The 57,671-nt window shown below is 28.4% G+C and carries 60 protein-coding genes (1 of these 60 running past the window's edge); all 60 read left to right on the forward strand.

Annotation, left to right across the window (positions count from 1 at the left end):
* The first annotated feature begins 224 nt into the window (after nt 1–224).
* Nucleotides 225–1,235: a phosphate acyltransferase PlsX gene (gene plsX, locus AYC61_RS19620; protein ID WP_066507210.1), complete on the forward strand. Its 1,011-nt coding sequence runs from the start codon at nt 225–227 to the stop codon at nt 1,233–1,235.
* Nucleotides 1,236–1,272: 37 nt separating this feature from the next.
* Nucleotides 1,273–1,500: an acyl carrier protein gene (gene acpP, locus AYC61_RS19625; protein ID WP_066507212.1), complete on the forward strand. Its 228-nt coding sequence runs from the start codon at nt 1,273–1,275 to the stop codon at nt 1,498–1,500.
* Between the two features lie 171 nt (nt 1,501–1,671).
* Complete coding sequence (gene rnc, locus AYC61_RS19630) at nt 1,672–2,394, forward strand: ribonuclease III (protein WP_066507216.1); 723 nt, start codon at nt 1,672–1,674, stop codon at nt 2,392–2,394.
* Nucleotides 2,387–3,475 carry an elongator complex protein 3 gene (locus AYC61_RS19635; protein ID WP_082760085.1) on the forward strand — a complete coding sequence of 363 codons (1,089 nt, stop codon included), beginning with the start codon at nt 2,387–2,389 and terminating at the stop codon, nt 3,473–3,475. The genes rnc and AYC61_RS19635 overlap by 8 nt, the downstream gene beginning before the upstream one ends.
* Nucleotides 3,476–3,607: 132 nt before the next feature.
* Entirely contained in the window at nt 3,608–7,177 is a 3,570-nt protein-coding gene (gene smc, locus AYC61_RS19640) for a chromosome segregation protein SMC (protein ID WP_066507223.1), read from the forward strand.
* 255 nt (nt 7,178–7,432) lie between these two features.
* Complete coding sequence (gene ftsY / locus AYC61_RS19645; protein WP_338026079.1) at nt 7,433–8,350, forward strand: signal recognition particle-docking protein FtsY; 918 nt, start codon at nt 7,433–7,435, stop codon at nt 8,348–8,350.
* An 82-nt stretch (nt 8,351–8,432) separates the two neighbouring features.
* Nucleotides 8,433–8,804 carry a YlxM family DNA-binding protein gene (ylxM, locus tag AYC61_RS19650; protein ID WP_066507239.1) on the forward strand — a complete coding sequence of 124 codons (372 nt, stop codon included), beginning with the start codon at nt 8,433–8,435 and terminating at the stop codon, nt 8,802–8,804.
* 4 nt (nt 8,805–8,808) lie between these two features.
* A complete protein-coding gene (gene ffh / locus AYC61_RS19655; protein WP_066507241.1) occupies nt 8,809–10,149 on the forward strand; it encodes a signal recognition particle protein in 1,341 nt (446 codons plus the stop codon).
* A 31-nt stretch (nt 10,150–10,180) separates the two neighbouring features.
* Entirely contained in the window at nt 10,181–10,450 is a 270-nt protein-coding gene (rpsP, locus tag AYC61_RS19660) for a 30S ribosomal protein S16 (RefSeq protein ID WP_066507243.1), read from the forward strand.
* A gap of 19 nt (nt 10,451–10,469) precedes the next feature.
* The gene (locus AYC61_RS19665; RefSeq protein ID WP_066507245.1) at nt 10,470–10,697 is read left to right on the forward strand and encodes a KH domain-containing protein; all 228 of its coding nucleotides are present in this window, start codon (nt 10,470–10,472) and stop codon (nt 10,695–10,697) included.
* A 213-nt stretch (nt 10,698–10,910) separates the two neighbouring features.
* Nucleotides 10,911–11,405, forward strand: coding sequence for a ribosome maturation factor RimM (gene rimM, locus AYC61_RS19670; protein WP_066507246.1), 495 nt, complete (start codon nt 10,911–10,913; stop codon nt 11,403–11,405).
* A complete protein-coding gene (trmD, locus tag AYC61_RS19675) occupies nt 11,402–12,088 on the forward strand; it encodes a tRNA (guanosine(37)-N1)-methyltransferase TrmD (RefSeq protein ID WP_066507248.1) in 687 nt (228 codons plus the stop codon). Before rimM ends, trmD begins: the two co-directional genes overlap by 4 nt.
* A gap of 146 nt (nt 12,089–12,234) precedes the next feature.
* Nucleotides 12,235–12,582 (forward strand): 50S ribosomal protein L19, encoded by a 348-nt coding sequence (gene rplS, locus AYC61_RS19680; protein WP_066507250.1) that lies wholly within the window; start codon nt 12,235–12,237, stop codon nt 12,580–12,582.
* A gap of 383 nt (nt 12,583–12,965) precedes the next feature.
* A complete protein-coding gene (gene ylqF, locus AYC61_RS19685) occupies nt 12,966–13,820 on the forward strand; it encodes a ribosome biogenesis GTPase YlqF (protein WP_066507253.1) in 855 nt (284 codons plus the stop codon).
* Between the two features lie 366 nt (nt 13,821–14,186).
* Nucleotides 14,187–14,822, forward strand: coding sequence for a ribonuclease HII (locus AYC61_RS19690; RefSeq protein WP_066507254.1), 636 nt, complete (start codon nt 14,187–14,189; stop codon nt 14,820–14,822).
* Between the two features lie 3 nt (nt 14,823–14,825).
* Nucleotides 14,826–16,382 carry a flagellar hook-length control protein FliK gene (gene fliK, locus AYC61_RS19695; protein WP_066507256.1) on the forward strand — a complete coding sequence of 519 codons (1,557 nt, stop codon included), beginning with the start codon at nt 14,826–14,828 and terminating at the stop codon, nt 16,380–16,382.
* Nucleotides 16,383–16,386: 4 nt separating this feature from the next.
* Nucleotides 16,387–16,656 carry an EscU/YscU/HrcU family type III secretion system export apparatus switch protein gene (locus AYC61_RS19700; RefSeq protein ID WP_242866850.1) on the forward strand — a complete coding sequence of 90 codons (270 nt, stop codon included), beginning with the start codon at nt 16,387–16,389 and terminating at the stop codon, nt 16,654–16,656.
* Between the two features lie 316 nt (nt 16,657–16,972).
* Nucleotides 16,973–17,335, forward strand: coding sequence for a YraN family protein (locus tag AYC61_RS19705; protein ID WP_066507262.1), 363 nt, complete (start codon nt 16,973–16,975; stop codon nt 17,333–17,335).
* A 408-nt stretch (nt 17,336–17,743) separates the two neighbouring features.
* A complete protein-coding gene (locus AYC61_RS19710; protein WP_066507264.1) occupies nt 17,744–19,402 on the forward strand; it encodes an ABC transporter ATP-binding protein in 1,659 nt (552 codons plus the stop codon).
* Nucleotides 19,403–19,772: 370 nt separating this feature from the next.
* Entirely contained in the window at nt 19,773–21,302 is a 1,530-nt protein-coding gene (locus AYC61_RS19715) for a YifB family Mg chelatase-like AAA ATPase (protein WP_066507266.1), read from the forward strand.
* A gap of 14 nt (nt 21,303–21,316) precedes the next feature.
* Nucleotides 21,317–22,420 (forward strand): DNA-processing protein DprA, encoded by a 1,104-nt coding sequence (gene dprA / locus AYC61_RS19720; protein ID WP_066507268.1) that lies wholly within the window; start codon nt 21,317–21,319, stop codon nt 22,418–22,420.
* A gap of 64 nt (nt 22,421–22,484) precedes the next feature.
* Nucleotides 22,485–24,563, forward strand: a complete 2,079-nt coding sequence (gene topA / locus AYC61_RS19725) for a type I DNA topoisomerase (protein WP_066507278.1) — start codon at nt 22,485–22,487, stop codon at nt 24,561–24,563.
* 167 nt (nt 24,564–24,730) lie between these two features.
* Nucleotides 24,731–25,513, forward strand: coding sequence for a GTP-sensing pleiotropic transcriptional regulator CodY (gene codY / locus AYC61_RS19730; protein WP_066507280.1), 783 nt, complete (start codon nt 24,731–24,733; stop codon nt 25,511–25,513).
* Between the two features lie 570 nt (nt 25,514–26,083).
* Nucleotides 26,084–26,488: a flagellar basal body rod protein FlgB gene (flgB, locus tag AYC61_RS19735; RefSeq protein ID WP_066507282.1), complete on the forward strand. Its 405-nt coding sequence runs from the start codon at nt 26,084–26,086 to the stop codon at nt 26,486–26,488.
* A 4-nt stretch (nt 26,489–26,492) separates the two neighbouring features.
* Nucleotides 26,493–26,927: a flagellar basal body rod protein FlgC gene (gene flgC, locus AYC61_RS19740; protein ID WP_066507290.1), complete on the forward strand. Its 435-nt coding sequence runs from the start codon at nt 26,493–26,495 to the stop codon at nt 26,925–26,927.
* Between the two features lie 19 nt (nt 26,928–26,946).
* Nucleotides 26,947–27,243, forward strand: a complete 297-nt coding sequence (gene fliE / locus AYC61_RS19745) for a flagellar hook-basal body complex protein FliE (protein WP_066507292.1) — start codon at nt 26,947–26,949, stop codon at nt 27,241–27,243.
* A gap of 23 nt (nt 27,244–27,266) precedes the next feature.
* On the forward strand, nt 27,267–28,808 hold the full coding sequence (gene fliF, locus AYC61_RS19750) for a flagellar basal-body MS-ring/collar protein FliF (RefSeq protein WP_066507294.1): 1,542 nt from the start codon (nt 27,267–27,269) through the stop codon (nt 28,806–28,808).
* 11 nt (nt 28,809–28,819) lie between these two features.
* A complete protein-coding gene (fliG, locus tag AYC61_RS19755) occupies nt 28,820–29,827 on the forward strand; it encodes a flagellar motor switch protein FliG (protein ID WP_066507301.1) in 1,008 nt (335 codons plus the stop codon).
* Entirely contained in the window at nt 29,820–30,566 is a 747-nt protein-coding gene (locus tag AYC61_RS19760) for a FliH/SctL family protein (protein WP_066507304.1), read from the forward strand. Before fliG ends, AYC61_RS19760 begins: the two co-directional genes overlap by 8 nt.
* 4 nt (nt 30,567–30,570) lie before the next feature.
* Nucleotides 30,571–31,884 carry a flagellar protein export ATPase FliI gene (fliI, locus tag AYC61_RS19765; protein WP_066507310.1) on the forward strand — a complete coding sequence of 438 codons (1,314 nt, stop codon included), beginning with the start codon at nt 30,571–30,573 and terminating at the stop codon, nt 31,882–31,884.
* A gap of 57 nt (nt 31,885–31,941) precedes the next feature.
* Nucleotides 31,942–32,379 (forward strand): flagellar export protein FliJ, encoded by a 438-nt coding sequence (gene fliJ, locus AYC61_RS19770; RefSeq protein ID WP_066507313.1) that lies wholly within the window; start codon nt 31,942–31,944, stop codon nt 32,377–32,379.
* Nucleotides 32,380–32,391: 12 nt separating this feature from the next.
* Nucleotides 32,392–33,603, forward strand: coding sequence for a hypothetical protein (locus AYC61_RS19775; RefSeq protein ID WP_066507316.1), 1,212 nt, complete (start codon nt 32,392–32,394; stop codon nt 33,601–33,603).
* Between the two features lie 115 nt (nt 33,604–33,718).
* Nucleotides 33,719–35,071, forward strand: coding sequence for a flagellar hook-length control protein FliK (locus AYC61_RS19780; protein ID WP_066507319.1), 1,353 nt, complete (start codon nt 33,719–33,721; stop codon nt 35,069–35,071).
* Nucleotides 35,072–35,082: 11 nt separating this feature from the next.
* The gene (locus tag AYC61_RS22320; protein ID WP_082760087.1) at nt 35,083–35,466 is read left to right on the forward strand and encodes a flagellar hook assembly protein FlgD; all 384 of its coding nucleotides are present in this window, start codon (nt 35,083–35,085) and stop codon (nt 35,464–35,466) included.
* Between the two features lie 20 nt (nt 35,467–35,486).
* Nucleotides 35,487–35,894, forward strand: a complete 408-nt coding sequence (locus AYC61_RS19790; protein ID WP_202906882.1) for a TIGR02530 family flagellar biosynthesis protein — start codon at nt 35,487–35,489, stop codon at nt 35,892–35,894.
* Between the two features lie 73 nt (nt 35,895–35,967).
* The gene (locus tag AYC61_RS19795; RefSeq protein ID WP_066507325.1) at nt 35,968–37,335 is read left to right on the forward strand and encodes a flagellar hook protein FlgE; all 1,368 of its coding nucleotides are present in this window, start codon (nt 35,968–35,970) and stop codon (nt 37,333–37,335) included.
* A 103-nt stretch (nt 37,336–37,438) separates the two neighbouring features.
* Nucleotides 37,439–37,651 carry a flagellar FlbD family protein gene (locus tag AYC61_RS19800; RefSeq protein WP_066507328.1) on the forward strand — a complete coding sequence of 71 codons (213 nt, stop codon included), beginning with the start codon at nt 37,439–37,441 and terminating at the stop codon, nt 37,649–37,651.
* 3 nt (nt 37,652–37,654) lie between these two features.
* Nucleotides 37,655–38,434 (forward strand): motility protein A, encoded by a 780-nt coding sequence (locus AYC61_RS19805; protein WP_066507330.1) that lies wholly within the window; start codon nt 37,655–37,657, stop codon nt 38,432–38,434.
* Nucleotides 38,434–39,174 (forward strand): OmpA/MotB family protein, encoded by a 741-nt coding sequence (locus tag AYC61_RS19810; protein ID WP_066507332.1) that lies wholly within the window; start codon nt 38,434–38,436, stop codon nt 39,172–39,174. Before AYC61_RS19805 ends, AYC61_RS19810 begins: the two co-directional genes overlap by 1 nt.
* A gap of 20 nt (nt 39,175–39,194) precedes the next feature.
* A complete protein-coding gene (locus AYC61_RS19815; protein ID WP_066507334.1) occupies nt 39,195–39,608 on the forward strand; it encodes a flagellar basal body-associated FliL family protein in 414 nt (137 codons plus the stop codon).
* A 23-nt stretch (nt 39,609–39,631) separates the two neighbouring features.
* Nucleotides 39,632–40,630, forward strand: coding sequence for a flagellar motor switch protein FliM (gene fliM, locus AYC61_RS19820; protein WP_066507338.1), 999 nt, complete (start codon nt 39,632–39,634; stop codon nt 40,628–40,630).
* Entirely contained in the window at nt 40,611–41,816 is a 1,206-nt protein-coding gene (fliY, locus tag AYC61_RS19825; RefSeq protein WP_275935272.1) for a flagellar motor switch phosphatase FliY, read from the forward strand. Before fliM ends, fliY begins: the two co-directional genes overlap by 20 nt.
* 14 nt (nt 41,817–41,830) lie before the next feature.
* Nucleotides 41,831–42,193, forward strand: coding sequence for a response regulator (locus AYC61_RS19830; RefSeq protein WP_066507345.1), 363 nt, complete (start codon nt 41,831–41,833; stop codon nt 42,191–42,193).
* A 4-nt stretch (nt 42,194–42,197) separates the two neighbouring features.
* On the forward strand, nt 42,198–42,659 hold the full coding sequence (locus AYC61_RS19835) for a flagellar biosynthetic protein FliO (RefSeq protein WP_066507347.1): 462 nt from the start codon (nt 42,198–42,200) through the stop codon (nt 42,657–42,659).
* Nucleotides 42,656–43,414 (forward strand): flagellar type III secretion system pore protein FliP, encoded by a 759-nt coding sequence (gene fliP / locus AYC61_RS19840; RefSeq protein WP_066507350.1) that lies wholly within the window; start codon nt 42,656–42,658, stop codon nt 43,412–43,414. Before AYC61_RS19835 ends, fliP begins: the two co-directional genes overlap by 4 nt.
* A gap of 15 nt (nt 43,415–43,429) precedes the next feature.
* Nucleotides 43,430–43,699, forward strand: a complete 270-nt coding sequence (gene fliQ, locus AYC61_RS19845; RefSeq protein ID WP_082760088.1) for a flagellar biosynthesis protein FliQ — start codon at nt 43,430–43,432, stop codon at nt 43,697–43,699.
* An 11-nt stretch (nt 43,700–43,710) separates the two neighbouring features.
* On the forward strand, nt 43,711–44,496 hold the full coding sequence (gene fliR / locus AYC61_RS19850) for a flagellar biosynthetic protein FliR (RefSeq protein ID WP_066507352.1): 786 nt from the start codon (nt 43,711–43,713) through the stop codon (nt 44,494–44,496).
* 6 nt (nt 44,497–44,502) lie between these two features.
* Nucleotides 44,503–45,594: a flagellar biosynthesis protein FlhB gene (gene flhB / locus AYC61_RS19855; RefSeq protein ID WP_066507355.1), complete on the forward strand. Its 1,092-nt coding sequence runs from the start codon at nt 44,503–44,505 to the stop codon at nt 45,592–45,594.
* 10 nt (nt 45,595–45,604) lie between these two features.
* Nucleotides 45,605–47,635 carry a flagellar biosynthesis protein FlhA gene (gene flhA, locus AYC61_RS19860; RefSeq protein WP_066507357.1) on the forward strand — a complete coding sequence of 677 codons (2,031 nt, stop codon included), beginning with the start codon at nt 45,605–45,607 and terminating at the stop codon, nt 47,633–47,635.
* Nucleotides 47,636–48,772, forward strand: coding sequence for a flagellar biosynthesis GTPase FlhF (gene flhF, locus AYC61_RS19865; protein ID WP_066507359.1), 1,137 nt, complete (start codon nt 47,636–47,638; stop codon nt 48,770–48,772). It begins immediately after the preceding gene.
* Nucleotides 48,769–49,674: a MinD/ParA family protein gene (locus AYC61_RS19870; RefSeq protein WP_066507361.1), complete on the forward strand. Its 906-nt coding sequence runs from the start codon at nt 48,769–48,771 to the stop codon at nt 49,672–49,674. The genes flhF and AYC61_RS19870 overlap by 4 nt, the downstream gene beginning before the upstream one ends.
* A gap of 3 nt (nt 49,675–49,677) precedes the next feature.
* The gene (locus tag AYC61_RS19875) at nt 49,678–50,322 is read left to right on the forward strand and encodes a flagellar brake protein (protein ID WP_066507365.1); all 645 of its coding nucleotides are present in this window, start codon (nt 49,678–49,680) and stop codon (nt 50,320–50,322) included.
* 4 nt (nt 50,323–50,326) lie between these two features.
* Nucleotides 50,327–51,391: a protein-glutamate methylesterase/protein-glutamine glutaminase gene (locus AYC61_RS19880; RefSeq protein WP_066507367.1), complete on the forward strand. Its 1,065-nt coding sequence runs from the start codon at nt 50,327–50,329 to the stop codon at nt 51,389–51,391.
* 2 nt (nt 51,392–51,393) lie between these two features.
* Nucleotides 51,394–53,469: a chemotaxis protein CheA gene (locus AYC61_RS19885; RefSeq protein WP_066507369.1), complete on the forward strand. Its 2,076-nt coding sequence runs from the start codon at nt 51,394–51,396 to the stop codon at nt 53,467–53,469.
* Nucleotides 53,470–53,481: 12 nt separating this feature from the next.
* Entirely contained in the window at nt 53,482–53,904 is a 423-nt protein-coding gene (locus AYC61_RS19890; RefSeq protein ID WP_338026076.1) for a chemotaxis protein CheW, read from the forward strand.
* A gap of 13 nt (nt 53,905–53,917) precedes the next feature.
* Nucleotides 53,918–54,532 carry a chemotaxis protein CheC gene (locus AYC61_RS19895; protein ID WP_066507374.1) on the forward strand — a complete coding sequence of 205 codons (615 nt, stop codon included), beginning with the start codon at nt 53,918–53,920 and terminating at the stop codon, nt 54,530–54,532.
* A 1-nt stretch (nt 54,533) separates the two neighbouring features.
* The gene (locus AYC61_RS19900) at nt 54,534–55,016 is read left to right on the forward strand and encodes a chemotaxis protein CheD (protein ID WP_066507375.1); all 483 of its coding nucleotides are present in this window, start codon (nt 54,534–54,536) and stop codon (nt 55,014–55,016) included.
* A 22-nt stretch (nt 55,017–55,038) separates the two neighbouring features.
* The gene (locus tag AYC61_RS19905) at nt 55,039–55,779 is read left to right on the forward strand and encodes a sigma-70 family RNA polymerase sigma factor (protein WP_066507378.1); all 741 of its coding nucleotides are present in this window, start codon (nt 55,039–55,041) and stop codon (nt 55,777–55,779) included.
* Between the two features lie 29 nt (nt 55,780–55,808).
* Nucleotides 55,809–57,503, forward strand: a complete 1,695-nt coding sequence (locus AYC61_RS19910) for a DUF342 domain-containing protein (RefSeq protein ID WP_066507381.1) — start codon at nt 55,809–55,811, stop codon at nt 57,501–57,503.
* 15 nt (nt 57,504–57,518) lie between these two features.
* Nucleotides 57,519–57,671, forward strand: partial view of a hypothetical protein gene (locus tag AYC61_RS19915; protein WP_066507384.1) — the start only. The gene runs 165 nt beyond the window's last position; the window shows 153 of its 318 coding nt (coding positions 1–153); it begins with the start codon at nt 57,519–57,521; its stop codon lies off the right edge, out of view.

Below are 57,671 nucleotides of genomic sequence, written 5' to 3' on the forward strand. Positions count from 1 at the left end.
AGAAGATTTCAGTGAATTCGAAGGCATACCGGGTTGGTATGCCTGCCATTTAATGGACATCTTCTAATCATGAGCAGAGAACTAAAATCTGTGATTTTATGTGAATCGCTTATTCATTCGAAGAATGAGGTTCATTTATAAAAGGTATTTAATTTTCTATGAATAATCTGGGTTTAATTAAGAGTATTAATTTCTATGTATTATCTGGGTTTAAGGAGGATGAAATGAAAATAGTTGTTGATGCCATGGGAGGAGATCATGGTGTAGTATCTACTGTAAAAGGTGCTATTGATGCAGTTAATGAGTATGGTGTTGATGTTATTTTAGTAGGGAAAGAAGGATTAATTTTAGAACAAATAAATAAATATAATTATAAAGGTCAAAAAATTAAAATAGTCAATGCTGATGAAATTATAACTAATGAAGATAAACCAGTTAAAGCGATAAGAAATAAAAAGAATTCTTCTATTGTAATCGGTATGCAATTAGTAAAAGATGGTGAAGGAGATGCGTTTATTTCTGCAGGGAATACTGGAGCGGTTTTAACAGGCGGATTATTTGTTGTTGGTAGAATTAAAGGAATTGATAGACCGGCAATAGCACCTGTTTATCCATGTGAAAAAGGACCAAGTATATTATTAGATGCGGGTGCAAATGCAGATTGTAAAGCAAAATATTTACAACAATTTGCTATTATGGGTTCTGTATATGCAAATAAAATACTTGATATAGACAATCCAAAAGTAGGTTTAGTAAATATTGGTACTGAAAAAGGGAAAGGTAATGAACTGGTAAAAGAAGCTTATGATTTAATAGAAAATTCTGACGTTAATTTTAGCGGTAATATTGAAGCAAGAGATGTACCTAAGGGCATAGTTGATGTTATGGTTTGTGATGGTTTTGTTGGTAACACAATATTAAAGTTATCAGAAGGACTTGCTAAGACATTATTTTCACAATTAAAAGATGTGTTTTTAAGTTCTATTAAAACGAAATTAGCTGCACTGATGCTTAAATCGGGATTAAAAAAATTAAAAAATAGTTTTGACTATAGCGAGTATGGTGGAGCATTATTAATAGGACTAAAATCTCCAGTTATTAAGGCTCATGGTAGTTCAAATCCTAAGGCTATAAAAAATGCAATCAGACAAGCAAAGCAAATAATTGATAAAAAAGTAGTAGATATTATAAAAGATGAAATTGAGTATTTGAATAATTCAAAAGATAATGTATAATATATTTTAGTATATAACTGAATAGGGAGGTGTAATTATGGTATATGAAAAATTAGTACAGATTATAGAAGAACAATTATCAGTTTCTTCAGATCAAATTAGTAAAAAATCTTCTTTTCAAAAAGATTTAGACGCTGATTCGTTAGATGTTGTTGAATTGATAATGGCTATAGAAGATGAATTTGATTTGGAAATTCCGGATGACGAAGCTGAACATATTAAAACGGTACAAGATGCAGTAACGTATATTGAACAACGCATTTAAGAATGAACAGCCCTGAAAATTCGGGGCTTTATGTTTATTAAATACGTAAAATATGGAAAATTATTTTTGGTTTTTGGTATATAAACTTAAAAAAAAATAGGGATAATATTATCAATGTTTTAACGTGTATTAAAATATTTATAATATTATCTGACAATTATGGAGGAAAAGATGAATAAAATTAATGCAAAACGACTGGTGCAACTTGATTCATTGCAAAGTAAAATAAAATATAGTTTTAAAAATGTTGAATTATTAAATAGGGCGTTGACTCACAGTTCATACGCCAATGAACACAGAAGGATGAATATTAAATATAATGAGAGATTGGAATTTTTAGGAGACGCTGTGTTAGGTGTAGTAATAAGTGATTATATATTTAAAAAATACAGTAATTATCCAGAGGGAGAATTAACAAAGCTTCGAGCTATAGTGGTATGTGAGCAGTCATTAGATTACATGTCAAAAAAACTTGAATTTGGAAAATATCTTTTGTTAGGCAAAGGAGAAGAATCTACAGGAGGAAGAGAAAGAGTTTCTATTTTAGCTGATACATACGAATCAATAGTAGGAGCTATATATTTGGATGGTGGATTAGAAAAAGCAAAATCATTTATTTTAAACTATATGATTAATATAATTAATGATGCTGTTAATGGAAAAATATTTTTAGATTATAAAACTCAGCTTCAAGAATATATGCAGCAAAAAGATAAATGCAACATAAAGTATAAGGTTATAAAAGAAGAAGGACCAGATCATAACAAGATATTTTATGTAGATGTAAGTAATTGTGATGAAGTAATAGGAACTGGTATAGGTAAAAGCAAGAAAGAGGCTGAACAAAATGCAGCTAAATCAGCATTAGATAAAGAAGGGTTGTTAAATGATTAATAAAAAAATCAAAATAATTCCTATATTTGTACCACATCAAGGTTGTATAAACGACTGTGTTTTTTGTAATCAAAAGAAAATTACAGGTATGAGTACAAGTATGACACAAAAGCAAGCTACATATATAATTGAAAGAAATCTTAAAACTATAAATAAAGATAGTGAAATACAAATTGCATTTTATGGAGGAAGCTTTACAGCTATAGACTTAGAAGTTCAAAGAGAACTATTAGGATTAGCTAAAAAATACAAAGATAGTGGACAAATACAAAAAATAAAGCTTTCTACTAGACCAGATTATATAAATAATAAAATATTAAATATACTAAGGGAAAATAAAGTTGATATAATCGAATTAGGTGTACAATCCTTAGATGAAGAAGTATTAACACAAAACAATCGAGGGCATAATGTAAAGAGCGTATATGATGCTGTAGAGCTTATAAAGAAATATAAATTCACACTAGGATTACAAATGATGGTTGGTTTAGCAGGTGATGATGAAAATAAATGCATAAAAACAGCTAAAGAATTCATAAAATTAAAACCAGATTTAGTTAGGATTTATCCAACTTTAGTCTTAAAAGAAACAATGTTAGAAGAAATGATGAAAACAGGTCATTATAAACCATTAGACTTAGATGACGCAGTAAAAACTTCAGCAAAGTTGTTAATGATGTTTCAGTATCATAATATAAATGTGATAAGGGTTGGATTACAACCAACAGATAATATTACTTTAGGCAATGATGTGTTGGCTGGACCTTTTCATTCAGCATTTAGACAACTTACTCAGTCACGCATATATAAGATTATAATAGACCAAGTTTTTGAAACTAACAGTATTAAAGATTTAGATGATATCTGTATAGAAATAAATAAAAGGCATGTCTCAGATTTTGTTGGAAATAGAAAAACAAATATCAAACATATAAAAGAAACTTATGGTATAAAAAAAGTAAAAATGTTATCATGCAATATATCTGAAAATATTATTAATATACATTATAATAATAAAGTAGTAGCTGTGGATATTAAAAAGTACAGCGAAAAATATTTAAAAAATAACAATCTTATATAACGTAAACAAATATCATAATCTCAATTATTTAAGATAGTGATTTGTAAATTATATTTGTCTAGCAAATTTCATATAAACAGAAGATGAATAATGTGTAAAAGTAATTTATAGTTTGAGATGAGGTGGTTAAATTTGTATTTAAAGAGGATAGAGCTTAACGGTTTTAAATCCTTTGCAGATAAAACAACAATAGAATTTAAAAAAGGTGTAACTGGAGTAGTTGGTCCTAACGGCAGTGGTAAAAGTAATATTTCTGACTCTATAAGATGGGTATTAGGAGAGCAAAGTGCAAAAACACTTAGAGGTGGGAAAATGGAAGATGTAATTTTCTCAGGTACAGCTACCAGAAAACCATTAGGTTTTGCAGAGATAACTCTAGTACTAGATAATAAAGAAAAAACATTACCATTAGATTATTCAGAAGTCAATATTACAAGACGAGTATTTAGATCTGGCGATAGTGAGTATTATATAAATAAGACTAGTTGTAGACTAAAAGATATAAAAGAATTGTTTATGGATACTGGAGTAGGTATAGATGGGTATTCAATAATTGGACAAGGGCGTATAGACGAAATTTTAAGTACAAAATCAGAAGATAGAAGAAATTTATTTGAAGAAGCTGCAGGTATAGTTAAATATAAAACTAGAAAAAAAGAAGCAGAAAGAAAATTAGAAAAGACTAAAGATAATCTATTAAGAATAGATGATATTGTATATGAACTTGAAAAACAAATAGGACCTTTAGAAAGCCAATCTAAAAAAGCAAAAAAATATAATGAATTAAGTGAGAACTTAAAGAGTTTAGAGGTTAATTTATTTATACACGAAATTGAATCAATCGAAGAAAAAAAAGATGTGCTAAATAAACAAATAGAATCATTACAAAAGCAGAAAAATATATATACGATAGAAAGTGAAAAGTCAGAATCAAAATGTAATGAATATAAAGCAGAGATTGATAAAATAGATAAGAAAATCGAAGATAACTTAAATTTCAAATATGATATGCAAAGCAAAGTTGAAAAAAAAGAGGGAGATATTCTTTTATTAAATGAAAGGAATATTTTTTTGAAATCAGAAAATGAAAGATTGAAGAAAGAAATAGATTTAACTAAAAGTAGTATACAAAGGGATGTAAGTGAAAAAGAAACTTTGCTTGCAGATATTGAGCTGTTAGAAAAAGATATAGCTGAAATGGAAGTTAACCTGCATAGTAGTACTGAGAATTTAGTGACAGTTCAAAAACTAATTGATGAAAATGATTTATGTATTGAAGAAAAAAAGACTCAGCTAATACATAATTTAAATTTAGTGGCTGAGAAAAAAAGTAAAATTAATATGATGGAGACTTTTAATAAAAATATAGATAAACGAATTGAGCAATTGACATTAGAAATTGAAGCATACGAAAAAGAAATTGATGAAAAAAATAAAAATATTAGTTTAAATATAAGGAACAAAGAAGAAGCAGAAAATAATTTAAATATTACCCATAATAATATAGACAACTATATTGATAAAAAAACTAGTTTAATCAGTGAATACGATACAATTAAACAAAAAATGGACAATATAAAATCAGAGCTTCAAGGTTCTATTTCTAGGTACAAGCTCTTAAAAGATATGAAAAATGAGTATGATGGTTTTTATAAAAGTGTTAAGAATATACTATTAGCGTGTAAAAATAACTATACGTTTTCAAAAGGAGTAAAAGGAGTTGTAGCAGAATTATTAAAAGTTGATAAGAAATATGAAAGGGCTATAGAGATAGCTTTAGGTTCTGGTATACAAAATGTGGTGACTGAAAATGATTCATATGCTAAATCAGCTATAGAGTATTTGAAGAAAAATAAACTTGGTAGAGTTACATTTTTGCCTCTAAATTTAATAAAAGGCAACAGAATATATGGAACCTATAACACAAATGGTGTTTTAGGTTTAGCATGTGATTTAATTACTTATGATAATAAATATAAAAATATATTTGAATACTTATTAGGAAGAACAATAATTGTTGACAATCTTGATAATGGTATAAAATTATTAAAAAATATAAAACAATATGCTAAGATAGTAACATTAGATGGAGACGTATTAAATCCTGCTGGAAGTATAACAGGAGGAAGTTATAATAAAAAAAATACAAGTTTATTATCAAGAAAAAGAATTATTGATGAGTTAGGTAACAAAATACAAAATGGTAAAGAAGAATATAAAAAATTAGAAAAAAAATCTATTGACATACAAAATACTATAAATGAAATTAAAACAAATATTAGCAATAATAAACTTGAACTTGATGGCATAAAAGTTCAAATAATAAATATTGAGAATGAATTAAAGAAAGATAAAGAAAATTTGTCTAACATACAACTGTCTATTAATAAATTAAATGAACAAAACAAAACACTTTTAGAAGAAAATATAGGCTCTAGATATGATTTAGAAAAATTAAAGGTCGAAATTAATGAAATAAATTGTGAAAATGAGAAAATAAAGAGTAGTATAGAAACATTAGAAAAAGATAATGAAATAAAAAGAGAAGATTATCAACAAAAAAACCAAAATGTCATAGATACAAGATTGAAATTAGCTTCATCTATACAAAATAAAAAACATATTAAAGAAAATACTAATAAATTAGATGAAATGTCAAATAAAAACCAACAAGATTTGGAGATTAAACACAAACTATTAGAAGAGAACAATCAAAAAATTCAAGATAATGTATTGCTTCAAGATAAATATAAAGAAGAAAAAGATAACATGAACTCTACATTAGAAGAATTCACGAAAAGCTTAAATGAATATAAAGAAGAGAAAGAAAATTGTATTGAAATTTTTGAAAAAGAGAAAAATAAACTTAAAGGTATTACAAGCAAACTTAGTGAATATAACGAAGAGTTAAGTAAAATAGATCTTAAAAGTGAAAAATATAATATACAATTAGAAAATTATAATAACAAGCTTTGGGAACAATACGAAATGTCATATCAAATGGCTTTAAATTATAAAGAAGAAATTGAAAATATTAATATAATAAAAAATGAAGTGGGTAGATTAAAAAAATCAATTAAAGCTTTAGGCAATATCAATATTGATTCAATACAACAATTTGTACAAGTAAAAGAAAGATATGAATTTATTACGAAGCAAAGGAATGATCTGATACATGCAAAAAGCTCATTAAACAAAGTTATTACTGATATGGAAATAAACATGAAGGACAAGTTTAAAGCTAATTTTCTCTTGATAAAAAAACATTTCAATGAAGTGTTTATCAAGCTATTTGGAGGAGGGAAAGCTGATATTTATTTGCAAAATGAAGAAGAAGTATTAACAACAGGTATAGAAATAATAGCTCAACCACCAGGTAAAAAATTACAAAACATAATGCTTTTATCAGGTGGAGAAAAAGCACTAACTGCAATTGCACTGTTATTTGCTATACTTAAATTAAAACCAACTCCATTTTGTATATTGGATGAAATAGAAGCTGCATTAGATGATGCAAATGTATACAGATTTGCAGATTATTTAAAGGATTATTCAAGCAACACACAATTTATTGTTATAACACATAGAAAAGGTACAATGGAAGCCGTTGATACATTATATGGAGTTACTATGGAAGAAAAAGGTGTAAGTAAGGTTATATCACTTAAACTAACAGATATACTAGATGAAAAAGTAAGTTAATATAAATATTTTTAATCATAATAAGCTAGGAGGAAAAATATGCTAAAGAATTTTTTTGGATTTGGGAAAAAAGAAAAACAAAAAGAAGAACAAGAAAATCAATTAAATAAGCAGCAAGATGAAATAATTGAAGAATTAGATGAAAATGACAATCAAAAAGTAAAAGAAGAAGAAGTTATTGAGGACAAAGAGGTAGAAATTGAAGAAGAAACTGTGCAGCAAGAAGAGGTTAAGCCTCAAGAAGAAAGTCCTAAAATGAGTATGTTTGAAAGATTAAAAAGAGGGCTGTCAAAGACTAGAGATAATATGTCTGCGCAAATAAATAATGTTCTGAAAAATTACAGAAAAATAGACGAAGAGCTATTTGAAGATTTAGAAGAAATTCTTATTACAGCAGATATTGGCGTAGAAACAACTATGCAAATAATAGATAATGTCAAAGATAAAGTTAAAGAAAGAAAAATAGAGGATGCAAACAAAATAAAAGATTTAATAAAAGAAGAATTAGTAGAGCTGCTTGACAGTTCTGAAAGTGGACATAAACTTACTATTGAACCTTCGCCAGCAATTGTGTTAGTAGTAGGGGTTAATGGTGTAGGAAAAACAACTACAATAGGTAAATTAGCTAATAAATATAAAAATAAAGGCAAAAGGGTACTTATAGCTGCAGGGGATACATTTAGAGCAGCTGCAATAGAGCAACTAGAAGAATGGTCTAATAGAGCAGGAGTTGATATAATATCTCATAGTGAAGGTGCAGACCCTGCTGCTGTTATATTTGATTCTATACAGGCAGCTAAAGCTAGAAAAACAGACATATTATTGTGTGATACAGCTGGTAGATTACACAATAAAAAGAATTTGATGAATGAGTTAAATAAAATTTTTAGAGTTGTCGAAAGAGAATATCCAAAAGCAACAAAAGAAGTATTATTGGTTGTAGATGCAACAACAGGACAAAATGCTGTTTTGCAAGCAAAAACTTTTAAAGAAGCTTGTGATATTACTGCCATTGCATTAACAAAGCTAGATGGAACGGCTAAAGGCGGAGTGGTTTTTTCTGTAAATTCAGAATTAAATGTTCCAGTTAAACTTGTTGGAGTTGGAGAAAGAATTGATGATTTACAAGAATTTGATCCAAAAACGTTCGTAGATGCAATATTTTCAGAATAAATATGTTGACAAAGACGGTATCGTAGTGTAAAATAACTACTGTCAAGTAAAAAACTTTACACAGGTAAAGGTGGATGAAGTCATGGATAAGTTTTTTGAGATTGGTTATTTGTTTGATTTTTATGGAAATTTATTAAGCAAAAAACAATACGATGCTGTTGAGCTATATTATATTCATGATTTATCCTTAGGAGAGATATCAGAGCAGTTAGATATAAGTAGGCAAGGAGTCTATGACATAATTAAACGTGCCGAAAAAAAATTATATTCGTTTGAAGAAAAGCTTGGATTAGTTAAGAAATTTAATAACAGTATTGTAAACATGGAAGAAATACTTAAATATATAAATAATTTAAAAAACAATCAAAATGTTTATAATGATAAAAATAGTATGGTTCAGATAAAAGGAATTGAAAAATTAGTGTTGGATATATTAAAAACAACCAGGAGGTGAAGCAATGGTCTTTGAGAGCTTAGGTGAAAAAATGCAAAATGCATTAGGCAAGCTGAAAAAAAAGGGAAAACTTACTGAAAAAGATGTTAAAAATGCCATGAGAGAAGTCAAGCTTGCATTATTAGAGGCAGATGTTAATTTCAAGGTTGTAAAAAAATTCATAAATAGAGTACAAGAAAGAGCCGTTGGTCAAGAAGTAATGGAAAGCCTTACTCCTGGGCAGCATGTTATAAAAATTGTTAATGAAGAATTAACTGAGCTTATGGGGCAAAAAGAAAGCAAGTTAGATCTTTCGAGTTCTCCATCTGTAATAATGATGTGCGGATTACAAGGTGCTGGTAAAACAACAACTACGGGTAAATTGGGTTTATTATTAAAAAAGAAAGCTAAGAGACCTTTATTAGTAGCTTGTGACGTGTACAGACCAGCTGCAATAAAGCAATTACAGGTTGTAGGAACTAAAGTTGATGTACCGGTATTTGCAATGGGAAACAATCAAAATCCTGTAAATATTGCAAAAGCAGCAATTGAGCATGCTAAAAAACATAACAATGATGTTGTTATTATTGATACTGCTGGTAGACTTCATATAGATGAAAATTTAATGGATGAACTTGAAAATATAAAAACAGAGGTTAAACCAAGTGAGATTCTTTTAGTTGTAGATTCTATGACAGGTCAAGATGCAGTTACAGTAGCTGACAAATTTAATTCTAAACTTGAAATAAGTGGCGTTGTATTAACAAAGCTTGATGGTGATGCTAGAGGTGGAGCTGCGCTTTCAATAAAAGCTGTTACAGAAAAGCCAATTAAATTTGTTTGTATGGGAGAAAAGTTTGAAGATATGGAAATCTTCCATCCCGATAGAATGTCATCAAGAATATTAGGAATGGGAGACGTTTTAAGTCTTATAGAAAAAGCACAAGCAAATATTGATGCTAAGAAAGCTATGGATCTCGAAAAGAAACTAAGAACTCAGCAATTTACATTTGATGATTTTTTAGATCAACTAGAACAGATGAAAAACTTAGGACCTTTAGATGAATTATTAGGTATGATACCTGGAGTGAATTCAAAACAGTTAAAGAATTTAAAGGTAGATGATAAAGAACTTGCTCATGTTGAAGCTATAATAAAATCAATGACAAAAGAAGAGAAAAATAATCCTCAGATAATTGATGCTAGTAGAAGGAAACGAATTTCAAAAGGTAGTGGAACAAATATTCAGGATGTAAATAAATTATTAAAGCAATTTAAAGAAACTAAAAAAATGCTTAAGAAGTTTTCAGGAATGGAAAAATCAATGAAAAAAAGAGGAAAATTTGGCTTGCCATTTTTCAAATAAATTACATTAATATTTTAAAGGAGGTGAAAACATGGCAGTAAAAATAAGATTAAAAAGAATGGGTGCAAAAAAGAAACCTTTTTATAGAATAGTTGTAGCTGATTCTCGTTCACCAAGAGATGGAAAGTTTATTGAGGAAATAGGTTATTATAATCCAGTAGCACAACCTAAAGTTATCAATATAGATGATGAAAAAGCTGTTAAATGGTTACAAGTTGGAGCTAAGCCTACTGATACTGTAAATACTCTTTTCAAAAATAATGGTATTATAGAGAAATTTGAAGAATCTAAGAAAGCCTAGATTTTAGGGGGTGAAAAGAATGGGTGAATTAGTGGAGATAATTGCAAAAGCACTAGTAGATCAGCCAGGAGAAGTTCAAGTTACAGAAATAGAAGGAACTCAATCAGTTATAATTGAGTTAAAGGTAGCCCCAGATGATATGGGAAAAATCATTGGAAAACAAGGAAGAATAGCTAAGGCTATTAGAACAGTAGTAAAGGCAGCAGCTATTAAAGAAAATAAGAGAGTTGTAGTTGAAATTATTTAAGAGAGCTGCTTTAAATTGGATAAATAACTTACTCAGAGAAAAAAATTAAGTCTGGGTTACAAACTTTAAGAAACTTTATTCATTTTGAAACAGCTCTGAGGGGATGACTTAAAAACATTTTGAGGCATCCTCTTATTTAGTAGAGAACCAAAACTTGATTTTGAGTGAATTAAAATTAAGTTTTTATAAAATCAAAGTAAATTTGAGGTGCTTATGGATAATAAGATTCAGATTGGGAAAATTGCCAATACACATGGAATTAGAGGATATGTCAAAGTTATACCACTTACAACAAATATGTATCGATATGATGATTTAAAAGAAGTATTTATTGATGAAGCTAAATTTGAAATTGAAGATGTTTGGTATAAAAAAGACGTAGTTATGGTTAAATTTAAGGGATATGATAATATAAATGACGTTATATGTTATAAGAATAAATTCATACAAATTGATGAAAAAGATTTAATAGGATTAGATCAAGATGAATATTTTATTTTTGATATTGTAGGCTTGCAGGTATATTTAGCTAATGGAAAATATCTTGGAGAAATAAAAGAAGTACTACAGCCCGGAGCTAATGATGTATATGTCATTAAAACAAAAAAATCAGACGTATTAATTCCAGCAGTTAAAGAAATAGTAAAAGATATAAACGTTAAAGAAAATAAGATGATAATAGACCCTATTGAAGGAATGATAGAATGAAAATAGATGTATTAACATTATTCCCAGAGATGTTTAGTGGGATATTTAGCTGTAGTATAATAAAAAGAGCAGTTGATGATAATATAATGTCTATTGATTATCATAACATAAGAGATTTTTCTCTAGATAAGCACAAAAGAGTTGATGATTATCCTTTTGGTGGCGGTCAAGGTATGGTTATGAAACCCCAGCCAATATTTAGAGCGATAGAAAGTGTAAAATCTGATAATGCTAAAGTTATATATATGAGTCCAAAAGGAAGAGTTTTCAATCAAGCAATAGCTAATGAACTATCAAAAGAAGAACATATTGTTATTTTGTGCGGTCACTATGAAGGTATAGATCATAGAATCATAGATAATTACGTAGATGATGTAATCTCGATAGGTGATTATGTTCTCACAGGCGGAGAAATACCAGCGATGGTTTTAATTGATTCGGTGGGAAGACTTTTACCCGGTGTTTTATCTAGTGAAGAATCTTTTATAGAAGAATCTCATTATGAAGGATTATTAGAACATCCACAATATACAAGACCAAGAATATTTAACGGTATAGAAGTTCCAGAGGTTTTAATTTCAGGAAACCATAAAAAAATTGAAGAATGGAAAAAGACTGAAGCATTGAAGCTAACTATGAAAGTAAGACCAGACATAATAAAAAAACTTAAGTTGAAAGAATAGTAAAAATAATAATTACATGTGATTATTATTATAAAAAATATTGTAAATAACTTATAGATGTGATATAATCATCAAAGGTTGTTTAATGTAACACTGATGGTCCGCTGCATTTATGCATGAACATCTAGGCGAAGGGAGGTTATACAATGGATATCATAAAAGCAATTGAACAAGAACAATTAAGAAATGATTTAGTTGATTTTAATGTAGGAGATACAGTACAAGTACATTATCATATCAAAGAAGGAAACAGAGAAAGAGTTCAGGTTTTTGAAGGAACTGTTCTTAAAAAGCAAGGTGAAAGTTCTAGAGCTACTTTTACTGTAAGAAGAATTTCTTATGGAGTTGGTGTTGAAAGAATTTTTTCATTGCATTCACCAAGAATAGAAAAACTAGTTGTTACTAGAAGAGGTAAAGTTAGAAGAGCTAAGTTATTTTACCTTAGAGAAAGAACTGGTAAAAGAGCTAAAGTTAAAGAAAAAAGAAATTATTAAGAACTTAAAGATTGGGACTCTTGTAGTCCCAATTATTTTTTAAGCAGAGACCTCAAATCTATGATTTTATGTAAGTTACTTACTCATGCGAGGAGTAAAAAACTATGATTTCTTGTAAATAAATTACTCCCAGTAGCGAAGTAAGTAGGTTTCATTGTCAAAAAACTAGTATGATTTTCGTTATATACCACCAGGCTTACATATATTTATGATTCAAATCTTGTTCTTAATATGTATTTAAAAAAACGACTTAATCTTTAATTAAGACGTCCCATTCATAAAGAGATTTTTTTAATACATTTCTATTGAAATCTGATATAGATCCTTAAATTTGTACATAATACTATATACATAAAATAATTACATATCGATGAGGTGATAATATGAATATAAATTGGTTTCCAGGACATATGAAAAAAACAAGAGATTTACTTAAGCAAAATTTATCATTAGTTGATGTTGTTATAGAAATCCTAGATGCTCGTATTCCAATCAGTAGTAAAAACCCGGAAATAGATAAATTGATAAATAATAAAAAAAGAATAGTAATACTTAATAAAAGTGATTTAAGTGACAAAAAAGCCAATGAACAATGGGTGACTTATTTAAAGGATAATGATACAGAGGTAATATTAAATAATGCACTTACTAAAAATAGTGTAAATATGATCCTAAAAAGCTGCGATAAGCTAATGAAAGAAAAAAGAATGAGGCTTGAAAAGAGAGGTATTAAGAATAAAGTAGTTAAAGCAATGATTGTGGGAATACCTAATGTGGGAAAATCAACGCTTATAAACTCCATATCAGGCAGAAAGAGTGCTAAAACAGGCAATAGGCCTGGGGTAACTAAGGGTAAACAATGGATTAGGCTTAAAGGCAATATAGAGCTTTTAGACACACCAGGAATATTATGGCCAAAATTTGAAAATCAAGACATAGCATTGAGCTTAGCTTTTACAGGTGCAATAAAAGATGAAATAATGGATACAGATACATTAGCGTATAAACTTGTAGAAGTGTTATCAAGTAAATATCCTCATACTTTAATAGATAGATATGAAATAGAATTAGAAAATAAGACTACAATTCAGATAATTGACGAAATAGCATTAAAAAGAGGATGCGTAATGAAAAATAAAGAAATAGACTATACGAGGATATCTAATTTGATACTTGATGAATTTAGAAAAGGAAAATTAGGAAGGATTACGTTAGAGCTTCCTGAAGATAAAAGATAAAAATTATATGGTGTTAATATATTTATAAATTTTTTTGTTATAATATGTATAATCAAATAGGTGCATTATATTATTGTACCTATTTTTCTGTTTTTTGTTTAATTTGTAGTAACTGTTAATTTATCTTATAAAAAATATAGGTGAAAATGCAGAGAAAATTTAATGATTTAGCGTATTAGTGAAAATAAAGGCATAAATCTCCAATTCATTTGGAGATTTATGCCTTTTAAGAATTATTAAGAACTTACAATTTATATAACTCTTTTATAATGATATAATTATATAAAATGAGAAAGTTCAAAAAAATATAAAGAATAACACGTATTTAATCGATAGAATAATTAGATATATAAATAGGAGGATTTTATGCTTAGTATAGAAAAAGAACTATGGAATGAAGGCTATAACTATATAGCTTGTATAGATGAGGTTGGTCGAGGCTGTCTAGCTGGAGAAGTTGTAGCATGTGCTATTATCATGCCTAAAGAATTATTAATAGAAAAAGTTAATGATTCAAAGAAACTTACTCCTAAAACGAGAGACAAGCTGTATGATATTATACTTGAAAATGCTGTTGCTGTTGGATTAGGTGCAGTTGGACCTGAAACAATTGATGAAATAAATATTAAAAATAGTACTAAATTAGCTATGAAAATGGCAATCAAAAATCTTAAAAATAAAGATGGACAAGGTGTTACACCTGATTATGTATTGATTGATGCTGAAAAATTAGACATAGATATCCCACAGAAAAATATTATAAAGGGAGATTCAAAATGTCATGGGATTGCAGCAGCATCAATAATAGCTAAGGTTTATAGAGATAGACAATGCATAGAACTAGCAAAGGAATATCCTGAATACGCTTTTGAAAAAAATAAAGGCTATGGTACAAAAGTACATAGAGAAGCATTGAAAAAAGTAGGCCCATGTCCAATACATAGACTTACATTTCTTAAAAAAATTTTAGATGAAGCACAGCAACTAAGTTTTTGGGGGTAAATTATGAGAATAGTAAGCACAATCAATAGTAATGCTAATATGAACTTGAACGTGAATAATGCTATGACAGACGGCGGTATAATAAAAGGTAAAATAATAAGCTTAGAGGGTAAAAATGTAGTTATAAGCACTCCTAGTGGAGAATTAATAGAAGCTAAACTTGAGGGTGATTTACAACTCAATAAGAATATTATGCTTGATTTCATGGTTAAGTATACAAATGATGGCAAGGTGATATTAACACCATTAAATAGTGAGCTTTTGGAAACTAATACTGATAATTTATTGAAATTCATATTAAAAGAAAATGGAGTACCAGAAAATGATAAAAATCTTCAAATAGTAAAATTACTAATGGATAATAAAATGCCAATAAATAAGCAGACAATAGAAAAAGCGTTAAAATACGTTGATAAGTTGATGCAATTAAGTAATATTAGTGATAATGAGAAAATATTAATGGTTTTAAAAAATATATCAACTGCACAAGAAGATATAAGTAATTTTATAAAAGTTAAAGATGATGATATAACGCAAAATTTAAAAGAAATGCCTAATCAAAAGGAAATAGATAAAGAAGTTGTTTCTGGAAATAAAGATACGAGACAAGAAACAGTTAATAAAGCTAAAATAGATGTAAAGGATGTAACTACTGTAGTAAAAAATTTGATGTCAGAGGTAAAGTTATCAAATGAAAATCAAAACAGCAGCATTACTAAAACAGTGGTGTTACTGTTGAAAATGGATTTAAAAGTAAACTTAGATAATTTGAAAATATTTGACGAGTTTGTTTCAAATGAAAAAGGATTTATAGAAAATGAAATAAAGGAAATAGTCCAATTATTAGATAAGGAGATTAACGCTGGCAAAAACATAGCTGAAAATATAGAAAAGAATATAACTAAGAATCTAGGGAAAATTATTAATAAAAACATAGAAAATACACCTGATAAAAATATAGAGAGTGATGTAAATAAGATTTTAAATAAATTTGTTAAATCAATGAAAGCTTTAACAGGACAAGAAGATAAAAAAAGTATAGATGATATAATAAAAAACCTAAATGATTTAAATAAAGAAGTAAAAAATATGATAAAAGATAACTCAGTAATCAAAGCTACCATAGAAGATAAAACAAGAATTATTGAACAAAAGATCAATTTTATAAGTAATATGAATGATTCATTTAATCTACTTTATGTACCAGTTGAATTAAGCTTTGAAGATTTAAAATATAGGTTTGGCTTGTTAAAGAAGAATAAAGTAAATAAAGCTGAAGAAGCAGATTTTTATATAAGCGTACACACAAGAAATCTAAAAAAAATAGATGTTGTTTGTAAGTTGACAAATAAAAAAATTCAAATTAAATTTCTTGCAGAAGATGAAAGTATAACTAAGTTATTAAATGATAATAAAAGTCTTTTAGAAAAACAATTAGAAAACCAAGGATTTAATAGAATTGAATTGATTGCAGTCAACAAATTAACTAGTGATTCAATTTTTAGTAATCTGTTAGAAAAAAATGAACAAAAAAAATATTTATTAGATGTTAGGGTGTGATGGTTTGAGCAAAAAAATTGCTATTGCGCTTCAATATGATGAGGGAAGTGAAGCTCCTAAAGTAATTGCTAAAGGTAAAGGTATAGTAGCTGAAAAAATATTAGAAAAAGCTAAAGAAGGGAAAATTCCAACACAGGAAAATGAAGAGTTAGCATTGAGTTTGTATGATGTTGATTTAGGAGAAGATATTCCTGAAGAGTTATATCATGCAGTTGCTCAGATTCTTATGTATATACATGATTTAGACAAGCTTAGAGATAAAGGAATTTTATAGTAAAACTATTTTAACCCTGATTATTCATATAACTCCCGATAATATGCTGTAAGTTTCTGAATTATGAGCAGAGAACCTAAATTTTAATTTAGTGTGAATTGCTTATTCAGACGTAGTCTGAGGTACATTTAAGTTACCTTCGAAGGCATACCGAGTTAGTACGTCGAGAATTTAATGGATATCTTCTAAACATGAGCAGAGAACTAAAATCTATGATTTTATGTGAATCGCTTACTCATTCGAAGAATGAGCTTCATTTATAAAAAGTATTTAATTTTCTATGAATAATCTGGGTTTAAGAGCGGGGAAATATATTATGAAAGGTGAAAATAAGCAACAAGGTCAAATTGGTGAAAAGTTAGCAGTGAATTTTTTAAAGAAAAAAGGCTATAGTATTTTAGAAACAAATTTTACAGCTAAAATAGGAGAAATAGATATAATAGCAAAAGATAAAGATATAATAGTATTTATAGAGGTTAAAGCTCGAAGAACTGATAAATATGGTAGACCAAGTGAATCAGTAACTCCTTATAAACAAAGAAAAATAATAAAAACTGCATTATTGTATCATAGTATAAATAAACTTTGTGATGTACAGTTTAGATTTGATGTAATAGAAGTGTTTATAGGGCAAAATGACAGAATAAATCATATAGAAGATGCCTTTTGGATTGACTAAACATAATCCAACAAGATAATACATAAAAAATACTTATATCAAAAACGCAAAAAAATATACTGTCGTTAATTGAGTATTACCCAGTAAATAACTGTAGGTTATCGTATTTTAATACTTTTAATTTCATGGAAAATTTTTAAATATTAAAAAAAGTTAATATTAATAGAGGGATTTACATTAATATGATTGAATAAGTATTAATGTAAAAAGTGTTAAAAGGAGAGAATGTATGTTGTCAAAAGTCAATACCCTATGTATTACAGAAATTAAATGGTTATATTCCGTAGGTGTAAGAACTGATATATCAAAAGAAATGACTTTATCTGCAAATTAGTTTCTAATATTTATGTAAGTAGCAAAAGATTATTTTAAATAGTAGTTATTTATTAAATAAACAAGGGTGGTTATATGTCAAACAAGAATATGAAATTCTTTCTACCGTTTGTAAAACCCTATAAAAAAGATGTGCTCTTAATATTTTTCTTAGAAGTATTGACGATATTATCATCAGTAGCTATTCCATATATTTTAGGAGAATTGATTCATAGTTTAGAAGAGGGTTTTGCAACTTTCAAGTCACTATCTACAGATTTTCTTTCTGCTGTGCTATTATATTTCATTTGGGATATGTCAAATATATTCATAGATATAAACTTCTCAAAAATCAATAAAGGAATAGAGAATGATATAAAAACTTTCTGCTATAAAAGAATTTTTAATGCTAAAATGAATATTTTACAAACTAAAAGTGAAGGCGAAATAATAACTAAAATTATTAGGGATACCGAAAAACTAGAAAAAGCATTTTCAGAGTTTTTCTATTTAGTTATTTCTATTATTCATATTTTAGCATTATTTATTATGATGTTCAAAATCAACTTCATTTTAACTTTGATAATTGTAGCTTTTTTTATAGTGGTTGCAATTATGCAAAAGCTACTTTCTAAATCTTTAGAGAAATTGTATTGCAAATATAAGATTTCAGAAGAAAACCTATTAATAGATTTAAAAAACTATTTAGCTGGTATTTTAAGTATAAAAGTTTTTTCACTTGAAAATAAATGTATTAGTTTATTGAATAAGAGAAATGAAATGAATTTAAAAACGTATGTAAAACTCAATAAAAAGTCAGGAGTTTTTAAAAATTTAAGTTTCTTTATTATTTCTGTTTTTAGAGTTGTTGCATTATTTGCGGGTGGAATATTATACATATATAAAAAAATTAATATTGGCTCAATATTTGCGATGTATTCTTATTCCATACAATTATCAACTCAATTAAGGAATATTATAGAAATAGATATAATATTAAAAGATATTACTACTTCACTTAGCAGAGTAATAGATTTTTCAAATGAATTCCAATCTAATGATTTTGAAAGCAATAAAATTGAAGAATTAAAAGAAATAAAGTTTGATGAAGTTACATTTAAATATGAAAATAAAACTATTATTTCTAATTTGAATTTTGTAGCTAAAAAGAATGACATAATCGCGATAAGAGGAAGTAATGGATCTGGAAAAACTACGTTAACAAATATAATATGTGGGTGCTATAAGTTAAACAATGTATATATTAATGGTAATAAACAAAATATATTTTCAGAAAAAGAAATTCTGAGTAAAGTATCTTGCGTACCTCAAAATATACATTTATTTCCTGTTGCAATCATAGATAATATAAGTTGTTTTGGTAGAGTATCAAAAGAAAAAGTATATGAAATATGTAAAGAATTAGGCATACATGAAAAAATAGAATCTCTACACAATGGTTACAATACATTAGTAAACGAAAAAAATCTAAATTTATCTGGTGGAGAAAAACAAATTATTTGTATTGCAAGAGCAATGTTAAAAGAATCTGATGTATTAATTCTAGATGAGATAAATAGTGCATTAGATAAAATAATGGAAGAAAATATTATTAACAATCTAAAGAAGTACTTTAATAATAAAATTGTCTTCGTAATCTCGCATAAAGAAAATATTCTTAAATTATGTAATTATGAAATAAATTTAGACGAATATAAGAAAAATGAAAAAGATGATGTATTTTATAAAGTTTAGAGTGAACTCGCTTAGTATAAAGCTAAGCGAGTTCATTTGTAATGTGATTCTTACATAGAACAGTTTAGATTTGATGTAATAGAAGTGTATAGGGCAAAATGACAGAATAAATCATATAAAAGATGATTTTTGGTTTGACTGAACATAAGCTGATAAAATGATACAGAAAAATACTTACATTAAAAAAATAAAAAATATAGTGTCATTAATTGTGTATTACTCAGTAAATAACAGTATGCTATCGTATTTTTAATAGCTTTTATTTTACAGAATATTTTTAAATATAAAAAAATTTTGATATTAATGAAGGAGTTTACAGTAATATGATTGAATAATTATAAATGTAAAAAGTGTTAAAAGGAGAGAATATATGTTATCAAAAGTAAACACTTGTGTATTACAGGGATTAAATGGTTATAATGTAGGCGTAGAAACTGATATATCAAAGGGAATGCCTTCGTTTGCAATAGTTGGTCTTCCAGATGTATCAATAAAAGAATCTAAAGAAAGAGTTAGAACAGCTATAAAAAACAGTGGTTTCAAATTTCCTGTTAATAAAATTATTGTGAATTTGGCTCCAGCTAATCTTAGAAAAGAAGGTTCACAGATAGATCTTTCAATAGCTGTCGGAATATTAATAGCTACAGAGGATATAAATTATGTAGACTTTAGCAAAACATGCTTTATAGGTGAATTATCACTAGATGGTAAAATAAACAGGGTTGATGGAGCATTACCAATGGTTATATCTCTAAAAGAAGCAGGAATGAAAAAAGTTATTATACCAGACGGAAATAAAAATGAGTGTAGTATGGTAGATAACATTGACATTATACCTGTAGATAATTTATTTGAATTAGTAAAATATTTAAATGACGATATTGATATAAGCCCATGTATATTTAATAAAGATATCATAGAAGATGAAGATAGTGACAAGAGAGAAGATTTTTCAGATATTATTGGACAAAGAGTATTAAAAAGAGCAGTAGAAGTTGCTGCTGCTGGTGGACATAATATTTTAATTATAGGACCACCAGGGTCAAGTAAGACTATGATAGCTAGAAGAATACCTTCAATATTACCTAGTCTTACATTTGAAGAAACATTAGAAATTACTAAAATATATAGTGCTGCGGGACTATTAAAAGGAGCATATTTAATAAAAGAAAGACCTTTTAGATCTCCACATCATACAATATCAAATATATCATTAATTGGTGGCGGAAGAATACCAATGCCAGGGGAAGTATCATTAGCACAATATGGAGTTCTTTTTTTAGATGAACTTCCAGAGTTTCAGAAAAATGCTTTAGAAGTGTTAAGACAACCATTAGAAGATGGTGAAGTTACGATATCAAGAGTTACGGCAACAATCACATATCCTTCTGAGTTTATGTTAGTAGCTAGCATGAATCCATGTCCATGTGGATACTATGGAGATCCTAATCATGAGTGTACATGCAGCATGAAGGAGATTAACAGATATTTAGGAAAGATATCGGGACCATTATTAGATAGAATTGATATACATATAGAAGCAAATCCAATAAAATATGATGACTTGACAAACAATAACAAAGAAGAAACTTCAGCAACTATAAGAGAAAGAGTAAATAAAGCTAGAAAAATTCAGATAGACAGATATTCTAATGAAAAAAATTTATACAATGCAAACCTTAGTCCTAAAGCTGTTAAGAAATATTGTAAGCTTGATAAAGAAGGGGAAGAACTATTAAAAATAGCATTTAATAAATTTAGCTTGAGTGCAAGAGCTTATAATAAAGTTTTAAAAGTCTCAAGAACAATAGCAGATTTAGATAATAGTGAAAATATAAAATCCTGTCATATTGCTGAAGCTATACAATATAGAAGTCTAGATAGAAAATATTGGTCTTAAATGGAGGATTGAAAATGGAAAATAGAGAAGTTCTTATTTGGCTTAGCAGTATTCAACAGGTAGGAATTAAATCTATAAATAGACTAGAAGAACATTTTGGCTGTATACAGAATATTTGGACTGCATCAAAAAGCGAAATAAACGATGTTAAAGGTTTAAAAACTATAACTAAGCAAAATATTATTAAATATAAAAGTGATGGTTACATAGACAAATTGTTTAATGAACTTAAAAAAGAAAAAGTAAAAACAATTACAATTTTAGATGATAATTATCCTAAAAATTTAAGGAATATATTTAACCCTCCAAAGGTATTATATGTAAAAGGAGACTTTGTTGGAAATGATGAAATTTGTATTGCGATGGTTGGAGCAAGAAAAGCTACCTATTATGGCAAATGGGTTGCAGGTAAGATATCAAAAGAATTATCAAGGTATGGTATTACAATAATAAGTGGCTTAGCTGCAGGTATTGATGCTATGTGCCATAGTGGAGCTTTAGATGCTAATGGTCGTACATTTGGAGTACTAGGGTGTGGAGTTGATATAATTTATCCAAAATCTAATAAAAGATTATATGAAGAGATAATAGAAAATGGTGGCATAATATCAGAATTCCCTTTAAAGGCAGAGCCTAGAGCAGGTAATTTTCCTCAAAGAAATAGGATAATAAGTGGCTTATCTGAAGGTTTAGTCGTTGTTGAAGCTAAGAAAAAAAGTGGATCATTAATAACAGCAAATTTGGCATTAGAACAAGGCAAAGATGTATTTGCAGTGCCAGGGAATATTAACAGTATTTATAGCACAGGGACAAACGAATTAATAAAAGATGGAGCAAAGCTTATAATAAATGCAAAAGATATAATAAATGAACTAACTCAATTTAAAGATAAAATAGATTCAAAATATTTAGCAGATAATAATATTATTAATAATTATCCATTAAATGAAAAAGAGAAAAAGGTTTTAGAAGCATTAAAACAAGGACCGCTTCACTGTGATATGATAGAATACAACACAAATATTAAGATGTCAGATTTAATAAGTATACTTACAATGCTTGAAATGAAAGGTATAATTAAACAAATGTCAGGAAAAATATTTACTATAAATAATTAGTATGTAGACGAAAACATATAAATCTGATATAATAACTGACGTTATGATGTTGGAGGTGAATGATTTGGCAAAAACTTTAGTTATTGTAGAGTCACCAGCTAAAGCAAAAACTATTGGTAAGTTTTTAGGAAGTAAATATAAAATAAAAGCATCAGTTGGACATGTTAGGGATTTGCCAAAGAGTAAGCTTGGAATAGATGTAGAAAATGAATTCAAACCTAAGTATATTACTATAAGAGGTAAAGGTGAGATTTTAAGCGAGCTTAAAAGAGAAGTTAAGAAAGCTGAAAAGGTTTTACTAGCTACTGACCCTGATAGAGAAGGAGAGGCAATATCTTGGCATTTAGCTAATGCATTAAAGATAGATGATTCTGATAAAATAAGAATAGAGTTTAATGAGATAACTAAATCAGCTATAACAAAAGCAGTAAAAAATCCCAGAAAAATTAATTACAATTTGGTAGATGCACAACAAGCAAGAAGAATATTAGATAGACTAGTAGGTTATAAAATCAGTCCATTATTGTGGAAAAAAATTAGAAAAGGTTTAAGTGCTGGTAGAGTGCAATCAGTAGCAACTAAACTTATATGTGATAGAGAAAAAGAAATTAAGAAATTCAAGCCTAGAGAATACTGGACTATAAATGTTTTACTTAAAAAAGGTAAATTGGAACTAGATTCTTCTTTTATTGGAAACATTATAAACAATAAAGCTAATAAGATTGAGCTCAATAATGAAGAAGAAGTAAATGCTATTTTAGATAAAATAGACAAAGATAACTTTACTGTTTCAGAAGTAAAAAAATCAACTAAAAAAAGAAATCCCTACAAACCATATACAACTAGTAGCTTGCAACAAGATGCATTTAATAGGTTAAATTTTACAACTAAGAAGACTATGCGTATTGCTCAGCAATTGTATGAAGGTATTGACTTAAAGAAAAAAGAGGGAATAGTAGGTTTAATCTCTTATATCAGAACTGATTCCACAAGAATATCTGAGGAAGCTAAACAAAAGGCTAAAGATTATATATGTAATGAATTAGGAGAGAAGTATTACGGAGGGGTAAAAAGTGTAAAAAAAGAAAAGAAAAAAAATGATATACAAGATGCACATGAATGTATAAGGCCTACATACGTAGACAAGACTCCAGAAAGTATTAAACAATACTTAAGTAGAGATCAATTTAGATTATATAATCTTATTTGGCAAAGATTTGTAGCAAGTCAAATGAGTCCATCAGAATCTGAAACGACTACAGTTAAAACAGTTTCAAATGGATATTTATTTAAAGCATCTTATTCAAAGTTGATATTTGATGGATTTATGAAAGTATACAAGATTAAAGAAGATAAAAAAGTTAATAAAACTATAAATTTGGAAAAAGGAGAAACTTTAAAAGCTAAGGACATTATTCCGAAGCAACATTTTACACAACCACCACCAAGGTTTTCAGAGGCAACATTGGTTAAAACAATGGAAGAATTGGGAATAGGAAGACCAGCTACTTATGCTCCAATAATAAGTACAATATTAAGCAGAAATTACGTAGTATTAGAAAATAAATATTTAGCACCAACAGAGCTTGGATTTATTGTTACTGAGCTATTAGAGGATTATTTTAGAAATGTTGTCAATGAAGAATTTACTGCAAAGATGGAAAAAGATCTTGATAAGGTAGAAGCTGGAGAATTATCGTGGGTAGATGTTGTTGCTAATTTTTATGAGAACTTTAAAAATGATTTAGAAATAGCTGAAAAGGAAATAGAAGCTATTGAAATTAAAGATGAAGAAACAGATGTAATTTGCGATAAGTGTGGAAGAAATATGGTTATAAAGCACGGTAGATATGGAAAGTTTTTAGCATGTCCTGGGTACCCAGAATGTAAGAATACGAAACCATTAATTAAAGATATAGGCGTTAAATGTCCTAAATGTGGTGGAGATATTGTTCAAAGAAGATCAAAAAAAGGAAGAGTTTTTTATGGGTGTTCTAATTATCCGGATTGTGATTTTATATCGTGGAATATACCAGTAGAGGAAAAATGTCCAAATTGTAATGGAATTATGGTTAAGAAAGTTAATAAAAAAGGTGAATTTCATGAATGTATTAGTTGTAAGACAAAAGTAGATAAAAAATAACTATGGTAACTATCAGATATAAATTATCCCTGATTATTCATATAACTCCAGATAATATGCTGTAAGTTTCTGAATTAGAAGATTTCAGTGAATTCGAAGGCATACCGAGTTGGTATGTCAAGAATTTAATGGATATTAGAGAAGGGATTAGAGAAGGAGGATGTCTTATGGGAGAAAGCTTACTAATGAAAACTAGAAAGCTAAATAGAATATTGCAAAATTCAGGTGGTAAACCTGTTTCTTTTGATGAAATTAGCAGAATATTAAGTGAAATACTAGAGGCCAACGTCTATATTGCTAGTAGAAGAGGAAGAGTATTAGGTTTTTGTCTTTCCTTGGGTTTTGATTGCAGGATTATAGAAAATGAAGTTGTTGAAGAAAGACGTTTTCCACAAAAATACAACGATGAACTTTTAAAAATAAATACAACACAAGAGAATATTTTAGAAATACCAGAGTGTGTTTTTGATCAGGTTTCAAAATGTGATTATCCAAATAAAATAACTACTGTTATACCAATAATAAGTTCGAATGGAAGATTAGGCACACTAGTATTAGCTAGATTTGGTAGAGAGTTTACAGAAGAAGATTTAGTTCTTGCAGAGTATAGTGCAACAGTAGTTGGTATGGAAATAATAAGGTCTAAAAATGAACAGGTGGAGCAAGAAGTTCGTAAAAAAGCGATAGTTCAGATGGCTATAGGAACATTATCCTATTCTGAATTAGAAGCTGTAGAACATATATTTAATGAACTTGATGGAAATGAAGGACTTTTAGTAGCAAGTAAAATAGCTGATAGAGTTGGAATTACTCGTTCAGTAATAGTAAATGCACTAAGAAAATTTGAGAGTGCTGGTGTCATTGAGTCTAGATCATTAGGTATGAAAGGAACATATATAAAAATTTTAAATGATAAATTATTCGAAGAATTGCAAAAGCTAAAATCTTAACTGAATAAAAAAACTAGTGGATAATATATCTATTAGTTTTTTTTATTTTCAAACATTATTTTATTATAGTTTATTATAGGGATGGGAATTCATCTCTATTAGAGGATAAACTTAAGAAGATTCAAAATGAAATTATAAAATTACAAAATTACCATATAAATAACAAAAAAACTATATATGTAAAAAGTAGAAAACTTTATAGTTAAAATAGTCCTTATTGACTATGCTATATTCTTTATAAAGCATGTATAATTATTAAGGTGAACAAATAAATATTGTCGATTCATATTAGAAGATCGATTTATGTGTACATAATATAAAATGATGGCTTTTTTGTAGAAAATAATAATAATACCAAGAACTATTTTATCAATTTTTAAAAAAACTTAATTTAAATAAAGGATTTTTGTTGCTTAACTAGAAATAATTATTAATGTATTTGATTAATTAGTTTTCAATGATTATTGAATTAATTAATTAAAACGATAACGAAATAATACTTTAATTTACAAAAAAATACTACATAATGAACATGTGTAAATAAAAATTGCTAATAAGGTGGTTTATTAGATGTTTAAAATAACATATGACAATGTTAACCTTTTAAATAAGGCATTAAATGGTTCATGGAAAAGAAATCAGGCTATTATCAATAATATTGCAAATGTTAATACGCCTGGTTATAAAAAAACGCGCGTCGAATTCGAAAATATTTTGTCAAAAGAAATTAATAATAATAGTTTAGATCTAAAAGTTACTAATCAAAATCATTTAGGTTTTGAAAATTCAAATAATTTTAAACCTTTAATAATTAAGGACAAGAGTACTTCTACTAGAGCAGATGGCAACAATGTGAACATTGATGTAGAAAATGGTGAATTGTCTAAGAATTTTTTATATTATACTTCTGTTTCAAGGCAAATAGGAAGTGAATTTAAAAGATTAAAAACTGTTGTAAATGATGGGAGGAAATAAATAAATGGGAATATTTGATGCTATAAATATTAGTTCAACAGGTTTGACTGCAGAAAGGACTAGAATGGAAATTATATCAAAAAACATTGCAAATGCAAGTACAACTAGAACTAGTAATGGACAACCTTATAGAAGACAATTAGCTATATTCAAAGAAAGAAAAGGTGCTTCATTTAACGATATACTAAAGGGTAAAACAGAAAGCAATTATGGAGGAGTAAAGCTTAGCAAGATTGCTGAAGATAAATCAGCTTTTAAGAAGGTTTATGATCCAGGACATCCTGATGCAAATAAACAAGGCTATGTTCTTATGCCTAATGTTGATGTTATAAAAGAAATGGTTGATATGATAACGGCAACAAGAGCTTATGAAGCTAATGTAACTGCTATTAATGCAACTAAATCAATGGCGTTAAAAGCACTTGATATAGGAAGATAAAATAGGAGGAAGTTTTGATATGAACATAAATACTATTAATAAAAGCAACCTAATACATAGTTCTTTTGAAACAATCAACAGCAATAAAAAAAGCGATAGAGGATTTGGTCAATACTTAAATAATGCTTTAAATAAAGTTAATGAACTGCAGGTTGAAGCGCAAGAATACGATAGAATGTTAGCAACAGGGGAAATTGATAATCTACATGATGCCACCATTGCTTCTAATAAAGCAGATATTGCACTACAATTAACATTAACTGTTCGAAATAAAATTATAGATGCATATAAAGAAATTATGAGAATGCAAGTTTAGAAGTAGCTAAATGAGGTGATTAAGTGGGAGACACTGTAGAAAAAGCTAAGAACCAGATAGTTAATTTATGGAAAGAATTAGACAAAAAAAGAAAGATAAGATTAGGGATAACTTGTCTAATAATATTGTTTGGTATTACTGCTTTTATAATATACATAACTAGTACAAATTATGAAGTATTATATCAGAATTTAAGTTTAAAAGATACGGCAGAAATAACAAAGAAACTAGACGAACTAAATATTAATTGGAAAAATGGTGATGATGAAAATACTATATTAGTTCCTAAGGAACAAAAGAACAAAGTAAAATTAAGCTTGGCTTCTGAAGGACTACCAAAAGAAGGGTATAGCGTCTTAGATGCTTTTAATGATACAAGTTGGACCATGACAGAATATGAAAAGAAACAGAGAGTTCTATATGGTATAAAAAATGAATTGGCAGATACAATATCTGATATTGACGGTATAGAAGAAGCTAAAGTTTTTATAGATATTCCAGAGGAAACAAATTTTTTATCAAAAGATGTACAAGCAACAGCATCAGTTTATTTAAAATTATCAGCAGCAATGCCTTTACAAAAAGATAAGGTTATTGCTATTAAAAATCTTGTTGCAAGTTCATTTAAAAGTTTAAGTCCAGAACTTGTTTCAGTTGTTGATGATAAAGGTAAACCTTATGATATAAACACAGAAGGAAATGGCTATGATTTTAGTGTAAATGAGCAAATGAATCTTAAATACAGCTCTGAGGTTATGCTGAATAATAGCATCAAAAAGTTCTTAGAAAATCTTTTTGGGCTAGGGAATGTTGATGTTAGAACTAATATAAAAATGAATTTTGATAGTGAAAATACGAGTATAGTGCAATTTTCACCACCTATAGAAGGAAGAAACGAAGGTTTAATTAGGAGTATGCAAAAAATTAAGGAATATACAGCTGACGGCGAAACAGGAGGACCTGCGGGAGTAGAATCTAACGTTAATGATACAGTTGATTATGCTACAGTAGATAATAATAATTCCAAGTATGAAAAAGCTAGTGATATTATTAACTACGAATTAAATCAAATTAATAGAGAGATAAAGAAGAATCCTGGGGAAATTGAGTCATTAAGTGTTGCCGTTATTATAAATGAAGATGCTATTGGCGATGGAGAATTAACAGATGAGAGAAAAAGTGAAATAGAAGAGTTAGTATATGCAGCTACAGGAATAGATACAAAAAAAGTTATAGTCAATGCAGGAAAATTCAAAAATAATAATACAAGCAGTATTTTCGATAGTGAAATGGAACAAAAGCAAAAGAGTGATCAGATAATGTTATACGGTATAATTGGAGCTTCTTTATTTATATTATTGGCAGCTGGAGGAATATTAGTTGCTAGAAAAAGAAGAAAAGATAAAAAACAACAACAGATATTAGACGATCAATTTAAAGAAAGTGAAATAGAAAGCATTGATTTCAAGGAAGAATCAGGCGTTAAAGAGCAAATAAACGGATTTGTTGATAAAAAACCTGATGCTGTTGCTCAATTATTAAGAAGCTGGTTAAGTGATGAGTAGAGGTGATAGATATGTCAAAGAATAAAGAGTTTACAGGAAAGCAAAAAGCCGCAATATTGTTAATAGCTCTTGGTCCACAGAAATCAGCTGATATCTTTAAACATTTGAAAGAAGAAGAAATAGAGGAACTTACATTAGAAATTGCAAATATGAGATTAGTGTCTCCTGAAGAAAAAGATACTGTGCTTCAAGATTTTTATCAATTATGTTTAGCTCAAGAATATATATCAGAAGGTGGAATAGATTATGCTAAAGATGTATTAGAAAGAGCTTTGGGTTCTCAGAAAGCTGTAAATATAATTAATAAGTTAACTACATCTTTACAGGTAAGACCTTTTGAGTTTATAAGAAAAGCAGATGCAAGTCAAATACTGAATTATATTCAAGAAGAGCATCCTCAAACAATAGCGTTAATACTAGCATATCTTTCGCCTAATCAAGCTGGCCAAATATTAGCCAGTTTACCGCTTGATATACAGTCAGAGGTTGCAAGAAGAATTTCAGTAATGGACAGAACATCACCTGAAATTATAAAAGAAATTGAAAGAATACTAGAAAGCAAGTTTTCAACTATGGTTTCACAAGACTATACGATTGCAGGTGGAGTACAGTCTATAGTATCAATACTAAATGCTGTTGATAGAGGAACAGAAAAACACATACTAGAAGAATTGGAAAACAAAGATGCAGAGCTTTCTGAAGAAATTAGAAGGAGAATGTTTGTATTTGAAGATGTAGTTACATTAGAACCTAGATATATCCAAAGATTTATTAGAGAAATTGATAATAGTCAATGGTCTATTGCATTAAAAGGTGCTAGTGAAGAAGTTAAAGAAGTTATATTTAACAATATGTCTAAACGTTTAGTTGAAATGATAAAAGAAGATATGGAATTTATGGGACCTGTTAGATTAAAAGATATAGAAGAAGCTCAACAAAATATTGTTAATGTAATAAGAAAACTAGAAGATGAAGGAGAAATTGTTACTCCAAGAGGAGGAGATGAATTAATTGTCTAGTATTATAAAATCATCTTACGTAGTTATGAGTAACAAAGTAGAAGAAAAAACTATAGAACAAAATGTTGTAGATAATGAATTGGCTATAAAGAAAAGTAAAGCTATTATTGATGCAGCAAACAAGAAAGCAGCAAAGATTATTAAAAATGCAACCAATGAAAGTGACTCGATTATAGAAAAAGCAAATTTAAAATCTGAAAATATAATGGAAAATACATATAAAAAATCCAAAGAAATTATTGAAAAAGCTCAAAGTGACGGATACAAGGAAGGTTATAAAACAGGCTATGATGAAGGAAAAAATATTTCAGATGGACTAATAAATGAAGCAAACGATATAAAAAAAGATATATTGACATTAAGAAAAAAATATATTCAAGATTTAGAGCCTGAAATAATCAATTTAGTTATTCATATGTGTGAAACTATATTAAATAATAAACTCGAAAATGATAAAGAACTTATACTATCAATTATATACAAAGGTTTAGATAGTTTGAATTTAAGTGATAACTTAATTATAATAATATCTCAAGATGATTACGAAATAGTAAATGCTAGTCGTGATAAAATCCTGTCACAAGCAAGTTTAGTAGAAAATATAGATATAAAAGTTGATAGAAAGCTTACAAAAGGAGATTGCATTATAGAAACAGAAAGTGGTACTGTTAATTGTAGTTTAAATATGCAGATGAATAAGTTGAAAGAAACAATAATAGAATTGCTAAAGAGTGAGTGATAGTATGCAAGTAATAGATATGAAAAAATACTTTAAAGTAGCAACTGAAGCCAGTTTACTTCAATTTAGTGGAAAGGTTGTTAGAGTAACAGGTTTGACAATAGAATCAAATGGTCCATTAGCTAAAATAGGAGAATTATGCCATATATACACAATAAATAATGATACACCTATTTTAGCAGAGGTAGTTGGTTTTAAAAAAGACAGAATACTATTAATGCCATTGGGAGAGATGGAAGGCATTGGTCCTGGAAGTATAGTAAAAGCATGTGGACATAGCCTAAGAGTTAAAGTAAGTGAAAAACTTATAGGTAGAGTTTTAGATGGACTAGGTAATCCAATAGATAGTAAAGGAGAAATTGATAGCAGTTGTTACTATCCAGTTTCTAATGTACCACCAAATCCACTTAAGAGAAAGAGAATAAAAGAAATACTACCTTTAGGTATAAAAGCAATAGATGCATTTCTAACATGTGGGAAGGGACAAAGAATAGGCGTTTTTGCTGGTAGTGGTGTTGGTAAGAGTACATTAATGGGTATGATTGCAAGGAATACAACAGCAGATATAAATGTTATAGGTTTAATAGGTGAAAGAGGAAGAGAAGTAAGAGAATTTATTGAAAATGACTTAAAAGAAGAAGGTTTAAAAAAGTCAATTCTTATCGTTGCTACTTCAGATCAACCAGCATTGGTAAGAATGAAAGGAGCTTTATTAGCTACAGCCATAGCTGAATATTTTAGAGATAAAGGGAAAAATGTGATGCTTTTTATGGATTCAGTAACTAGATTTTGTATGGCACAAAGAGAAGTGGGGCTAGCTATAGGTGAGCCTCCAGTTACAAAAGGATTTACACCCTCAGTATTTGCAGTATTACCAAGACTATTAGAAAGAGCTGGAACCTCTGATAAAGGTACTATAACAGCGCTATATACAGTTTTGGTAGATGGAGATGATATGAATGAACCAATTACAGATGCAGTTAGAGGTATACTAGACGGGCACATAGTATTATCAAGGGATCTCGCAAATAAGAATCATTATCCTGCTATTGACGTACTAGCAAGTATAAGTAGAGTAATGCCTAATATATGCGATGAACAACATATAGATTTTTCAAGTAAAATAAAAGATATAATGGCTGTATATAGAGAAAAAGAAGACTTAATAAATATAGGTGCATATAATAAAGGCAGCAATCCAAAATTAGATAAAGCGATTGATTTAATAGACGATATAAATGAATTTTTAAGACAAGATGTAACAAAGAAATATAAATTTGATGAAATAATGGTAGAATTACATAAAATAAATATTTAGGATATTTGAATATGAACTCTATAAATAAATATTACTTTAAATTATGTGGGTGAATGTATGGAGAGATTCAAGTTTAAATTTCAAGGAGTATTAAATTACAAACAAGTTGTTGAGGATATGAAATCTGTTGAGTTTTTAAATGCAAATAATGAATTAAAAAAAGAAAAGAAAATTTTACAAGTAGCAATAAATCAAAAGAAAGATTTAAATGAACAAAAAAATCAATCTATGAAAAGTACTACAATAAAGAATTTAAAATATCTAAACAATTTTATAGATCATACTAATAAAAAAATTAAGGAACAAAACGAAAGAATTAAGGTTGCTGAAGATAAAGCAAATGAAAAAAAGAGAGAACTTGTAGATGCTTCAAAGGAAAAAAAAATGATTGAAAAACTTAAATCTAAAGAATACGAAGATTTTATAATGATTCAAAAGAAAAATGAAGAAAAGTTTGTTGATCAAATCAATAGTTTTAATAGTTGCAAATTATAGTGGAGGATAAATATGGCAAAAAATAGTAGTGCATTAAAAACTGCATTTATAGTAGTATTTATTTTAATATTTATTCCTTGTTGCACTTTTTTTATTATATATAAAACAAATGCAGAGTTTAGGGATACTACAAATAAATATATGAAAAATTTTCCTGGGTTTATTGGAGAATATGCAAATACATATCCTACTGACGAAGAAAAGGGAGAAAAAATAGATTTTCTGGCTCAGTATTATTTATCATTATCTAAAGAAGTTGCTTCTGATAAGCTCTATGGAATCAAGAAAGATAATGAAGAATTATATTATGATATTATTAAACAAATGCAAATGTCTTCGACATCTAAAACAGAAGATGTTTTAAAGATTATAAGAAATAGAGAAATAAAAAAGGATTTGATGATTACATTATATGATGAAATCAAAAAAGAGAATGAAATGAAATTCAATGAGGAAATAAAAAGGTATGATAAACTTGGATTTTTTTCTGCAGCACAAGAGATAGAAGAAAGATATTTAAAGTTAAATAAAAATGAAGAAGCGGCTAATATAATAGCTTCATTAAATGTAAATAAAGCAGCACATATAATGTATTATTTCAGTCAGGAAAATAGGGATTTATTATTTAATGAGATGAGTCTAATAAAGAAAAATGATATAAACAATGAAATACTGAGTATGGATATGAAAAAAAATGCATTAATTGATAAAGCTAAAATATATGAATCTAAAATTTCAAAAGAAGTATTCGAAGAAATAGGTAACTTAGATAATTATTCAATTGAAGAATTAGCTCAAATTTATAATAATTTGAGTCCTGTAAAAGCAGGAGAAGTATTATCATTTAACAAAGACAATAAATTTTATAATGATTTGATGGATGAGATTAGGAAAAATGAGAATCTACAAAAAGATGAAGGTTCAATAACTATCGATATATCAAAAGTCATGAATTTTTATAAAAAATACAATGAAAAAATTAATGATTTAACTGTAATATATGAAAAAATGAATTCATCAGATGTAGCAAATATAATAGAAAGAATGATTGTTAGTAATAATGTAATAGATTCATGTAAGATTACTAATGCACAGATAGCTATAACAGATTCTAAACTAATAGTTGATGTACTAAAAAATATGCCTAAAACAAATTTATCAGATATATTAAATCAATTAGAGCCTAGAAAAGCTACTGAAATAATCAGGAGGCTTTCTAAATAAAAAAAGGTTTAATAAGTTTATTAAGATTATTTTACCTGAACATAACGGGAATTATATATTTTTAATTAACGTTTATAATTACCTTATGTATAAAAATAGAAGGAGGTGATAATAGTTGAAAATATCAAATCAAACTAACTTGTTTGATCAGATTATGGTAAATAACACTAAACAAACTTCAAAAAAATCAGAAACAAAGAAGAGTAGTTTTGAAGAAATGCTTAATAATAGCAGAAAAACTTCAGATGGCATAACAAAACCAAAAGATAATAAAAATACAGAGCTTAAAGAACAAAAAACTTCAGAATTAAAAGAAAAAGAGAGCATCAAACCAGAAGATAAAGAAACTATAAAATCAAAGTGTAAAGAAGAAGAAAGCATAAAAAACAAAGAAAGCATAAACGAAAAAAAGGATTTAACTGAAGAAGAAAAAGCAAAAGATGAACACATTATAGAAGAAGTAAACATGGATGCTTTTGAAGAAATTATAGAATTACTGACGGAAGCTGGTATAGATGTTAAGAATATAGATTTAACATCTTTTGAAGAAATCAGTAATGAGGTAGACTTAAAAACACTAGTAAATGATATAGAATTGCTATTTAAAAACAATAATATATCAAAAGAAGTATTATCAAACAAGTTGGAGAAAATAGTTAACTTAAAAGAAACAAATGTTTTATCTGATAAGAAAGAAATAATAGAACTACTTTCGAAGATAAAAGAAGAAGTAAGTGAACTAAAAAATGCCGACCAAATTACGAATAAAGATGATAATGTAAATAATGTGAAAATTATCAACATGAAGCAGCAATCAGTTGCAGGTCAAATGAGTTCTCTTATAAGAAATAAGAACACAAAACAAGGTACAACAAGAGAAGAAAACTCTGAAAGTACTGTTTTACCTATTAAATCAATGGGTAATATTATTAAAAATATTAACATTAATAATATAAATAGTAGTGGAGCTCAATTAAATTTATCAGATAACACAGTAATAGATCAACAAGTAAAGACAGATAGTGCTTTAGTAAGAAATATTGATTACAAAAATATATTAGAGCAAGTAACAAAAAGCACAACCACAATAATAAATGAAAAGCAATCAATGGTAAATATAAAGCTTAAGCCAGAATCACTAGGAAATATGACATTAAAAATAGTTGTGGAAGAAGGCAAGGTTGTTGCAGAAGCAGTAGTAGAAAATCAAGCTGTTAAGAACATTTTGATATCTAATATGGATGAATTAAAAGAAAATTTAAGTGGGCAGGGACTAGATATTCAAAAGCTTGATGTTTCTGTAGGAAAAGACTCTATGTTTGGCCAGAAAAATAGTACTTTTCAAAATAGGCAAAAATTCGAGAAGAAAAGTGTCAAAAAAATAGAGGATATGGACATAGTAGAGGATAATTATCTTGATACCGGGGTAGTAAATCATTATTCCTCTAGCATAAATGTTATAGCTTAGGAGGTGAGCTTATGTCAGTAAGTGGTGTAGAAAATAATGTGCAAAATCAAACAGCAACGCAATATAACCAAGCTACTCAAAATCTTGGACAAGTTGATAAAGATTCTTTCTTAAAGTTATTAGTAACACAGCTTCAAAATCAAGATCCTCTTAATCCGATGGATGATAAAGAGTTTATTGCACAGATGGCTCAGTTTAGTACATTAGAACAAATACAAAATTTGAATAGTACAATGGAAAAATCACAAACAGATATTTTAGATCTTATGACATACATGCAGATACAAAACCAAAAATGTTTTGATAAGATGAACGAGACATTAGATGCAATTAATAAAGGAATTAACGGAGAAACAGAAGATGATAGTGAAAATGAAAATGAAAGTGTTGAATAAAGCAGTCCTCAAAGTGTGAGGTGAATAAAGAAATGGCAAATGTTGATATTAACAGACTTAGGATAAATTCTACAGATGCAATTAGAAAAAATATCATAAAAAAATCAGCTAATAAAGCAAAAGATATAGGTTCAACTGATTTTGACAAAGTACTTAATAGCTTTATGCAGAAAGATGGAGTTAAATTTTCTAAACATGCTACAAAGAGGTTGTTAGAAAGAAATATTAGATTGAATGAGAAGAACCTAGAAAATTTAAATAAAGCAATAGAAAATGCTGAAGCTAAGGGTATAAAAGATGCATTAATTCTAATGAACAATGTTGCTTTTATAGCTAATGTTCAGAATAAAACGATTATTACAACTGTAGAATCAGAAAGTTTAAAAGATAGTGTTTTTACAAATATAGATGGAGCTGTGATTGTTTAGCTGGACCTTAATGGAGGCTAATCATATCTGAATGATAGAAGATATGACACAGTTTAAGGGAGGTTTTTAAGTTATGATGCGTTCAATGTATTCTGGTGTTTCAGGACTTTCTGTACATCAGACAAAGATGGATGTAATAGGTAACAATATAGCAAATGTAAATACAGTTGGTTACAAAAAAAGCGTAGCTAGTTTTCAAGAAGCATTTAGCCAAGTTGTACAAGGTGGTAGTGCTCCTTATGCAGGTAGAGGAGGAACTAACCCGCAGCAAATTGGTTTAGGTATGAAATTGGGTTCAATTAGTACAGTATATACAAAAGGACCTACACAAAGAACTGATAATCCTAGTGATTTAATGATAGATGGTGATGGTTTTTTCATGGTTTCAACTGACCCAAAATTTGAGAATAAATTTTATACAAGAGCTGGTAACTTTACATTTGACTTAGAAGGTAATATGTGTACTCCTGATGGTCAAAGATTGTTAGGGAAATTTATAGGCGGAGATAATTACGCTAAAGCTTTAGGAATACAAAAAGATAGGGATTTTGATGGAGTAAAACTAAGTAAGTCTATAGTAGCTCCGGCAACATCATCAGTTAAAGTGGAAGTTGTCGGGAATCTAGATTCAAGAACACCTATTATAGATGATGGTAATACTCCGGATATACATGAAAATCAATATAAGACAGATGCTATTGTAAAGGATAGTCTGGGTAATTCTTATAAAATGGAAGTAACAATCCAAAAAACTGCTTCGAATAAGTGGAAAGTATCTAAATTGACTGTTAAGAATATAGCTAATGATAAGCTTGTTTATGATCAGGCACCAAATAAAGAATTAGAATTTAATCAATCTGGTGAATTGATTACAGTTGATCCATCAACTGGCAATCCAATTGATCCAGTAATAACTCTTTTAAATGGTGATTTCATAACAACTGAAATGGGTGGAGGATTTTTTGGAACTGTTAGTGGTACAAATGAACTAAAATTAGATCTATCCAGAATAAAACAATATGCAAACGACAGTGATGCAAAAGGTCATGACGCAATGGTTAATGGTCAAATAGGTAGATCAGCTGGTTCATATAATGGCTATACAGTGGATCCATCAGGTAAAGTAATAGTAAGCTTTACAAATGGTATGGAACAGGCTATATGGCAAATAAAGCTCGCAAAATTTGATAATCCTATGGGCTTGGTAAAGGTAGGAAATAATTATTATAAAAGTTCTCCAAACTCTGGAGAAGCAAATATTGGAATTCCTGGAGCTAGTGGCTTAGGAGCAATCAATGGAGGTTGTTTAGAAATGTCTAATGTTGATCTTTCTATGGAATTTACAGAGATGATTACAACACAAAGGGGTTTCCAAGCTAATTCAAGAATTATTACTACTTCTGATGAAATGCTTCAGGAGCTGACAAACTTAAAGAGATAGATTAGTAAAAGTATATTAAAAACAAAAAATAAATTCTTTCAAAATGTTTATATTGCCTAGGTATGATATATACCTAGGCATATACTAGAAAAGTAGGGATATAATGATTTTAGTGAAGAGAATGAATGATACTGAGTTTATTATAAACAGTGACTTAATAGAAACTGTTGAAGAAACACCAGATACTGTAATCACTCTTGTTAATGGTAAAAAAATGGTAGTAAAAGATTCTAAAGAAGAGATTGTTGAAAAAGTAATAAAGTTCAAAAGAAAATATACAATAGGCTGCATCAAAGCAGATTTAAGTGAGGTGTAGGTAGTGGATATAGCAACTATTTTAGGTTTTGTCAGTGGAATAGCTCTGATATGTTGGGGAATAATGGGTTCTGGTGATCTTTTAACATTTATTCATCCCTCATCCTTAGCAATTGTTTTAGGTGGTACAATTGCTTCAACGTTGATAAGTTTTCCATTAGCTAAGGTTACAAATACTTTTAAGGTTGTAAAGAAAGCATTCTTTACCAAGCCAATATCTCAACAAGATGTAATATCTCAAATGATAACTTTAGCGAACGTAGCAAGAAAAGAAGGTTTACTTGCTTTAGAAGAGGCAGGAGATAAAGCGGATAATTATTTTATGAAAAAAGGAATTATGCTGATTGTAGATGGTACTGACCCAGAATTGGTTAGGAATGTGTTAGAAACAGAGTTAAACTTTCTAGAAGAAAGACATCAAGAAGGACAAAGTGTATTAAATACAATGGCTGCTTTTTCACCCGCTTTTGGAATGGTAGGAACGTTAATTGGTTTGATAAATATGCTTAAAGAATTGTCTGATCCTACTTCTGTAGGACCAAATATGTCTGTTGCATTAATAACTACTTTTTATGGTACAGTATTTGCAAATTTAATTTTTACTCCTTTAGCAAACAAGCTAAAAGGCAGAAGTAACGAGGAACTTTTGGTAAAAGAGATGATAGTTGAAGGATTATTATCTATACAAGCTGGAGAGAATCCAAGAATTATAGAAGAAAAACTTATAACCTTCGTGCCGCCTAAGGACAGAAAAGAAACAAAGAAAGCTGAAGGTGAAGCATAATGAGAAAGAAGAAAAAAGGAGATAGTGTAAACAAAGATGCATGGATGGCAACCTATAGTGATTTAGTAACATTGTTACTGTGTTTCTTTGTATTATTGTTTTCTTTTTCAGAGGTAAATGCTGAAAAGTTTGAAGCAATCATGAAATCTTTCCAAGGTGCATTAGGTATATTAGATGGTGGAAAAACACTTGATGAAGGAAATAGAATTAGTTCAAATGATATACCTTTAGAGAAGAATAAAAACGAAAATACTGATATTGAAGATTTTAGAATGTTAAAGCAATATATTGATAGCTATGCTGAACAAAAAGGCTTGGAGAAAGAAATAAATGTTAAAATTGAAGAAAGAGGACTTATGGTAAGAATATTAGATAATGTATTCTTCGATCCAGGTAAAGCTGATGTAAAGCCTAGAGCAAAAGAAATCATTCTATATATTGGAGATGTTTTAAATAAACCTCAGTTTGCTAACAAACATATAAAAGTTGAAGGACATACTGATAATGTAGTTATGAACTCAGAGTTATTCCCTAGTAATTGGGAATTGTCGGTAAGAAGAGCAACAAATGTTTTAAGGCTTTTAGAGGGTGAAAAGCATATAAATAGCAGAAGAATTTCGGCTTCTGGCTATGGTCCAAATAGACCAGTAGCACCTAATGATACTCCTGCTAACAAGGCTAAGAATAGAAGGGTAGATATAGTCGTACTAAAATCAACCTATAGCCAATTTGAACCATAAAAGATTTAAGGAGATGCTATATGAAGAATAAAAAAGTATTGATTATAGGAATGGCTGTTTTAATAGTTGTCTTAACAATTGTAGGAGTTATTTTTGGCGTAATGCTCTATAATAACAAAAACAAAGAAGACGTAGTAGAAACTTATACTTATGATATTGGACAAATCTATAGTAATTTAAAAGAAAGCCATAGAATTATTAAGTGTAGTATTACTGCAGAAGTTACTGATGAAGGTTTATTGGAAGTATTCGAGAAACAAGAACCAAAGACTAAAGATGCAATTACTAAAATATTTAGAAACAAAAATGAAAAAGACGTAGAAGGAATGCAGGGACAAATTAATTTACAAAAGGAAATAAAACAAAAACTGCAAGAAATATTAGATAATAAAGATATAACAAATATATACTTTAAAGAATTTATAGTACAATAAAGTACAATAGGGAGGTAAGCAATTTGACAGAGGTTTTATCACAAAGTGAAATTGATGCCCTGCTAAATGCGTTAGATTCTGGAGAAGTTGATGCACATGAATTTAGGGAAGATAGTGAAGGTAAAAAAGTTAAACCATATGATTTTCGAAATCCTCAAAAAATGTCTAAGGATCAATTAAGGACATTAGAAATCATACATGAGAATTTTGGTAGACTACTTCAAACGTTCTTTTCTGGATATCTAAGGACAGCAGTAAAAATCACAGTATTGACTGTTGACCAATATGGATATAGTGAATTCAGTAATGCTATTTCTAATCCAGCTTTTTTAACAGTGTTTAAGATTGATCCGCTTCCAGGAGAATGTATAATGGATATTTCATCTAAGATAGCATTTGCGATTATAGATAGGCTTTTAGGTGGAGATGGAGAAAATGAATTTGTTAGTAGGCCTTTTACAGAAATAGAGAGAATTTTATTAAAAAAAGTTATTAAAAAAGTTCTAAAATTATTTCAACAGGCTTGGGAAAATATATATTTATTTGAGCCAGAAGTACAAAAAATTGAGACAAATCCTCAATTTGCTCAGATTGTTTCTCCAAATGAAACCATTGCGCTTGTTACCATGAATGTTACTATAGGAGAAATGGAGGGAATGATTAATCTGTGTATTCCGCATTTAGTTATTGAATCAATAATGGAAAAACTCACCACTAAGTCGTGGTTTTCATCTAGGAGTACAAATCAGCAGAAATATGGAAATGAAATAATGAAAAAAAGATTAAAACACACAAAAGTACCTGTTATAGCAAACTTTTCATCTACTATGGTAACAGTAGGTGATATTCTTAACATACAAGTAGGAGATGTAATAAAGTTAGATAATTATAATGGTGAAGATATAAAGATAAATATTGGTAACAGCCTAAAATTTATAGGCTCACCAGGAAGTATTAATAATAAAATGGCAGTAAAAATTACCAATGTTAAGAAGGATGGTGATGAAGCTGATGACGAGTGATATGTTATCTCAAGAAGAAATAGATGCGTTATTAAATGGGAACATTGATAATGCAATAAACGATGAAATAGATGATTTACCAATTAATGATATTGAAGAGGAAAATCTAAATTTAAGCCATATGGAAATAGATGCTTTAGGTGAAATAGGAAATATAAGTATGGGCACTGCGGCTACTACGCTGTTTACATTGTTAGGACAAAAAGTTCTAATAACAACACCTAAAGTAGAAGTAACTACTGTAGAGAAAATGGCAGCTATTTATCCCAAGCCTTATGTAGCAGTAGATGTAAAATATAAAGTAGGACTTGTAGGTTCAAATATGCTAGTTTTAAAAGAAGATGATGTTAAAATAATTGCAAACCTAATGATGGGTGGAGATGGAAAGTTTGATACAAGTGCAAAAATACTTGATGAAATGGATTTAAGCGCGATTAGTGAAGCTATGAATCAGATGGTAGGTTCTTCAAGTACCTCTTTATCAGAAATGTTTCTAAAAAAAATAGATATAGCACCACCAAAAGCACATAGTTTACTATTTGAAAATGATGATATTTTAAATGAAGTAGCAGGTGTTGGTTTAGAAAAAGATATTGTTAAAATATCTTTTAGAATGGTTATAGGCGATCTTATTGATAGTGAAATTATGCAGTTATTACCTATTAGTTTTGCGAAGAGCATGGTTAGTAATTTATTATCAGTAGGTGAAAATAATATTGATGATATTCAGGTTGAAAAAAATGAGCAAGTTTTACAAGATAAATTAGGAATTGATACTAGTTCCAGTATAAGTTATAATAATACAAGTAGTACTTTTAATAATGAAGATGATGTATACCAAAAAACAATTAATAATATCAATCATACTCCTGTAAATGTTAGTAAAGTAACTTTTGATTCATTTGAAAATGAAACAACAAATAAATATAATGAGGGTATTAATATGATTGAAAATATTCCAATAGAAATAACTGTAGAATTGGGTAGAACAACTAGAAAAATAAGTGAAATTCTTGAATTTGGTTCAGGAACGATAATTGAGCTTGATAAGCTAGTTGGAGAACCATTGGAAATACTTGCAAATGGAAAGTATATTGCTAAGGGTGAAGTTGTTGTTATTGATGATAACTTTGGTATACGTGTGACAGATATAGTTACCCCTTCAAAAAGAGTTGGTAAAAATTAAAGGAGGAATTACATATGGGAAAGAGAATTTTGATTGTTGATGATGCAGCTTTTATGAGAATGATGATAAAAGATATTCTAACCAAAAACGATTTTGAAGTTGTAGGTGAAGCTGAAAATGGAGCAAAAGCTATAGAAAAATATGTTGAACTAAAACCAGATTTGATTATAATGGATATTACGATGCCAGAAGTAGATGGTATACAAGCTGTTAAAGAAATAAAAAAGGTCAATAACGATGCCAAAATTGTAATGTGTTCAGCTATGGGTCAACAAGCTATGGTTATCGAAGCTATACAAGCTGGAGCTAAAGATTTCATAGTAAAACCATTCCAAGCTGATAGAGTTATAGAAGCTGTAAAAAAAGTTTTAGGTTAGACAAATGAAAAGAAAAGTACTTGTAATTTCATTTCTAACGATCATCTCCGTTAATTCTATTGTTTACGGAGATGGTATTTTAACTGATGACAGCACTATGGTTATGAAATCCGTTACTATCTTGATTTCTTTTATTTTCGTGTTGTTATTAGCATTTTTAACAACTAAATTCATTGGAAATAGGACAAGTATGATTGGAAGAGGTCAAAATATAACGATAATTGAACAAAAGAATGTAGATAAAAATAATAAAATAATCATTGCTAAAATTTTAGAAAAATATTATGTTATCTTAGCTTCAAACAACTCGATGACTGTTATTGAAACAATAGAAGATAATAACAGTCTTGTTGCTAAATTTAATAATAAGAATAAAAAATATCAGTTTAATAAAATTCTAAAAGATGTCGTCAATAAAAAATTAATAAAAGAAAGAAATAATGTTATTAAAGAGGATAAACAATGAAGAAAAGGACATTAATTATATTTTTAACCATTACATTATTATTATTATTAAATTCCATAGCATTTGGTGAATCTGAAATTTCTGCTTTAGGAAAGAGAATAGTAATATCAGATACCAATGATACAAGTGGATATGTTACTGGCATAAAAATAATGATTCTTTTAACAATATTATCATTTGCACCTGCTATTCTTTTGACGATGACTTGTTTTACTAGAATTATTATAGTACTTCATTTTATTAGAACTGCGTTAGGAACGCAACAGACACCACCTAATAAGGTTTTAATAGGATTAGCACTATTTCTAACTTTTTTTATTATGTCACCAGTAATTACAGACATAAACGATAATGCTGTTAAACCCTATATGGATAATGAAATAACTGAGGATGAGGCTATGGAAAAAGCAATAGATCCTATTAGGGATTATATGCTTAATTATACTCGGGATAAAGATTTGGCATTATTTATTGATATTGCTAATATTGAAACTGTAAACAATATAGATGATATTCCTATAAGAGCTTTAATACCTGCTTATATTATTAGTGAGCTAAAGACAGCTTTTCAAATAGGCTTTCTTATATTTATACCTTTTTTAGTAATAGATATGGTTGTTGCAAGTACACTGATGTCTATGGGTATGATGATGTTACCTCCAGTAATGATATCATTGCCTTTTAAAATACTGTTATTCGTTATGGTTGATGGTTGGAATATTATAATAAAATCTTTGATATTAGGATTTAAATAGATGGAGATGATATAAGTGGATCAGGGAGAAATTATTAAATTAGCTCAACAAGCAATGGGTACTATTTTAACTATATCAGCACCTATGTTAGTACTTGCTTTATTAGTAGGATTGTTAGTTAGTATTTTTCAGGCTACAACTCAGATTCAAGAAGCTACTCTAGCATTTGTTCCTAAAATTGTTGCTGTATTGTTGGCATTTATTTTATTTGGACCATGGATGTTAAATCGAATGATAGAGTTTACAGAAAATATATTTACTAATATTAATTTATATATACATTAGTGGAGAAAGCTATGGATTCAATATTAGACTTTATACTTAACAATTACATAGTATTTTTAATAATCTTTATAAGAATATCTGGAATATTTGTTATATCACCAGTTTTATCAAGAACAGACATACCAATGCAGGCTAAAGTAGCGTTATGTTTTTTTATTTCTATTATTGTAGTATATACAGTAGATATTAACTATCAAGTTGATATAACAATAGCGAGATTAATATACGTCATCTTTAAAGAATTACTTGTTGGCATAACAATAGGATTTATTAGTTACTTATTTTTTATATCTGTGTATATAGCTGGTCAAATTATAGACATGCAAATAGGTTTTGGGATGATGAATGTATTTGATCCTCAGAGTAACTCACAAGTTCCTATAACAGGTAGTATGTACCATATTTTTGCTTTGCTAGTGTTTTTGATGATTAATGGTCATCATTGGTTAATAAAAGCTATAATTCATTCTTATGAAGTTGTTCCAATTGGCAGTTTTATTATCAATGATGAAATTATTAAACTAATTTTAAGAACTTTTTCGCAGTCTTTTCTAATTGGTTTTAAAATAAGTACACCTGTGGTAGCAACTATTTTTTTAACTAATGTTTTATTGGGTATATTTGCCAAAACAATTCCTCAGATGAATGTATTTGTTGTAGGTATGCCTTTAAAAATTATTATTGGTTTAGGTACATTATTAATTATGTTTCCAGTATTTTTCACTGTTTTACAGAATATTTTTGGTAATATGAACTCAGTAATCTTCGAACTATTTAAGTTAGTGGGTAAAGGATGATAATTAATGGAAAAAGTACTTAATCTGAATTTGCAATTATTTGCATCAGAAGAAAAAACAGAAAAACCCACACCTAAAAAATTAAGTGATGCTAGGAAAAAAGGTCAGGTTTTTAAGAGTCGAGAATTAAATTCTGTAGTTATTTTAGCAGTGTTATTTGTAACATTAAATATGTGTAGTAAGAGTATAGGAGATATATTGCAAAGATTTTCAAAATTAATCTTTGAAGATTATATATTAGAAAAAAATGCTTTAGCTGTTGACGATATAAGAAAGCTATTTCTTATGGTTATTATGGTAATTGGTAGAACTGTTGGACCATTATTAGCTGTAGCTTTTATCATGGGTTTAATTGTTAATTATTTGCAAGTTGGTTTTCTTTTTACTTTTGAACCTTTAAAACCTAAATTAAGTAGGATTAATCCACTAGAAGGTTTCAAAAGGATACTTTCCGTAAAAAGTATTGTTGAACTTATAAAAGCAAATGTGAAGATTTTTTTAGTAGGCTATGTCGTTTTTAAGTATGTAAAGGGTGAAATAGTCAATTTATATAAAATATGCGATATGAGTATCAATAATATAATTAATTATATAGGAAGTATTACGTTTGGTTTAGCAATAAGAGCTGTAGGAGTTTTATTAATACTAGCTGTATTAGACTATATATATCAAAAATGGGATTATCACAAGAATTTAAAAATGACCAAGCAAGAAATTAAAGAAGAAAACAAGCAAATGGAAGGAAATCCTCAAATTAAGTCTAAGATAAAGGAAAAACAGCGACAAATTGCAATGAGAAGAATGATGCAAGATGTGCCAAAAGCAGATGTTATAATTACAAATCCAACTCATTTTGCTATTGCTATAAAATATGATAAAACAATGTATGATGCTCCATATGTATTAGCTAAAGGTAAAGATTTAGTTGCACAAAAAATTAAAGAAGTAGCTGGAGATAATTCAATACCATTAGTAGAAAATAGACCATTAGCTAGAAGTTTATATAAATCGGTTGAAATTGGACAAATTATACCGGAAGATCTATATCATGCAGTAGCAGAAGTATTAGCTTATGTATATAGTTTGAAACAACAATAGGAGTGATATTATGAAGTTTGGAGATATATTTGTTGCTATTGCAATAATTGCTATAATAATTGCTATAATTATACCAATACCTAAATGGTCATTAGATATAATGTTAGCTTTTAATATTTCGTTATCATTATTAATCTTGCTTATAGCAATGTATACAGAAGAAGCTTTAAGTTTCTCAATTTTTCCATCAATACTTTTAATTACAACATTACTTCGGCTATCACTAAATATTTCTACAACTAGATATATTCTATTAGAAGGTGATGCTGGTTCAGTAATAAAGGCTTTTGGTGATTTTGTAATACAGGGTAATCCAGTAGTCGGATTTATTATCTTTTTAATTATTGTTATAGTACAGTTTTTGGTTATAACAAAGGGATCAGAAAGGGTAGCAGAAGTAGCAGCTAGATTTACACTAGATGCTATGCCAGGAAAACAAATGGCAATTGATGCTGATCTAAACTCTGGTTTAATAAATGAACGTGAAGCTAGAGAAAGAAGAGTAAAAATCCAAAGAGAATCTGATTTTTATGGAGCAATGGATGGTGCTACTAAGTTTGTTAAAGGAGATGCTATTGCAGGTATCATTATAACTATATTAAATATATGTGCTGGGTTTGCAATAGGAAAGTTATCTGGCGGCTTAAGTTTGGGTGAGGCATTACAAAAATATACTCTTTTAACAGTAGGTGATGGTTTAGTAAGTCAGATACCAGCTTTATTAATATCTACAGCAACTGGTATAGTAGTTACTAGAGCCGCATCTGATTCAAACTTGGGACAAGATATAATAGGACAATTATTTGGTGCAGAACCAAAGGTAATGTTTATTATTGCTGGAGTACTAATATTTTTAGGTGTATTGGGGCTTCCAACACTTCCACTTTTCTTATTAGCAAGTGTTTTTATTTTTCTTGGATATAAGGGAATAAAGAAAAAAGATAAAGAAAAAGTTAATATAGAAGCTGAGGTTGAAGAAGAAGTAGTTGAAGAGATTAGAAAACCAGAAAATGTTATGGGACTATTAAAGGTAGAGGATATTGAATTGGAATTTGGTTATGCTATTATTCCATTAGCTGATGTAAACCAAGGTGGAGATTTATTAGATAGAGTAGTTATGATAAGAAGGCAAATAGCTTTAGAATTAGGGCTTGTAGTACCTATAGTAAGGCTAAGAGATAATATACAGTTAAATCCAAATGAATATGTAATCAAAATAAAAGGAGTAGAAGTTTCTAAAAATGAATTATATTTTGATCACTATTTAGCTATGGACCCAGGTACAGCTTCAGGAAACATTGAAGGAATTGATACCGTAGAACCTGCATTTGGACTTAAAGCTAAATGGGTATCTGAAAATGAAAGAGAAAAGGCTGAAATTTTTGGATATACAGTTGTAGATCCTCCTTCAGTCATAGCAACACATTTAACAGAAATAATAAAAAGAAATGCTCATGAATTAATTGGTAGGCAAGATGTACAAATATTAATTGATAATGTAAAAGAAGAACATCCTGCTTTAATTGATGAGTTAGTACCAAAAATGTTGTCAATCGGTGAAATACAAAAGGTATTAGCAAATTTATTAAAAGAACAAATTTCTATAAGAGATATGGTAACCATATTAGAGACTCTTGCTGATTATGCACCAATTACAAGAGACCCAGATATGTTGACTGAATATGTTAGGCAAAAACTAGCTAGATATATAACAAATAAATATGTAGAAAATCAAGTATTAAAAGTAATAACTGTAAATAGTGAGCTTGAAGGTGTTATTATGCAGTCAATAACACAAAGCGAAGCAGGAACATATTTATCACTAGACCCTAATACTACGCAGGCTTTAATTAATAGTGTTGCAGCTAATATACAAAAACTAACTTCATTAGGACAGATGCCAATTATTTTAACTGCACCTATAGTTAGATTATATCTAAAAAGGCTTACAGAGCAAATATCAAATGATTTTGTAGTATTATCTTATAATGAAATAAATTCAAATGTTGAGGTGCAATCTCTAGGGATGGTGAGTATTTAGATGAAAATAAAAAGATATATAGGAAATACTACACAGGAAGCTATGCGTAAGGTAAAATCAGATTTAGGTTCTGATGCCGTAATATTACATAAAAGAAAAATCAAAAGAAGAGGATTTTTTAATTTATTCAAGAAATCCTTAATAGAAATAGTTGTTGCAATAGATGAGAATGAAGATTTAGAAAAGAAAATTATTTCAAATAAGAATAATAAAACAAGATTTGAACAAGTATATAAACCTATTCAGGAAAACAAAAATGATAAGTACCAAATGAATAGTGAAATTAGAGATTTAAGAAATTCTATAGATGATATGATGAAATATATAACCAAAGATGAAAGAAAAAGTTCTTTGCCAGAACCATTGCAAACATATCATAATTCTATGATTGAAAAAGGTGTAAATGAAAAAGTAGCATATAATATTCTTAGAGATGTTAATTCAAGAATTAATATACAAAGCAAAAATGAAGAAGCTATTAGGAAGGTCGTAGAATGTGAACTAAAAGAGTATTTAGGAAAGCCAAAACCAATAGAGTTAAATGACAATACTAAGACCATATTTTTTGTAGGTCCAACAGGAGTAGGCAAAACAACAACTATTGCAAAAATAGCTGCCCAATATGCATTCCAACACAAAAAAGATGTAGGAATAATCAGTGCTGATACATATAGAATAGCAGCAGTTGAACAAATAAAAACTTATTGTGAAATAATGAAATTACCTCTTAAAATAATTTATCAACAAGAGGATATTTACGAATCATTAGCAGCTTATAAGTATAAGGATGTGATATTCGTAGATACTGCTGGAAGAAGTCATAAGGACATCAAACAATTAAATGAAGTAATGAATATAATTGAGGAAGTTAATAACAAAGAAATATTTTTAGTTATAAGCTCTACAACTGACTTTTCTACAATTAGATCTATAATTACAACATATAAGAAGTTTGGTGATTATAAAATTATTTTTACTAAATTAGATGAATCTGAAAATCCTGGTGTAATATTGAACACCAAATATTGGACTAAAAATCCCTTGTCATATATTACAACTGGACAAAATGTACCTGAGGATATTCAGATTGCAGATGTAACTACTCTTATTAATACCATGATAGGAGGGCAACCATGATAGATCAGGCAGATAAATTGAGGAAGTTAGTATCAAGTGTTAATAAGGATGATGATTTCAAAAAGAAGCAGAGGAATATCTACTCAAAATCTACAAGAGTAATTGCTGTTACGAGTGGTAAGGGTGGTGTAGGAAAAACAACTTTTTGTATTAACTTAGCATTATCTATGATTAATCTGGGTTATAAAGTTTTGATTATGGATGCTGATATTGGTTTTGCAAATGTTGATGTAAATTTAGGCATAGTACCAAAACATACTATAGCAGATATTATTTATGGAAATAAAACTATAGATGAAATTTTGATCGATGGACCTAATCAATTAAAAATCGTGGCTGGTGGTTCAGGAATATTTGAACTAATGAATCTTGATATGGAGACATTAAACAAGTTAACTTATCAGGTATTATCTTTAGAGAACTATGTAGATTATATTATTATTGACACAGGAGCAGGGCTATCAGAAGTCAGTCTAAGATTTTTGAAATCAGCACAAGAAATTATAATGTTAACTACTCCAGAACCGCCAGCTATAACAGATTGTTATGCTTTAATTAAAACACTATCCAGACAAGATGTTAAAGAATTTAATATCGTTATCAATAGAGTTCAAGATAAAAGAGAAGGATATATTGTTTATAAAAAATTAGAGACTGTTATTAAAAAGTTTTTAAAAGTAAAAGTAAATAATTATGGATATATAAATGACAGTAAATTTGTTTCTAAATCAATAATGCAGCAAAAACCATTTATTATTAATTATCCCAAAACGAACATTTCAAAGAATATAAATAATATTGCTTTGAATGTTATAAACAATTCTTTTTATCAAGAAGAAAAAAGTGGTTTTTCGGAGTTTATGTCTAGATTTAGAAATTTTATATCAAAAGGAGGATATTAAATTTTGCCAAGAGATGAATTCAAAATTGGTCAAAAGATTACAATACAGAAAGATTATAGAAATGACGAAGAGTTTAAAAGTCAAATTGTTGATATTTTCGATGATGATTTTTATAAGATACTTAGACCAATTAGTAAAAGTAAATTAGTACCATTGTATGATGGGAGTTATTTAACAATAAAATACTACGTGCCTAATAAAGGAAGATATTCCTTTAAAGCAAAAATAGTAAAACAACTAGATAATAAATATGAAATAATTGTTAAAAACATAGGTGAATTTCAAAAAATTCAAGAAAGAAATCATTTTAGACTACCAATAGAATTAGAGATAATAAAAAAATTCGAAAAACAAACTGAGGACATAGACATAAAAGAAAATTGTATAACTAAAGATATAAGTGGTACTGGCGCTAGAATACTATGTAATTATAAGCATAAAATAAATGATATTATAAAATGCAATTTTTCTTTAGATGATAGTATTGAACTAGATGCAAAAATTGTAAGAATAAATAGGATAGATTCTAGAACATATAAATATTCTCTTGGAATTGAATTTATAAAACTTGATAAAAGAGTAAAAGAAATTTTAGTTAAATATATCTTTAAACAACAAAGAGAAATGAGAAAAAAAGGAATGATATAATATAATGAGTACAAGAATTCTTATAGTAGATGATTCAGCATTTATGCGTAGAGTTATAAAAGATATATTGATGCAAGACAAGGATTTAGAAGTTATAGGCCATGCAAGAAATGGTAAAGATGCATTAGAAAAATTAGCTGATTTAAAACCTGACGTGATTACTTTAGATGTAGAGATGCCAATAATGGATGGTATTGAAACATTGAAACAAATAATTAATCTATATCCTAATATACCTGTAGTTATGTTAAGTGGCTTAACAAAATTAGGTGCCGATATGACTATGAAAGCTTTGGAAATAGGTGCTGTGGATTTTATTGAAAAGCCAAAGAGTATATTTAATATGGATGCAGATGATAAAAAAGAAGAAATAATACAAAAGGTGAAGGTTGCTTCAAAAGTAAAGTTAAATGTTCAAAAAAAGATTGTGAAAATTTTAAATACCCCCAAAAAACATATAAAATTAGATGGTAATTATAATCAAAACTCAACGGTTAGTAATCTAGTTTCAATAGGAACTTCTACAGGGGGACCAAGAGCATTACAATCAATAATACCTAATATACCACAAGATATAAATGCAAGTATTGTTGTTGTTCAACATATGCCACGGGAATTCACAAAATCTTTAGCGGATAGATTAAATTCCATGTCACAAATAAACGTTAAAGAGGCTGAAGACGGCGAAATTTTGAAAAAAGGTTATTGCTATATCGCACCTGGAGATTATCATATGACAGTGATTGAAAAAAGTGGTGGCAAATTACATATAAAACTAAACCATGAAGAAAAAGTATCAGGTCATAGACCATCAGTTGATGTTATGATGGATTCAGTATCAAAGATTAGTGGTTATAAAAAATTAGGTATAATTTTAACAGGTATGGGTGGAGATGGTGCAAAGGGAATAAAAAAAATTAGAGAAAACAAAGGATTTACTATTGCACAGGATGAAGAGAGTTGCGTAGTATTTGGAATGCCAAAAGTTGCTATTAATAAAGGTGCAATAGATAAGGTGTTACCTTTGGATAAAATAGTCTATGAAATAATAACTAACGTGGAGGTGTAAAAATGGAGATGAATCAATATTTAGATATTTTCATTGAAGAGTCAAAAGAACATTTACAAAGTCTAAATACAAATTTACTAGACTTAGAAAAAGAAAATAGCAATATGGCTATAATAAATGAAATCTTTAGGACAGCTCATACATTAAAAGGAATGTCTGCAACAATGGGCTATTCTAAAATGGCAAATTTAACTCATGAGATGGAAAATCTATTACAAGAAATACGTAATAATAATATAGCAATAAATTCAGATATTATGGATGTACTTTTTGAATGTCTTGATTCGCTAGAAGAATATGTTGGCGAAATAGCCTCTACTGGTGATGAAGGAGAATTAAGTAGTAGTGAATTAGTAAATAAATTAAATGAAATAATAAATAATGATTATAAAGATAGTAAAGAAGAAGTAGCAACAGCTACGGTTTCAAAGAAAAATACAGATGATATAAGTATTGATTTAGATGAATATACACTGAGAGCATTACAAAAAGCTAACGACAAAGGATTAAAGTCTTTTGTACTAAAAGTTAGGTTAAATAAAGGTTGTATGCTCAAAGCAGCAAGAGCATTTATTATATTTAAAACTTTAGAAACACATTCAGAGATACTTAAAGCAGAACCTTCAGTAGAAGATATAGAAGATGAAAAATTTGAAGATTCATTTACTTTAACTATAGTTAGTAAATATGACGAAGAGAAAATTAAAAAAGAAATTTTATTAATTTCAGAAGTTGAAGAAGTTAATATTCATACTATAAATATTGAGAGCGATTTAGAAGATATAAACTCAAACATAAAGAAAGAAAAATTAGAGCAACAAGGAAACACAGAAAATTCTATAAAAGAAAACGAAGATAAGAATAAAAAGAACAAGGTACAAATACAAGAGCAGCTAAAGAAAAATGTCTCTAAGAATAAAAAAACCACTAATATCGTTGGTAAAACAGTAAGAGTTGATATTGATAGATTGGACAACCTTATGAATCTGGTAAGTGAACTTATAATTATAAAAACAAGAATGGAAGATATAGGTGATTCTAATAATAATCAAAATATGAACGAAGCCATAGAATATCTTGAAAGAATAACAACTAATCTGCATGATGCTGTTATGAAAGTTAGAATGGTACCTATTGAGAGAGTATTTAACAGATTCCCAAGAATGGTAAGAGATTTATCAAAAGATTTAAATAAAACTATTAAATTAATAATGTCGGGTGAAGAAACAGAAGTAGATAGAACTGTTATTGATGAAATCGGAGATCCATTAATTCACCTTATAAGGAATGCAATAGATCACGGCATAGAAAAGCCAAATATTAGAACAAAAAATGGTAAACCAGATTTTGGAACAATTAATTTAAGATCTTATCCAGATGGAAATAATGTTGTAATAGAAGTGCAGGATGATGGTGATGGAATTGACAATGAAAAAGTTAAGCAAAAAGCTATTAGTAGAGGAATCTTAAATGAAACAACTGCAGCAACATTATCAGATGATGAAATATGTGAATATATTTTCAAACCAGGTTTTAGCACTTCTGAAACTGTAACAGATGTTTCAGGACGTGGAGTAGGTTTAGATGTAGTTAAATCGAAGATTGAATCTATTGGTGGTATTGTTGAAATTGATAGCACAAGAGGAGAAGGTAGCAAATTTACAATTAGAATACCATTAAGTTTAGCAATAATACAAGCATTAATGATTAAACTTAAGGATGAGATTTATGCAATACCATTAAGCTCTATAAAAGAAATAAGCCCAATATCAAGTAGTAATATACAAAAAATACACGATCAAGAAGTTATCTTATTTAGAGGTAAAACACTTCCATTGATAAGGCTTAGAAATATCTTAGGATTAGAAGAGAAAAATGACTCAGAAGAATTAATAACTGTTATAGTTAAAAAAGGTGACAAAGAAGCGGGACTTATTGTAGATGATTTAATTGGCCAACAAGAAATTGTTATCAAATCATTAGGTAAATATTTATCTGGAATAAAATATATGACTGGAGCTACAATTTTAGGCAATGGTAATATTTCATTGATTCTAGATATAAATTCTATTTTCTAAGGGGTGATGTTAGTGAGTAATCAATATGTAGTGTTTAAAATAGGAGAACAAAACTATGCAATTGATATTTTTAAAGTTAAAATTATTGAAAGAATATCAGATTTTACTAGAGTTCCAAATGCACCCAATTACATCAAAGGAATAATAAATCTAAGAGGAGATGTTGTTCCTGTAATGGATTTAAGAGTTAGATTTGGTATGGAATCTAAAATAGATAAAGAAAATTCAAGAATAATCATTATTAAATATGAAGAATTAGTAGTAGGATTAATAGTAGATTCATCGTCAGAAGTAATAAACCTAGATCTGAATGAAATTGATAATCCACCAAATGTTGGAGATTTCAAGCAATATGATTACATAAATGGAATAGGCAAGAAAGATGAAAGAATGATAATGATATTAGATGTAAAAAAAGTGCTAGAATTACAATAAAGAGAGGTAAGGTATGAATCTAGATATAACTAATTTAAATTCTATGCTAATAGATGTTTTTAAAGAAATAGGGAATATTGGATCTGGCAATGCTGCAACAGCTTTAGCATCAATGATTAATAAGAAAATAGATATGAAAGTTCCAACTGTAAATATTTTAGAATTTAAAAATGTTGATGAAATATTAGGTGGAGCAGAAAGATTAGTAGTTGGTGTTTATTTTGAAATGAGTGGAGATATAGTTGGTAATCTTTTATTAGTATTTGGGCTTGATTCAGCAAAAAACCTTGTAGATATGTTATTTAACAGAGAATCACAATATAGAGAACTGGATAGTATGGATCTTTCAGCGTTAAGTGAAGTTGGTAATATATTAGCAGCTTCTTATGTTAATTCATTAAATATGATGACCAATTTCGAAATAAAGATTTCAGTACCGTCAATCAGCATAGATATGGCAGCAGCTATTTTAAGTGTACCAGCTGTACAATTTAGCCAAATAGGTGACAATGTACTTTTTATAGAAACAGAATTCTTCGAAGACAACAGAAGCGTTTCGGGTGATTTATTTTTGATTCCTGAAATTGAATCATATAAAAAAGTATTAAAGAAATTAGGAGTAAGTTAGTATGAAAATTGTTAAGGTTGGAATGGCAGATTTAAATGTTGTTAAAGCGCCTGATGTGCTAACTACTTTAGGCTTAGGATCTTGTATAGGAATAGCATTATATGATAGAAAAATTAAAATTGCTGGTTTAGTACACATAATGTTGCCTAATAGTAAAGAAATAAAGAAAAATAGTAACAAAGCTAAATTTGCTGATACAGGAATTGAGGTTTTAATCGAAGAAATGGAAAAATTAGGTGCTAATAAAAGAAATATAGTTGCAAAAATTGCTGGTGGAGCTCAAATGTTTAATTTTAATACACAGAATAGTATATTAAGAATAGGACAAAGAAATGCTGAAGCCTCTAGGTTATATCTGAAAAAATTAAATATTCCTATATTAGCTGATGATACAGGTGGTAATTTTGGAAGAACAATTGAATTAAGAGCTGAAGATGGTACGTTAAAAGTTAAAACCATTGGTCATGGTGTAAAAGAAATATAATGCCTTTTTGGGGGTAAGAGCCATGTTGAAGGAAGAACTATGGGAAAAATATAAAATAAACAGCAATGATTTTGAAATAAAAAAATTATTAATAGAAGAATACATATATTTAGTAAAGATAATAGCAGGAAGACTCTTCTCTTATTATGGTGGAAGTACTGAATATGATGATTTAGTGAGTTTTGGTATATTTGGTCTTATAGATGCTATAGATAAATTTGATTATGATAGAGATATCAAATTTGAATCCTATGCTAAAATAAGAATCAAAGGGTCAATAATTGACAATTTGAGAAAGACTGATTGGATACCACGTTCTGTGCGAAAAAAAGCTAAAGAAATTGAAGAAGCAAGCTCTAAGCTTGTAAATGAGCTTAATAGAGAACCTACAATAGAAGAAATTGAACAATGTACAGGTATTGATAAAAATGAAATACATAAAACACTAGGTGATATAGCTACTTTTAATATAGTTTCTTTAGATGAAATTGCATGTACATTAGGCGAATACAATTTTAATGATAAGAAAAATCGAACTCCTGAAATGTCTTTTATAGGAAACGAAATAAAGGAAATAATAATTGAAAAAATCGAAGCACTTCCAGAAAAAGAAAAAATGGTTATTTCTTTATATTATTATGATGAACTTACATATAAAGAAATAGGCAAGGTTATGGGATTGACAGAATCTAGGATATCTCAAATTCATAGTAAAGCTATATTAATGCTAAAAAATATATTAAAAAAAGAAGGCATAATTTAGTTTTCTATAATAAATATGGTGGTGAGTAGATGAAAAAGGATATTATAATAGAAGGCAAAAGTTTAGAAGAAACAACACAAGATAAAAGAGTATTAGAGTCAGAAACTGAAAGACAAACAAACGTAAAAACTTCTAATTTTACTGATAAATTTGATGTAAAATATTTAAAAGAAGGAGTTTGTTTAAGAATTCTAAAATACTATGCTGATGATTTATTTATGATTAATGATATCATTAATTATTTAGATACAAAAAAAGTTACAGGTTATGATTTAGAAAGAATAAAGAAAATTGTAAAAAGAAAAGATACCGAATTAATGCCTATTGCACCTTATCAAAATGAAAATTTAATTGATTCTAAGCTGAATATTTATATAACAAATGATATAATGGAAGCTTATGCGACATTATTACCTGCCTATGGAGGAAGAAAACTCACATTGGAAGGTGCATTGAATCAGATAAGAGAAAAAAAAATATCATATGGAATTCTAGAAAACGTAGTAAAAAATATTATAGAACAAGAAAAGTATGATATAAAGACACTAATAGCTAAAGGTATGAAACCGGTTAACGCTAAAAAAGGATACTTAACTAATTATTTTGAGCAGAAAAAAGATTTAAGCCCCGAGTTATTAGAAGATGGAACAGTTGATTACAGAAACCTTCATATTGTACAAAATGTAAAAGAAGGACAACTGTTATGTGAGCTTACAGAGCCTATCCTAGGAGAAGATGGTATAAATGTTTTAGGTGCAAAAGTAGCGCATAAACCTGCAAAGGAAGTATATATAAAACATGGTAAAAACGTTGCTTTATCAGATGATGCTAAAAAACTTTATGCTGATAAAAATGGTCAAATTAAAATTATAGATGGGAAAATAAATGTATTAGATATTTATGAAGTAGATGGAAATGTGGATAATAAGACGGGTAATATCGAATTTAATGGTTCTGTATTAATTAAAGGAAACGTAAAATCAGGGTTTGAAATAAATGCATATGGAGATATTATCGTTGAAGGGGTTGTAGAAGGAGCTAGAATCAACAGCCAAAGTAATATAACCTTGAAAAGAGGTATACAAGGTGGGAAAAAAGCATATTTAACAGCTAACGGAGATATTGCATCAAAATATATTGAAAGTTGTAAGATATTTTGCAAAGGTAATGTTGTTGCTCATGCAATAATGCATAGTGAAATAGCTTGTGAAGGTAATATATATGTAAATCAAAACAAAGGACTAATTGTTGGTGGTTATGTCAAAGCTAAACAAGAAATTCATGCTAAAACGATTGGTTCAGAAATGGAAACTAGAACATTAATTGAAGTAGGTGTAGATCCAAAGGTTAAAGAAAGATATAATGACGTTATCACTCAACTAAATACTATGAGAAAAAATATAGAAAAGCTAGATAAAAATATTAATTTATTAAATAGATTATTAAAGGCTGGTAGAATGGATAGTAATAAAAAGGAACTTTTGATTCGTTCATTAAAAACTAGAAAAGCTTTAAGTGTTGAATATGGTAAATTAAATATTGAGAAAGATAGTTTAGTTTCACAAATGAGCGAATTATCTAAAGGTGCTGTATTTGTAAACAGGGTAATGCATCCAGGTGTAAAGATTACTATTGGTAATGATGTTATGTTTGTAAAACAAGAGTATGCGAGATGTAAAATATACAATAAAGATAATGAAATCGCTATAGGTAGTTTAAATTAGAAAAGAGGGATAAATATGCCAATTAGACCGATTGATATGCAAAACATGTTGCCTAGAGCACAGCAATTATCTGAGATGAATCAAAACAGACTTAACAGAAGTAGAAATATGTTAAACTTACAAGTTAATGAACAAAACAATCAAATTGAGAAAACTATGAATAAAGTC

It is taken from the genome of Abyssisolibacter fermentans (genome assembly GCF_001559865.1).
Classification (GTDB): domain Bacteria; phylum Bacillota; class Clostridia; order Tissierellales; family MCWD3; genus Abyssisolibacter; species Abyssisolibacter fermentans.

Coding starts and splice junctions, on each gene's coding strand:
- plsX (WP_066507210.1), top strand. CDS start 225: ATGAAAATAGTTGTTGATGCCATGGGAGGAGATCATGGTGTAGTATCT.
- acpP (WP_066507212.1), top strand. CDS start 1,273: ATGGTATATGAAAAATTAGTACAGATTATAGAAGAACAATTATCAGTT.
- rnc (WP_066507216.1), top strand. CDS start 1,672: ATGAATAAAATTAATGCAAAACGACTGGTGCAACTTGATTCATTGCAA.
- AYC61_RS19635 (WP_082760085.1), top strand. CDS start 2,387: ATGATTAATAAAAAAATCAAAATAATTCCTATATTTGTACCACATCAA.
- ftsY (WP_338026079.1), top strand. CDS start 7,433: ATGAGTATGTTTGAAAGATTAAAAAGAGGGCTGTCAAAGACTAGAGAT.
- ylxM (WP_066507239.1), top strand. CDS start 8,433: ATGGATAAGTTTTTTGAGATTGGTTATTTGTTTGATTTTTATGGAAAT.
- ffh (WP_066507241.1), top strand. CDS start 8,809: ATGGTCTTTGAGAGCTTAGGTGAAAAAATGCAAAATGCATTAGGCAAG.
- rpsP (WP_066507243.1), top strand. CDS start 10,181: ATGGCAGTAAAAATAAGATTAAAAAGAATGGGTGCAAAAAAGAAACCT.
- AYC61_RS19665 (WP_066507245.1), top strand. CDS start 10,470: ATGGGTGAATTAGTGGAGATAATTGCAAAAGCACTAGTAGATCAGCCA.
- rimM (WP_066507246.1), top strand. CDS start 10,911: ATGGATAATAAGATTCAGATTGGGAAAATTGCCAATACACATGGAATT.
- trmD (WP_066507248.1), top strand. CDS start 11,402: ATGAAAATAGATGTATTAACATTATTCCCAGAGATGTTTAGTGGGATA.
- rplS (WP_066507250.1), top strand. CDS start 12,235: ATGGATATCATAAAAGCAATTGAACAAGAACAATTAAGAAATGATTTA.
- ylqF (WP_066507253.1), top strand. CDS start 12,966: ATGAATATAAATTGGTTTCCAGGACATATGAAAAAAACAAGAGATTTA.
- AYC61_RS19690 (WP_066507254.1), top strand. CDS start 14,187: ATGCTTAGTATAGAAAAAGAACTATGGAATGAAGGCTATAACTATATA.
- fliK (WP_066507256.1), top strand. CDS start 14,826: ATGAGAATAGTAAGCACAATCAATAGTAATGCTAATATGAACTTGAAC.
- AYC61_RS19705 (WP_066507262.1), top strand. CDS start 16,973: ATGAAAGGTGAAAATAAGCAACAAGGTCAAATTGGTGAAAAGTTAGCA.
- AYC61_RS19710 (WP_066507264.1), top strand. CDS start 17,744: ATGTCAAACAAGAATATGAAATTCTTTCTACCGTTTGTAAAACCCTAT.
- AYC61_RS19715 (WP_066507266.1), top strand. CDS start 19,773: ATGTTATCAAAAGTAAACACTTGTGTATTACAGGGATTAAATGGTTAT.
- dprA (WP_066507268.1), top strand. CDS start 21,317: ATGGAAAATAGAGAAGTTCTTATTTGGCTTAGCAGTATTCAACAGGTA.
- codY (WP_066507280.1), top strand. CDS start 24,731: ATGGGAGAAAGCTTACTAATGAAAACTAGAAAGCTAAATAGAATATTG.
- flgB (WP_066507282.1), top strand. CDS start 26,084: ATGTTTAAAATAACATATGACAATGTTAACCTTTTAAATAAGGCATTA.
- flgC (WP_066507290.1), top strand. CDS start 26,493: ATGGGAATATTTGATGCTATAAATATTAGTTCAACAGGTTTGACTGCA.
- fliE (WP_066507292.1), top strand. CDS start 26,947: ATGAACATAAATACTATTAATAAAAGCAACCTAATACATAGTTCTTTT.
- fliG (WP_066507301.1), top strand. CDS start 28,820: ATGTCAAAGAATAAAGAGTTTACAGGAAAGCAAAAAGCCGCAATATTG.
- fliI (WP_066507310.1), top strand. CDS start 30,571: ATGCAAGTAATAGATATGAAAAAATACTTTAAAGTAGCAACTGAAGCC.
- fliJ (WP_066507313.1), top strand. CDS start 31,942: ATGGAGAGATTCAAGTTTAAATTTCAAGGAGTATTAAATTACAAACAA.
- AYC61_RS19775 (WP_066507316.1), top strand. CDS start 32,392: ATGGCAAAAAATAGTAGTGCATTAAAAACTGCATTTATAGTAGTATTT.
- AYC61_RS22320 (WP_082760087.1), top strand. CDS start 35,083: ATGTCAGTAAGTGGTGTAGAAAATAATGTGCAAAATCAAACAGCAACG.
- AYC61_RS19795 (WP_066507325.1), top strand. CDS start 35,968: ATGATGCGTTCAATGTATTCTGGTGTTTCAGGACTTTCTGTACATCAG.
- AYC61_RS19800 (WP_066507328.1), top strand. CDS start 37,439: ATGATTTTAGTGAAGAGAATGAATGATACTGAGTTTATTATAAACAGT.
- AYC61_RS19810 (WP_066507332.1), top strand. CDS start 38,434: ATGAGAAAGAAGAAAAAAGGAGATAGTGTAAACAAAGATGCATGGATG.
- AYC61_RS19815 (WP_066507334.1), top strand. CDS start 39,195: ATGAAGAATAAAAAAGTATTGATTATAGGAATGGCTGTTTTAATAGTT.
- fliY (WP_275935272.1), top strand. CDS start 40,611: ATGAAGCTGATGACGAGTGATATGTTATCTCAAGAAGAAATAGATGCG.
- AYC61_RS19830 (WP_066507345.1), top strand. CDS start 41,831: ATGGGAAAGAGAATTTTGATTGTTGATGATGCAGCTTTTATGAGAATG.
- AYC61_RS19835 (WP_066507347.1), top strand. CDS start 42,198: ATGAAAAGAAAAGTACTTGTAATTTCATTTCTAACGATCATCTCCGTT.
- fliP (WP_066507350.1), top strand. CDS start 42,656: ATGAAGAAAAGGACATTAATTATATTTTTAACCATTACATTATTATTA.
- fliR (WP_066507352.1), top strand. CDS start 43,711: ATGGATTCAATATTAGACTTTATACTTAACAATTACATAGTATTTTTA.
- flhB (WP_066507355.1), top strand. CDS start 44,503: ATGGAAAAAGTACTTAATCTGAATTTGCAATTATTTGCATCAGAAGAA.
- flhA (WP_066507357.1), top strand. CDS start 45,605: ATGAAGTTTGGAGATATATTTGTTGCTATTGCAATAATTGCTATAATA.
- flhF (WP_066507359.1), top strand. CDS start 47,636: ATGAAAATAAAAAGATATATAGGAAATACTACACAGGAAGCTATGCGT.
- AYC61_RS19870 (WP_066507361.1), top strand. CDS start 48,769: ATGATAGATCAGGCAGATAAATTGAGGAAGTTAGTATCAAGTGTTAAT.
- AYC61_RS19880 (WP_066507367.1), top strand. CDS start 50,327: ATGAGTACAAGAATTCTTATAGTAGATGATTCAGCATTTATGCGTAGA.
- AYC61_RS19885 (WP_066507369.1), top strand. CDS start 51,394: ATGGAGATGAATCAATATTTAGATATTTTCATTGAAGAGTCAAAAGAA.
- AYC61_RS19895 (WP_066507374.1), top strand. CDS start 53,918: ATGAATCTAGATATAACTAATTTAAATTCTATGCTAATAGATGTTTTT.
- AYC61_RS19900 (WP_066507375.1), top strand. CDS start 54,534: ATGAAAATTGTTAAGGTTGGAATGGCAGATTTAAATGTTGTTAAAGCG.
- AYC61_RS19905 (WP_066507378.1), top strand. CDS start 55,039: ATGTTGAAGGAAGAACTATGGGAAAAATATAAAATAAACAGCAATGAT.
- AYC61_RS19910 (WP_066507381.1), top strand. CDS start 55,809: ATGAAAAAGGATATTATAATAGAAGGCAAAAGTTTAGAAGAAACAACA.